49 protein-coding genes and 1 other annotated feature are annotated in these 52222 nt (G+C 37.7%); of the genes, 34 read left to right on the forward strand and 15 right to left on the reverse strand.

The features are described 5' to 3' along the window. Positions 1-922, forward strand: a 922-nt coding sequence (locus tag ACIQ7N_RS19710) for an IS3 family transposase (protein WP_402935344.1), incomplete at its 5' end; no start/stop codon positions are given. 63 nt (positions 923-985) lie between these two features. Here the strand turns inward: ACIQ7N_RS19710 and ACIQ7N_RS19715 are convergent. After that, positions 986-1312: an AzlD domain-containing protein gene (locus ACIQ7N_RS19715; protein ID WP_402935347.1), complete on the reverse strand. Its 327-nt coding sequence runs from the start codon at positions 1310-1312 to the stop codon at positions 986-988. Next, a complete protein-coding gene (locus ACIQ7N_RS19720) occupies positions 1309-2040 on the reverse strand; it encodes an AzlC family ABC transporter permease (protein WP_402935350.1) in 732 nt (243 codons plus the stop codon). The genes ACIQ7N_RS19715 and ACIQ7N_RS19720 overlap by 4 nt, the downstream gene beginning before the upstream one ends. A gap of 124 nt (positions 2041-2164) precedes the next feature. Between ACIQ7N_RS19720 and ACIQ7N_RS19725 the strand changes: the two genes are divergently transcribed. The 8 genes from ACIQ7N_RS19725 (at position 2165) to ACIQ7N_RS19760 (ending at position 15936) form a co-directional block, all read left to right on the forward strand. Further along, positions 2165-2716 (forward strand): helix-turn-helix domain-containing protein, encoded by a 552-nt coding sequence (locus ACIQ7N_RS19725; RefSeq protein ID WP_402935352.1) that lies wholly within the window; start codon positions 2165-2167, stop codon positions 2714-2716. An 11-nt stretch (positions 2717-2727) separates the two neighbouring features. Then, positions 2728-3357 carry a TVP38/TMEM64 family protein gene (locus ACIQ7N_RS19730; protein WP_132363977.1) on the forward strand — a complete coding sequence of 210 codons (630 nt, stop codon included), beginning with the start codon at positions 2728-2730 and terminating at the stop codon, positions 3355-3357. A gap of 475 nt (positions 3358-3832) precedes the next feature. Continuing rightward, the gene (gene addB / locus ACIQ7N_RS19735) at positions 3833-7342 is read left to right on the forward strand and encodes a helicase-exonuclease AddAB subunit AddB (RefSeq protein WP_402935355.1); all 3510 of its coding nucleotides are present in this window, start codon (positions 3833-3835) and stop codon (positions 7340-7342) included. Between the two features lies 1 nt (position 7343). Beyond that, entirely contained in the window at positions 7344-11060 is a 3717-nt protein-coding gene (gene addA, locus ACIQ7N_RS19740; protein WP_402935357.1) for a helicase-exonuclease AddAB subunit AddA, read from the forward strand. 97 nt (positions 11061-11157) lie between these two features. Beyond that, complete coding sequence (locus ACIQ7N_RS19745; protein WP_402935360.1) at positions 11158-12324, forward strand: DUF418 domain-containing protein; 1167 nt, start codon at positions 11158-11160, stop codon at positions 12322-12324. 373 nt (positions 12325-12697) lie between these two features. Then, positions 12698-13600 carry a fumarylacetoacetate hydrolase family protein gene (locus ACIQ7N_RS19750; RefSeq protein WP_132363969.1) on the forward strand — a complete coding sequence of 301 codons (903 nt, stop codon included), beginning with the start codon at positions 12698-12700 and terminating at the stop codon, positions 13598-13600. A gap of 194 nt (positions 13601-13794) precedes the next feature. Then, complete coding sequence (locus ACIQ7N_RS19755) at positions 13795-14163, forward strand: YisL family protein (protein ID WP_402935365.1); 369 nt, start codon at positions 13795-13797, stop codon at positions 14161-14163. A gap of 303 nt (positions 14164-14466) precedes the next feature. Beyond that, the gene (locus tag ACIQ7N_RS19760; RefSeq protein ID WP_402935368.1) at positions 14467-15936 is read left to right on the forward strand and encodes an alpha-amylase family glycosyl hydrolase; all 1470 of its coding nucleotides are present in this window, start codon (positions 14467-14469) and stop codon (positions 15934-15936) included. An 81-nt stretch (positions 15937-16017) separates the two neighbouring features. On the opposite strand, the gene ACIQ7N_RS19765 is transcribed toward ACIQ7N_RS19760, so the two are convergent. Both ACIQ7N_RS19765 and ACIQ7N_RS19770 read right to left on the reverse strand, forming a co-directional pair. Continuing rightward, the gene (locus ACIQ7N_RS19765; RefSeq protein ID WP_132363999.1) at positions 16018-16875 is read right to left on the reverse strand and encodes a DegV family protein; all 858 of its coding nucleotides are present in this window, start codon (positions 16873-16875) and stop codon (positions 16018-16020) included. A gap of 275 nt (positions 16876-17150) precedes the next feature. Then, positions 17151-17960, reverse strand: coding sequence for a Cof-type HAD-IIB family hydrolase (locus ACIQ7N_RS19770; protein WP_402935372.1), 810 nt, complete (start codon positions 17958-17960; stop codon positions 17151-17153). A gap of 121 nt (positions 17961-18081) precedes the next feature. On the opposite strand from ACIQ7N_RS19770, the gene ACIQ7N_RS19775 reads away from it, so the two are divergent. Beyond that, the gene (locus tag ACIQ7N_RS19775; protein ID WP_402935375.1) at positions 18082-18846 is read left to right on the forward strand and encodes a prolyl oligopeptidase family serine peptidase; all 765 of its coding nucleotides are present in this window, start codon (positions 18082-18084) and stop codon (positions 18844-18846) included. A 53-nt stretch (positions 18847-18899) separates the two neighbouring features. Then, positions 18900-19208, forward strand: coding sequence for a metal-sulfur cluster assembly factor (locus ACIQ7N_RS19780; RefSeq protein ID WP_402935377.1), 309 nt, complete (start codon positions 18900-18902; stop codon positions 19206-19208). Positions 19209-19864: 656 nt separating this feature from the next. Here ACIQ7N_RS19780 and ACIQ7N_RS19785 read toward each other — a convergent pair. Continuing rightward, entirely contained in the window at positions 19865-20551 is a 687-nt protein-coding gene (locus tag ACIQ7N_RS19785) for a Crp/Fnr family transcriptional regulator (RefSeq protein ID WP_402935380.1), read from the reverse strand. Between the two features lie 273 nt (positions 20552-20824). Between ACIQ7N_RS19785 and ACIQ7N_RS19790 the strand changes: the two genes are divergently transcribed. Further along, positions 20825-22951: an ATP-dependent Clp protease ATP-binding subunit gene (locus ACIQ7N_RS19790; RefSeq protein ID WP_402935383.1), complete on the forward strand. Its 2127-nt coding sequence runs from the start codon at positions 20825-20827 to the stop codon at positions 22949-22951. A gap of 48 nt (positions 22952-22999) precedes the next feature. Here the strand turns inward: ACIQ7N_RS19790 and ACIQ7N_RS19795 are convergent, their stop codons facing one another. Continuing rightward, positions 23000-23194, reverse strand: coding sequence for a YjzD family protein (locus ACIQ7N_RS19795; protein ID WP_132363953.1), 195 nt, complete (start codon positions 23192-23194; stop codon positions 23000-23002). Between the two features lie 1203 nt (positions 23195-24397). Here ACIQ7N_RS19795 and ACIQ7N_RS19800 point away from each other — a divergent pair. The 3 genes from ACIQ7N_RS19800 (at position 24398) to ACIQ7N_RS19810 (ending at position 27142) form a co-directional block, all read left to right on the forward strand. Continuing rightward, a complete protein-coding gene (locus ACIQ7N_RS19800; protein WP_402935386.1) occupies positions 24398-25336 on the forward strand; it encodes a beta-ketoacyl-ACP synthase III in 939 nt (312 codons plus the stop codon). Between the two features lie 31 nt (positions 25337-25367). After that, positions 25368-26609 carry a beta-ketoacyl-ACP synthase II gene (gene fabF, locus ACIQ7N_RS19805; RefSeq protein WP_248717950.1) on the forward strand — a complete coding sequence of 414 codons (1242 nt, stop codon included), beginning with the start codon at positions 25368-25370 and terminating at the stop codon, positions 26607-26609. A gap of 302 nt (positions 26610-26911) precedes the next feature. Continuing rightward, entirely contained in the window at positions 26912-27142 is a 231-nt protein-coding gene (locus ACIQ7N_RS19810) for a YuzI family membrane protein (RefSeq protein ID WP_132363947.1), read from the forward strand. Positions 27143-27204: 62 nt separating this feature from the next. Here ACIQ7N_RS19810 and trpS read toward each other — a convergent pair whose 3' ends face one another. Continuing rightward, complete coding sequence (gene trpS / locus ACIQ7N_RS19815; RefSeq protein WP_248717951.1) at positions 27205-28194, reverse strand: tryptophan--tRNA ligase; 990 nt, start codon at positions 28192-28194, stop codon at positions 27205-27207. Between the two features lie 299 nt (positions 28195-28493). Further along, positions 28494-28728: a binding site (T-box leader), on the reverse strand. 593 nt (positions 28729-29321) lie between these two features. Here trpS and spxA point away from each other — a divergent pair. The 6 genes from spxA (at position 29322) to ACIQ7N_RS19845 (ending at position 37023) form a co-directional block, all read left to right on the forward strand. Then, positions 29322-29717: a transcriptional regulator SpxA gene (spxA, locus tag ACIQ7N_RS19820; protein WP_024362527.1), complete on the forward strand. Its 396-nt coding sequence runs from the start codon at positions 29322-29324 to the stop codon at positions 29715-29717. A 436-nt stretch (positions 29718-30153) separates the two neighbouring features. Continuing rightward, positions 30154-30822: an adaptor protein MecA gene (gene mecA / locus ACIQ7N_RS19825; protein ID WP_248717952.1), complete on the forward strand. Its 669-nt coding sequence runs from the start codon at positions 30154-30156 to the stop codon at positions 30820-30822. Positions 30823-30988: 166 nt separating this feature from the next. Continuing rightward, a complete protein-coding gene (locus ACIQ7N_RS19830; RefSeq protein ID WP_402935391.1) occupies positions 30989-32107 on the forward strand; it encodes a competence protein CoiA in 1119 nt (372 codons plus the stop codon). Positions 32108-32155: 48 nt separating this feature from the next. Next, positions 32156-33967: an oligoendopeptidase F gene (gene pepF, locus ACIQ7N_RS19835; RefSeq protein ID WP_402935393.1), complete on the forward strand. Its 1812-nt coding sequence runs from the start codon at positions 32156-32158 to the stop codon at positions 33965-33967. A gap of 457 nt (positions 33968-34424) precedes the next feature. Next, positions 34425-36113 carry an MFS transporter gene (locus ACIQ7N_RS19840; RefSeq protein ID WP_402935395.1) on the forward strand — a complete coding sequence of 563 codons (1689 nt, stop codon included), beginning with the start codon at positions 34425-34427 and terminating at the stop codon, positions 36111-36113. Positions 36114-36423: 310 nt separating this feature from the next. Next, complete coding sequence (locus tag ACIQ7N_RS19845) at positions 36424-37023, forward strand: TetR/AcrR family transcriptional regulator (RefSeq protein ID WP_132363935.1); 600 nt, start codon at positions 36424-36426, stop codon at positions 37021-37023. A 90-nt stretch (positions 37024-37113) separates the two neighbouring features. On the opposite strand, the gene ACIQ7N_RS19850 is transcribed toward ACIQ7N_RS19845, so the two are convergent. The 4 genes from ACIQ7N_RS19850 to ACIQ7N_RS19865 form a co-directional block, all read right to left on the reverse strand. After that, positions 37114-37923: a DsbA family protein gene (locus ACIQ7N_RS19850; RefSeq protein WP_132363933.1), complete on the reverse strand. Its 810-nt coding sequence runs from the start codon at positions 37921-37923 to the stop codon at positions 37114-37116. Further along, positions 37916-38323: a globin domain-containing protein gene (locus ACIQ7N_RS19855; RefSeq protein WP_132363931.1), complete on the reverse strand. Its 408-nt coding sequence runs from the start codon at positions 38321-38323 to the stop codon at positions 37916-37918. Before ACIQ7N_RS19855 ends, ACIQ7N_RS19850 begins: the two co-directional genes overlap by 8 nt. Before the next feature lie 217 nt (positions 38324-38540). Continuing rightward, entirely contained in the window at positions 38541-39329 is a 789-nt protein-coding gene (locus ACIQ7N_RS19860; RefSeq protein WP_402935396.1) for a lytic transglycosylase domain-containing protein, read from the reverse strand. Positions 39330-39368: 39 nt separating this feature from the next. Beyond that, on the reverse strand, positions 39369-39953 hold the full coding sequence (locus ACIQ7N_RS19865; RefSeq protein ID WP_402935397.1) for a CYTH domain-containing protein: 585 nt from the start codon (positions 39951-39953) through the stop codon (positions 39369-39371). Positions 39954-40336: 383 nt separating this feature from the next. On the opposite strand from ACIQ7N_RS19865, the gene ACIQ7N_RS19870 reads away from it, so the two are divergent. The 6 genes from ACIQ7N_RS19870 to ACIQ7N_RS19895 all read left to right on the forward strand — a co-directional run bounded on the left by ACIQ7N_RS19870 (position 40337) and on the right by ACIQ7N_RS19895 (position 45463). Continuing rightward, a complete protein-coding gene (locus ACIQ7N_RS19870) occupies positions 40337-40720 on the forward strand; it encodes a UPF0738 family protein (RefSeq protein WP_402935399.1) in 384 nt (127 codons plus the stop codon). 62 nt (positions 40721-40782) lie between these two features. After that, a complete protein-coding gene (yjbM, locus tag ACIQ7N_RS19875) occupies positions 40783-41454 on the forward strand; it encodes a GTP diphosphokinase (protein WP_132363923.1) in 672 nt (223 codons plus the stop codon). After that, positions 41451-42245 carry an NAD kinase gene (locus tag ACIQ7N_RS19880; RefSeq protein WP_132363921.1) on the forward strand — a complete coding sequence of 265 codons (795 nt, stop codon included), beginning with the start codon at positions 41451-41453 and terminating at the stop codon, positions 42243-42245. The genes yjbM and ACIQ7N_RS19880 overlap by 4 nt, the downstream gene beginning before the upstream one ends. Beyond that, the gene (locus tag ACIQ7N_RS19885) at positions 42220-43155 is read left to right on the forward strand and encodes an RluA family pseudouridine synthase (protein ID WP_402935400.1); all 936 of its coding nucleotides are present in this window, start codon (positions 42220-42222) and stop codon (positions 43153-43155) included. The genes ACIQ7N_RS19880 and ACIQ7N_RS19885 overlap by 26 nt, the downstream gene beginning before the upstream one ends. A gap of 476 nt (positions 43156-43631) precedes the next feature. Beyond that, positions 43632-45008: a magnesium transporter gene (gene mgtE, locus ACIQ7N_RS19890; RefSeq protein ID WP_402935402.1), complete on the forward strand. Its 1377-nt coding sequence runs from the start codon at positions 43632-43634 to the stop codon at positions 45006-45008. A gap of 53 nt (positions 45009-45061) precedes the next feature. Beyond that, positions 45062-45463 carry a hypothetical protein gene (locus ACIQ7N_RS19895; RefSeq protein WP_402935403.1) on the forward strand — a complete coding sequence of 134 codons (402 nt, stop codon included), beginning with the start codon at positions 45062-45064 and terminating at the stop codon, positions 45461-45463. Positions 45464-45527: 64 nt separating this feature from the next. On the opposite strand, the gene ACIQ7N_RS19900 is transcribed toward ACIQ7N_RS19895, so the two are convergent. Then, entirely contained in the window at positions 45528-46052 is a 525-nt protein-coding gene (locus tag ACIQ7N_RS19900; RefSeq protein ID WP_402935404.1) for a CotY/CotZ family spore coat protein, read from the reverse strand. A gap of 134 nt (positions 46053-46186) precedes the next feature. On the opposite strand from ACIQ7N_RS19900, the gene ACIQ7N_RS19905 reads away from it, so the two are divergent. The 6 genes from ACIQ7N_RS19905 to ACIQ7N_RS19930 all read left to right on the forward strand — a co-directional run bounded on the left by ACIQ7N_RS19905 (position 46187) and on the right by ACIQ7N_RS19930 (position 49369). After that, positions 46187-46591, forward strand: a complete 405-nt coding sequence (locus ACIQ7N_RS19905; RefSeq protein WP_274069104.1) for a YhcN/YlaJ family sporulation lipoprotein — start codon at positions 46187-46189, stop codon at positions 46589-46591. Then, a complete protein-coding gene (gene spoVAC, locus ACIQ7N_RS19910) occupies positions 46591-47046 on the forward strand; it encodes a stage V sporulation protein AC (protein ID WP_274069105.1) in 456 nt (151 codons plus the stop codon). The genes ACIQ7N_RS19905 and spoVAC overlap by 1 nt, the downstream gene beginning before the upstream one ends. Continuing rightward, positions 47040-48035 (forward strand): stage V sporulation protein AD, encoded by a 996-nt coding sequence (locus ACIQ7N_RS19915; RefSeq protein WP_248717961.1) that lies wholly within the window; start codon positions 47040-47042, stop codon positions 48033-48035. The genes spoVAC and ACIQ7N_RS19915 overlap by 7 nt, the downstream gene beginning before the upstream one ends. 18 nt (positions 48036-48053) lie before the next feature. Beyond that, positions 48054-48413 (forward strand): stage V sporulation protein AE, encoded by a 360-nt coding sequence (gene spoVAE / locus ACIQ7N_RS19920; RefSeq protein ID WP_402935412.1) that lies wholly within the window; start codon positions 48054-48056, stop codon positions 48411-48413. A gap of 65 nt (positions 48414-48478) precedes the next feature. Further along, positions 48479-48685 carry a YjcZ family sporulation protein gene (locus tag ACIQ7N_RS19925; protein WP_402935408.1) on the forward strand — a complete coding sequence of 69 codons (207 nt, stop codon included), beginning with the start codon at positions 48479-48481 and terminating at the stop codon, positions 48683-48685. A gap of 435 nt (positions 48686-49120) precedes the next feature. Continuing rightward, a complete protein-coding gene (locus ACIQ7N_RS19930; protein WP_132363905.1) occupies positions 49121-49369 on the forward strand; it encodes a stage VI sporulation protein F in 249 nt (82 codons plus the stop codon). Between the two features lie 232 nt (positions 49370-49601). Here the strand turns inward: ACIQ7N_RS19930 and ACIQ7N_RS19935 are convergent, their stop codons facing one another. The 3 genes from ACIQ7N_RS19935 to ACIQ7N_RS19945 all read right to left on the reverse strand — a co-directional run bounded on the left by ACIQ7N_RS19935 (position 49602) and on the right by ACIQ7N_RS19945 (position 51348). Further along, positions 49602-50030 (reverse strand): GNAT family N-acetyltransferase, encoded by a 429-nt coding sequence (locus ACIQ7N_RS19935; RefSeq protein WP_402935415.1) that lies wholly within the window; start codon positions 50028-50030, stop codon positions 49602-49604. Position 50031: 1 nt separating this feature from the next. Then, on the reverse strand, positions 50032-50547 hold the full coding sequence (locus ACIQ7N_RS19940; protein WP_132363901.1) for a YjcG family protein: 516 nt from the start codon (positions 50545-50547) through the stop codon (positions 50032-50034). 81 nt (positions 50548-50628) lie between these two features. Beyond that, on the reverse strand, positions 50629-51348 hold the full coding sequence (locus ACIQ7N_RS19945; protein ID WP_132363899.1) for an alpha/beta hydrolase: 720 nt from the start codon (positions 51346-51348) through the stop codon (positions 50629-50631). A 113-nt stretch (positions 51349-51461) separates the two neighbouring features. Between ACIQ7N_RS19945 and ACIQ7N_RS19950 the strand changes: the two genes are divergently transcribed. Continuing rightward, a complete protein-coding gene (locus ACIQ7N_RS19950) occupies positions 51462-52043 on the forward strand; it encodes a phosphatidylglycerophosphatase A family protein (RefSeq protein ID WP_132363897.1) in 582 nt (193 codons plus the stop codon). Positions 52044-52222: the final 179 nt, after the last annotated feature.

A 52222-nucleotide genomic window follows, 5' to 3' on the forward strand; every position in this document is an offset into this window, starting at 1 on the left:
GGAAGAAATCAAAATAAGTACTGCACAAAAATTTGAATTAATCCATCAAATTATTGAAAAATATCAATTAAAACGAATGGTAAGATATCTTTGTGAAATCGCAAATGTTTCACGCTCAGGCTACTATCGCTATTTTAGTGAAGAAGCTGTCTTAACTCGTCAAAAACAGAATGAAGAAGATGAAGTGGTAAAAGAGGTTATTTTAAAGGCTTTTCATTTCCGAGGACGAAAGAAAGGTGCACGTCAAATAAAAATGACACTCGAAAACCAATATGAAATTACCTACAACCTTAAGCGTATTCGTCGCATTATGAAGAAATTTAATATTGTCTGCCCTATTCGAAAAGCGAATCCAGCACGTCGTATGGCAAAAGCAACAAAGGAACATCGCACATGTCCTAACAATTTAGACCGTAACTTCAAGCAAGGTGTAGCAGGAAAAGTATTACTAACCGATATCACATATTTAACATATGGCGGTGGTAAACGTGCTTATTTATCAACGATAAAAGACGCTGAAACAAATGAAATTTTAGCTTATGAAGTATCTTCTACGTTGAGTATAGAAATTGCGCTCAACACGTTACATAAATTGAAGAAGCATCGCCATTTAAGGGAAGATGCCTTTATCCATTCGGATCAAGGTTTCCACTATACGAATCCAAAATTCCAAGCCTTAGTAAAGAAAATTGGCTTGGGGCAGTCCATGTCACGTCGAGGAAATTGTTGGGATAATGCGCCACAAGAATCATTCTTTGGACATTTTAAAGATGAAACAACAATTAGAGCATGTGAAACGTTAGAAGAAGTAAAGAAAGAAATTAAGAGTTATATGATTTACTACAATCATTATCGAGGGCAATGGAATTTAAATAAGCTGCCGCCTGCAAAATACAGACAGCAGCTTCAGAAAGTTGCCTAACCTTTTTTAAAATGTCCTTTACAAAGGGTACATATTACTTTCTCACTTTTAAGACTGACCTTTTTACATGAAGAATCTTACGGCTGCCATAATGATAACCCCCGCTAAAACTGTAACAGATAAGCTTTTGGTAACAATTGCAATTATAAGCGTTGGTACAAAGGTGATCAAAACGGGCCAATTTAATGTCACAATTTTTCCGCTTTCTGTATCCAATAAGTTTTCGATAACAAGAGCACTCAAAATACAAACTGGGATAAAGCTTAGCCATTTTAATACAACCTCAGGTAGTTTTACATTTCGAACGAAAATAAAAGGAATAATACGTGGTAGCCAGGTGACAAGTGCACAGCCAATGATGAGCCATACCATAGTAGTAGTTGTCGTCATTTATCTGTCACCACCCCTATAGTTGCTACAATAACTGTTGAAAGAAGAACAGCCACATGGGAGGGCACAATATAAGAAAGACCATACATAATGACAACCATATAGCCGATTAACATAAGATAATGCATTATTTTACTTTTACCTACACTGTTAAGTTGGAGAACAAGAAGTGCCACAAACATAGCTACCAATGCGAAATCTAAGCCCCATTTTTCAGGAGTTGCTACCCACTGTCCTAAATATGCGCCGGTTACACAAGAAAGAATCCAAAATGAGTAAGCAGTTATGTTCAGCCCATCCATCCATTTACCATGTAATTTCCCGCTTTGCATTTGCTTTGTAACAGCAACGCCAAATGTTTCGTCCGTTAATAATGTGCCGAAACCAACATTTCTTAGCATGGAATAGCGTGTAAAGTGCGGGGCTAATGTTAAACTCATTAATAAATGGCGTAGATTTACAACAAAAATGGTTACAATAATAGCAGAAGCAGGGCTATTTGTTAAAAGAAGTGCACAAAAGATAAATTGTGCGGAGCCTGCATAGATGAGTATAGTTAATAGTGCAATTTCGAATAGAGATAACCCAGAAGCGGAACCTACAACACCGAAAGCGAGTCCTATGCTTATATAACCGAGTAAAGTGGGAACACAATCTTTAACACCTTGTAAAAAGCTATCGTCTGGCATGTTTGCTGTTTCATTCTGAAAATCGGTTGTACTTGTCATAAAGAAATCGTCCTTTCTTAAAAATTTCCATGTATACTAAAAATAGAATAGTCTAATAGTTTGATGTGGTTATTAAAGTATACATATGTCTGATAAAATAAACAAGGGAAATTGGTGAATAAAAATGGAGCAAATGAGTCGGAATTTGGCATTTCAATTAAAGAAGATCCGGCAACAACGTCAATTAAGCTTAGATGATGTTGCCAAAGCTACAGGGGTAAGTAAAGCCCAACTGGCCCAAATTGAAAAAGGGGAGGCAAATCCTACAGTATCAACGATTTGGAAAATTGCTGCGGGAATGCGTACTTCATTTTCTTCATTATTACAAGCACCAACAGCTCACTTCATGAAATATAGTAGTAAGGATGCGCCGCGTGTAGATGAAGATGAGGGGCGGTATCGTGTGTATTCCATTATTCCTTATAATCCAGATCGTGGCTGGGAACTTTATAGGATTGAAATGGAGCCTGGTGCTTTCAGTAGAAGTGAAGCCCACACAGAAGGGGTAGAGGAAACTGTGACTGTAATCCAAGGGCTGGCCAATATTTCTGCTGGGGAGATGCATGAATTACTAGAAGAAGGGGATACACTAGTATTCTCAGGACATCAACCACATGAGTATAAAAATACTTCGGAAAAGTTAACGATTTTACATTTAATTTTGCAATATAAATAGAGGTGTCAATTTTGAGTGAATGGTTTACTGTAGATAATATTGAGCAAATTGCGGCACAATATCGAACGCTTGGCCCGGTTATTGGTTTGTTTTTAACGTTTATAGAGGCGTTTTTTCCATTTTTACCTTTGGTCGTGTTCGTTGTCGCAAATGCGAGCGCATTTGGTTTATGGTTAGGTTTTTTATTATCCTGGATAGGATCAGTAGCGGGTTCATATGCGGTATTTTTGCTTGTCCGACATTTTGGCAAGCATCCAAAGCTTCGATTTGTAACAGGCAGTAAAAAAGTAGAGAAGCTAATTAAATGGGTAGATATGAATGGTATTAGTCCTCTGTTCGTGTTACTTTGTTTTCCTTTTACCCCCTCAATCATTGTAAACATTGTGGCGGGGCTATCTCATATTCATAAAAAGTTTTATTTTGTGGTGTTATTGGCTGGAAAGTTCGTTATGATTTTAGGAATGAGCGTACTTGGTTACGATTTAAAGTCACTCCTAACGAGCCCTGTTAGACTGATTATTGCAGCTGTTGCGATTATCTTGCTTTGGTGGGTTGGCAAGTTTATGGAGAAACGATTAAATGCACGGGTAGAAAGAGACTTAAAACATGCAAGAAAATTGACGAAAAATCATCAACGTTGAAAGTTGAATATGCACATCTTACCCCTTTTATCATGTAAAATGAGAGAAGGGGTTTTTTATCTTCATTCATAAAGGTAAGGCGATGTTCGAGAAACGTGGAGCAGCGTTTAGATAAAATAGTAAAATGTAAAGATAGAGAAGCAAAAAGCTCGGGGGAACCATCAACGTAATCGGATCCATGCAAAAACTGCTCAGGTAGACCAGCAAAGCCCGTGTAATCTCCCATCTCTATAGGTGTTGTAATGAATTCGGGTTTAAGTACAAACATCCACAGAAAAGAAGTTAAAGCCTCCGGCGGATGTCACGGTAATCGGAAAGGAGTTAATAAAGGATGTTAGCCTAAAATCATCGCATCTTTGCAATAACGGCTAATTGACCTGCATCCTGCAGGCCTAAGCACAAAGCCGATTCCGGACGCAATTATGTCGAGGCATAATTGATATAGATTATTAAATTAACAGGAGGAGAAAAGGACATGACATTGCGTATTGTATCAGGACGTTCAGGAACGGGTAAATCAACGTTTATTCATCAAGAGATTGTCGAGCAACTAAAAACAGATCCGTTAGGTCATCCAATTTTTGTGATTGTACCTGACCAAATGTCTTATTCAACGGAGTATGAGCTGACGAATAAGCATGACTTGAAAGGCTTAATCCGTGCGCAGGTCATGACATTTAAACGATTAGCATGGTTAGTATTACAGGAAACGGGCGGTATTGCTCGAAAAGAAGTAAATGGCTATGGCTATCGAATGCTTATTCGCAAACTTTTAGAGGAACAAAAAAGTGAGTTTTCATTATTTCGACAAGCAGCTGGGAAACGAGGCTTTACGGAGGAAATTGAAACGCTATTACGAGAGTTTAGTCGTTATAGTGTAAATAGTTCGGTGTTAGCTGAAGTGACCGCGTCTTTGCAGGCCATTGATGCGCCAAATACATTGCAAGCGAAGACGAATGATTTACAAGTAGTTTTGCAAGCTTTGGAGGAACGACTTGGCACGACATATGTCGATAGTGAGGGGTATTATCCGATTTTAACCGAGCAACTAAAATACTCCGAGACGATGAAGCAGGCGTCAATTTATATAGATGGTTTTACAGCATTTACGGTAAGAGAATTAGAACTTGTAAAAGAGTTATTAAAGGTGACAAAACAGGTAACGGTAGTTCTTCCCTTTGACCATATCGATGAAGTTTATGATGAGCAATCTTTATTCCATGAAGCCGCTTCTACGAACCAACGTTTACACGATATTGCATATGAAGAAGGCATTGAAGTTGAAGCACCATTGCACTTCTATCATACGTATCGTTTCCAGTCTAGTGATTTACAGCATATGGAAGCACGCTTTGCTGATATGGTGCCTCAAACGAAAGAAACTTCAGGTGATGTTATGGTGCTAGAAGCATCTAATCGACGTGCGGAGATACATGCCATTGCCCGGGAAATAACAAAGTTGACGAGAGAGAACGGGTATCGTTATCAAGATATAGTACTTCTTTATAGACAAGCAGAAGTCTATGACCCGCTCATCACAACAATTTTCCAACAATATGAAATTCCTATTTTTACGAATTCGAAAAAGACGATGTTGCATCACCCTTTAATTGAACTTAGTCGATCTGCTTTAGAGGTTATTACTTCCAATTGGAAGTATGAACCAGTTTTTCGGAGTGTGAAAACAGATCTATTTTTCCCGTTACATGCTGAATTAAATGTTTGGCGTGAGCGAGCCGATCGATTGGAAAACTACTGTTTAGCACATGGCGTCTTTGGGGAGCGCTGGTTTGAAGAAGCTCGATGGTTTTTCAAAAAGTATCGTGGACTAGAATTCTATTCACGAGTGCAGACGGATGAAGAACGTGCCATGCAGGCAGAAATCGAGGCTATTCGCGACGAAATTCGTCAGCCGCTTAAATCATTACAGGACAAGCTGGAAGTGGCGACAACCGGTAGAGATGTAGCGACAGCTTTATATGAGTTGATTGAGCATTTAAATGTTTATGAAAAGCTCCAAGCAATGAAAGACCGTGAACTTGATCAAGGTGATGCATTAGCTGCAAGTGAGCATGATCAAGCGTGGAAAGAATGGATTGCAGTGCTCGATCAGTTTGTGTATATGTTTGGTGAGCAGGAGATGTCCGTAGAGGAAGCGGCGAAAATCTTAGATGAGGGCTTTGATACATTAGAATTTTCACGTATCCCGCCTACATTAGATGAAGTTATGGTAGCGACAGTTGAGTTAGCTCGTTTATCGAATATAAAAGTCGCTTTTGTTTTAGGAATGAATGATGGAGTCTATCCAACTCGTATGGATTATGAGGGATTGCTGTCAGATAACGAACGTGAATGGTTTAGTCAAATTGGCTATGAACTGGCGCCAACATCTAAAAATCGTTTACTGCAGGAAAATTTCTTGCTATATCGAGCTTTAACGACACCTTCCGATAAATTATATATGTCCTATCCAACGGCAGATGAAGAGGGCAAGGCGCTACTATCTTCGCTCTATATAAAGAAAATTATCGGCAATGATAAAACGGCAGGCCTTTTGAGTGGTGTCGAGGTCGAGCGAGTTGTAATCGATCCAATTGAACTATTGGACGAAAGTGCATTACCGTATTTACGCCATCCACGTACAGCTTTAGCACATTTAATGGTGCAAAAACGCCAAGCTGAACATAGTCGAGAACTAGCGCCAGAGTGGCTTGCTTTACAAAAGTTTTATAAACAGGACCCTTATTGGGCACTTATTTATGATCGAGTTTTACATCCGATCACTCATAAAAATGAAGCAGAGCCATTAGAAAACCACATCACTCAGGAATTATATGGTCAAAAGCTAACATCTAGCGTGTCTCGTATTGAGAAATATTTCCGCTGTCCATTCTCTCATTTTACTACGTATGGACTTCATCTAGAAGAGCGGGCAGAGTACAGACTAGAAACATTTGCAATGGGTGATTTATTCCATGAGGCATTGAAATGGATAACTGAAGAGACACACCGTCTGCAACTATCATGGATACGTTTAACAAAGCAGCAAATTAAACAATTAGCACGCCAAGCTGTCGAGCAAATTGTGCCGGTATTTTCACATCAAATCTTACTGTCAAGCGCACGTTATCGCTACATTCAACGCAAACTTATTCGTATTGTCGAGCGAACAATGACGGCACTTACGCAGCATGCGAATGTATCTCATTTTAAGCCAATTGCCATTGAGGCATCATTTGGACCGGGGCAAAATGAACAGCTTCCTCCACTTGAAATAGATTTAACAGGTGGTAAAAAAATGTTTATGCGAGGTCGTATTGATAGGGTGGATAGTGCGTCTATTGATGACCGCTCTTATTTACGGATCGTCGATTATAAATCATCCGCTCGTGATTTAGATTTGAATGAGGTGTACCATGGTTTGTCTCTACAGGTACTAACGTATTTAGATGTGGCGATGGAAAACGCTTCTTATTGGCTACCAGGTGAGGTGGAGCCAGCTGGGGTTCTTTATGTACATGTCCACAATCCAATGCTAAAGCTTGATAAGGATTTAAGTGATAGTGAAATTGAAGAAGACCGTTTAAAACAATACAAAATGAAAGGTCTTTTGTCAGAAAATGCGGAGGCCATTTTATCAATGGATGAGCAATTAGAGGAATCGAGTGGGCATTCAAAAATTATTCCAGTCTATATGAAGAAAGATGGGACACCGTCAGAATCTCAGTCGCGTATAGTACCTGTTAATGATATGAAAAATCTACAGCATTTTGTACGGCGCAAGCATCAAGAGGCTGGTGATGGAATTTTAGCAGGGGATACGTCCATTAGTCCTTATAAACTTAAAACAAAAACAGCATGTGATTACTGTCAATTTACAGCTGTTTGTCAATTCGACCCATCTGATGGCAAGCAAAGCTATCGTCAGTTACAGCAAGCAAAACCGAATGATATCGTTGAGAAAATTCGGAAGGAGATGAAGTAAGTTGGTACAAAAAATACCCGAAAAGCCAGCGGAAGTAACGTGGACTGACGACCAATGGAAGGCCATCTATGCAAGCGGCCAGGATACACTTGTATCGGCTGCGGCAGGCTCTGGTAAAACGGCAGTACTTATTAATCGCATGATTGAAAAGGTAGTTGCGATAGAGGATCCCATCAATGTGGATGAGTTACTTGTCGTTACATTTACAAATGCATCTGCTGCTGAGATGCGTCACCGTATGGCGGAGGCGCTTGAAAAGGCTATTGCAGAAAATCCAACTTCCAACCATTTACGACGCCAGCTAAGCCTTGTCAATAAAGCACAAATTTCAACGCTGCATTCTTTCTGTCTAGCAATCGTTAAACAGTATGCCTATATGTTAGATATTGACCCAGGCTTTCGTATAGCGAATGAGGCGGAGGTTGCGTTGCTAAGGGACGATATATTGGCAGAAGTATTAGAAGATGCTTACGATTCAGAGGATGAGGCACAGGTTCAAGCAATCTACCACCTCGTTGATAGCTTTACGTCGGATCGTGATGATCAAGCTATTGAAACATTAATAAGCAAGCTATATGATACGTCTCGTGTACATGCAGAGCCTCTAAAATGGCTTCGTAGTCTACCAGAGACATATGACTTAGCAGCGGACGTAACCATTGATGATTTAGAGCTGTCGAAATATGTAAAGTTAACAGTCAAGCATAGTCTTGAGGAGGCATTCGTTTTAATTTCTGAAATGCGTGCCATTACGTTACAGCCCGAGGGACCGGCTCCATATGCTGAAACCGCAGAAATGGATTTTGCCATGATTCAGGAAGGTATTCGTATTAGTCGTGAAGGAACGTGGCAGGAACTCTTTGATTATTTTGGTACGGTGAAATGGTCAACGTTAAAGCGTGTATCAAAGGATGCTTTAGTAGATCTAGAGCTACAAGAGCTTGCCAAGAAAAAACGTGAGTCAGCTAAAAAAATTGTCAATAAGCTGAAAGAGACTTATTTTGTTCGTACTCCTGCACGCTTGCTTGAAGAAATACGATTAATGGGTCCGACGATCGGAACATTAGTCGAATTAACAAATATTTTTAGTGAACGGTTCCGCATGGCAAAATTAGAACGAGGAATTATTGATTTCTCAGATTTAGAGCATTTCGCATTGCAAATTTTAACTGTAGAAGTTGAAGGTAAATTACAGTCTTCACCTGTTGCATTAGATTTGAAACAACGGTTTAAAGAAGTACTTGTTGATGAATATCAAGATACAAATATGCTTCAAGAAACAATATTGCAGCTTGTGAAAACAGGTAGTGAGCAAGATGGAAATCTATTCATGGTTGGGGACGTGAAGCAAAGTATTTACCGTTTCCGTTTAGCAGAACCGAAGCTTTTTATGCGAAAGTATAGTGAGTTTCTAGAGGCCCCAGATTTAACGGGAATGCGTATAGATTTAAACGCTAATTTTCGTAGTCGAAAAGAAGTGTTGAACGCTACAAACTATGTATTTGCACAAATTATGGGTGAGCGTGTAGGGGAAATTCTTTATGATGAAAATGCTTCATTAAAGCCAGCAGCGCCGTATGATGATAAAGAAGTTCCGGTAGAGCTAGTCATCATGCATCCTCCTGAAGAAGAGGTATTGGACGAAGAGGCGGAAGACATTGCAAGCGATGCCTCTGAACTAGAGGAATTAAAAAAATCACAGTATGAGGCACGTTTTATCATTGAGCGTATTCGGCAGATGATGGAGGATGGGACAACCGTATTCGATACAAAAACGAAGACAGAACGTCCATTAAAATATAGTGATATTGTGATTTTAATGCGTTCAATGACATGGTCAACAGATTTAGTGGAGGAATTTAAGCTTGCGGGAATCCCTCTCTATGCGGAGTCCGCTAAAGGATATTTTGATGCGCTTGAAGTCATGATTATGCTGAATGTACTAAAGGTTGTCGATAATCCATATCAGGATATTCCTTTAGCTTCAGTGCTACGTGCACCATTTGTTGGCTTAACAGAAAATGAGCTAGCAAAAATACGGTTAGCAGATAAAAAAGCACCATTTTATGATGCATTAAGGCAATTTATTCGAAGTGATGGGCATGGTGTGCATTCAGATACTTTTGTCAAGCTTCAACGATTTATGCTAGCATTTGAAAACTGGCGAGATTTAGCACGACGTGGTTCACTGTCAGATTTAATTTGGAAAATTTATTTAGACACGCATTATTATGAGATGGTTGGTGCTATGCCAAATGGTAAGCAACGTCAGGCCAACTTACGCATTTTACATGACCGTGCTTTAATGTATGAGAAAACAGCCTTTCGAGGACTATTTCGCTTTTTACGTTTTATTGATCGTATGCGTACGCGTGGAGATGATTTAGGAACAGCTAAATCGATTGGAGAAAAGGATGATGTTGTACGTCTTGTTACGATCCACTCTTCAAAAGGTTTGGAATACCCTGTTGTCTTTGTTGCAGGGATGGGGAGACCGTTTAATAAAATGGATTTCCACAATCCATATTTATTCGATCAAGATTTTGGCCTTGCCGTGAAGGCAATTGATCCAGAAAATCGTATTACGTATACATCGCTACCATTTTTAGCGCTAAAGGAGAAAAAGGAGCTTGAAATGCGGGCTGAGGAAATGCGTGTATTATACGTAGCGATGACACGTGCGAAGGAGCGACTTATTTTAGTAGGCTCCGTAAAAAATTGGCGTAAGACGCTCGAAAACTGGCAGGATGCTCAAAGTTTACCTGTGAATGCCCCATTACAAGAGTATTTACGCGCGCGGGCTAATAGCTACTTTGATTGGCTTGGGCCTGCAGTTGCGAGACATGCAGATTTTGCAAAAATTGCTTCTTCTTCCTATAAGGCATCTGAAGACATATCGCATTGGTGGATAAGAGCTGTTGAAACAAGCCATTTTGCGTATGACATACAGGCGTTAGAGGATGAGGTACAGCCATTGCTAGAAACGCCAGAGGACGAAGCATTGCTGTCGGAAATTACGAAGCGTTTTCAAGCACATTATGCATTTCAGACATCAACACAAAAACGCTCAAAAACATCTGTAAGTGAAATAAAGCGTTTAGAAAATTTACAGCGACAGGAGGAGCCTGAATATTACTTTTCAGTACCTTCTAAGCAAAAAACGACGACTATTGCGCCCCGTCCAACCTTTTTACAGGACAAACAGCTAACAGGTGCAGAAATAGGAACAGCAGTCCATACAGTCATGCAACATGTACCTCAAAACGGCTTTACGGATGTTCAGGAGGTTAAAGACTTTGTCGCTAATTTAGTGGCAAGACAGCTTCTGACCGAGGCGGAGGGGAAGATTGTCCCATGGAAAAAAATATATAATTTCTTTGCAACAGATATTGGACAACGCTTTAAAAAAGCAAAAACAATCCGAAGAGAACTGCCATTTACGATTAGTAGAGTAGATGAAGATGGCGACGCTCAAATTGTGCAAGGGATTATTGATTGCTTATTTGAGGATGAGAATGGTGAATGGATTTTGCTTGATTATAAAACAGATCGCATTCAATCACATTTTGCTGAGGAGCCAGCCCTAACAAAGGAACTTTTAGGCCGATATGGCGTTCAGCTGAGAGTTTATAGTGAGGCGATTGAATCTATCCTTCATATCAAAGTGAGTGATAAAGTTCTATATTTATTCGATATTGAACGGGCTTTACATGCATAAGTGAACAGGTGTAACAGGGCAATCTAATATAATTTCATATAAAGGAATGAATGTTAGAGAGCTCTGTTTTCGCCGTATACATAGAGGAGGCTATTTTGTGGAGTTAAAACCGACAATGTTGCAGGAGCGCGTCGCAACATTAGATATTTTGCGAGGTATTAGCTTACTAGGCATTTTACTCGTTAATATGTTTGCCTATTATTTGCCGATGCCATATATTGATTTGGCATCATGGTTTACTACACCATCTGATATAGTGTGGCAGCAAAATTTAGATATTTATGTACAAAGTAGCTTTTATCCGCTGTTTGCCATGTTATTTGGCTATGGGCTTGCTATGCAGTGGCAGAAAGCGCAAAGTCGTGAACAAAATTTTTATGCAATAGGACTGCGAAGACTTTCTGTATTATTTGTATTTGGTTTGCTCCATGCTGTGCTCATTTGGTGGGGCGACATTTTGATGATGTATGCATTTTGCGGCATTTTTTTATTGCTTTTACTACGTCTTCACCCTATTTGGTTATTGTCAATAGGTATTGTGATTAACGGCGTTATGCAAGTTTCTATGTTATTCATTGTAGGATATATTAATTTTAATATGAAAATTGATGAGTATTTAGATATTACTTCGGTAGAGCAGGCGATAACTTCTTACGGAACGGGCAGTTGGATGGATGCATTTATGCAACGTTTAACCGATTTATCTGTTCAGGCGGGGATCGGCATGTGGTTTGTAGCGTTATTTACAATTTTACCATTTATGTTAATGGGTGCCGCGGCATCTAAATGGCATTTAGTGGAACGAGCAAAGGAGCTAAAATGGCTTTGGCTAGCATTAGCAATAGCTGGATTAGCAGTTGGCATTTTTATTAAGAGCTTACCAGTCATGTTTACGCGTACTTATTTGCTAGACTACTTGAAAGTATATATAGGTGGTCCAATTTTAGCAGTTGGCTATACAGGGCTCATTGTTTTACTTTGTTTACTTCCAGTTATACCAAAGCTGCTTAGTCCTTTTGCAAAAATAGGGCGTATGTCATTAACGATGTACATACTTCAATCAATCATTGGAACAGGTTTATTTTATCAATTTGGATTTGGCTGGTATGGAAAAGTGAGCGTCGCAACAGGTGTGTTAATTGCAGTCGGTATTATTATTGTCCAAATGATTGTGGCAGAAATTTGCTTAGCGAAATGGCAACAAGGCCCGTTAGAGGCTTTATGGCGCAAGTTAACATATAAAGCGAAAACTAAAGTAAGTTAATTGTATTCAGCGTGTCGGCAACATATAGTTAATGAATACGTCTTGTATAATAAGAATAATTAATCGTGACTTGGCTCATTATTAAAAGTTGGGATAGCATTTGTTAAAACGTATGTTATGTATATAAGTTGATTGTAGTGGAGGATGGGCGACTCCTTGGGGATCAGCGTCACAGATGAGACCCTGGAGCGAGCAACGCGAGTGAAGCGGCTCATCGGACGCCCCCAGGAAAGCGCCCATCCGGAACGGAAATCAACCCACGTTATGGTGATGAGCCCACGATTTAATAGGAATAAAAATAATTGTCGCAAAAGTAAGGCAATTCCTATAATATTGTTGTATTATGTAGAAAAAAGAAGGAGCTCTGAAAATCATGAAAATTTTATCGTTTAAATTAGGTGGACATGTAAGTTTTGGACCAAAAGTAAAAAAAGAAGAAGCGGTATGGGATGTACTCGCTATTCAAAATGAACTTCAAGTTCTCCCTTCTTTTTCAAGTTCAATTGTAGATGGCATTGCTCTAGGCTTTGATTTTGTTGAACAGATTCGTAAATTAGTAGAAGCCGCTGAAAAATCAGACCGTGCAGAAAGTTTCAAACGTGAATTTACAGTGATTGAGTGGTTATCACCGATTCCACGTACACCAAAAAACATTATGTGTATTGGGAAAAACTATGATGAACATGCTAAAGAAATGGGGGCCGAGGCAGCTCCAATAGACTTAATGGTATTTACAAAATCTCCGACTGCTATTGCAGCTGATGGCCAAACAATTTCTATTCATGCTGATCTTTCATCGAAAATGGATTATGAAGGCGAATTAGCAGTTGTCATTGGTAAACGAGGTAAAAATATTCCGAAAAACTTAGCCTATGATTATGTATTTGGCTACACGATTGCCAATGATATAACAGCTCGTGATTTACAAGAAAAACATAAGCAATTCTTCTTAGGAAAAAGCTTGGAGGGAACTTGTCCACTTGGACCTTACCTTGTAACAAAAGATGAAATTCCGAATCCACAAGATTTAACAGTGGTAACAAAAGTGAACGATGAAGTGCGTCAAAACGGCTCAACAAAAGATATGATGTTCACTGTAGAATCATTAGTATCGATTTTATCTCAGCATGTAACATTAGAGCCAGGTGATGTTATTTTAACGGGTACTCCAGCAGGTGTAGGCAAAGGCATGAATCCGCCACAATTTTTAAAAGCTGGGGATACAGTGAAAGTGTCTATCCAGGGCATCGGTACTTTAGTAAATCATTTTGAATAATATTCTAAATCCGCGTGAGTTTACCTCCGCGGATTTTTAACTTCTTTTCGGCATTGTTGATCTGTAGCGACAGCACAATTATGCCTCGGCGTAATTGTTTTATATTACATGAACACTATTGTAATGTTTGAAACCCTTTCCATCACATGGTAGGATAGAGTTTGATAGAAAAAAGAATATGAGGTGGGAAAATAATGAATTTCTTAACTAGCCAAACGCATTTGCATATTACTACTTGGGTAGTTGCAATCGTAATCTTTTTAATTGCGGCATTAATGGGCAAGCAGTCAAAAGGCTTACATATGACATTACGTTTATTCTACATTTTAATTATCATTACTGGTGGCGCACTATTCATTAAAGGCATGGATTATAATATGGGTATGCTCTACGGCTTTAAATTCTTAGGCGGTATTTTAGTTATTGGTATGATGGAAATGGTATTAGTTCGTAAAAAGAAAAATAAACCAAATGGTCTGTTTTGGATTTTATTTGCAGTATTCTTATTCATTACATTGTATTTAGGCTTCAAACTGCCAATAGGGCAAAATTTCTTAGCATAATTATTTGGAAAGGTCGTGAAGATTTCGCTTCACGGCTTTTTATTTTGGAGAGAAGATGAAATTGTTTAGGTAGTAGCGCTTGGGGAGGTCAGAAAACTATCAGGTTAGCCGAAGAAGTGCTCAGGTAACTCGAAAAACTGCTCGGGTCGCCGGCCCAAGCTACCGAATGAATTGATAGTAAAAGTTGACACCTTTTTGTCGTAATTAATTTTGCATTTTCGGAAAATATTTTTAAATGATAGCGACGTGCCTATTTTATTTGGTAAAATGACGATGGATTGGTTTGAAAGAGAGGGATTAAAAGTGAAATTCAAGAAGTGGATAAGTGCAACAGCTGCATCGCTTTTACTAGCAACTTCATTAGTGAGTGCTACACCAATTGCGTATGCTGATGAGGCATCGACAAGAACAATTGCAGAAGAAAGCATCTATGATTTACTCGTTGACCGTTTCTTTAATGGTTCGGGCACTAACGATTTTGATACAAATACGCAAGACCCTACTAAGTTTGCAGGAGGCGATTTTGTAGGCTTACAGGAAAAACTAAAATTTATCGGAGAGATGGGCTTTACAATCGTTTCTATTGGTCCGATTTTTGCCACTGAGAAATATGATGGATCGATGCCGACGAGCTACTCTACAATTGAGCGTCATTTTGGTACATCTGAGGAATTCCAAAGTGTCATTGAGGCCTATAAAGCTAAAAATGTATCGATCATGGTTGATTTCCCACTAAACAACGTAAGTCCGAGTCATGAGTGGGCAAAAGATCCAGCGAAAAAGGATTGGATTGCTTCGACAAATAATGGACAAGTACAGTGGGACTTAACAAACAAAGATGTACAAGAAGCACTTATTAAATCAGCAACAGATTTTGTCTCTACATATAATGTTGGTGGGCTGCGTTTAACAAATATTGCTGGGATTGATACAGGATTTATCAATGAAGTGATTAAAGCATTAAAAGATTCGAAAAAATCGCTCTATGTCATTTCGAATGAAGAAAGTGATGCAAACTTTGATGCAAGTATTTCACCGGCTACGGCTGATATTTATCGTAATATATTTAAAAATGTTGATATGGATTCTTCTAAGTTGATCGAACCTTTTACGGGTGAAAAGCCAACTCAGATTATGGTCGATTCCCTAGAAACGCGTCGTTTCACATTTGATTCTGCAACAGAAAATATGTTCCCACCAACGCGTTTGAAAATGGCGATGGGTGCTTTATTTATGATGCCAGGAATTCCAGTTGTGCAATATGGTACAGAAATTGCGATGAACGGGGAAACAAAGCCAGATACACACCAAATTTTCAACTTTAAAACAGATGATGAATTAATCGAATATATTAAAAATGTTCAATCGTTACGTAATAAATCTGAGACATTACGCAACGGTGATTTTGACGTTATTACAAATGAAAATGGCCTGCTTGTATTTACACGTACATCCGATAAAGAAAAATGGGTCATTATGGTTAACAACACTAGTAAAACACAACGCGTTGATTTAACACCTGCTCAGCTTGGGGAAGGTAAAATGTTAAATGGTATTATCCATCAAGAAAAAGTCCGTATTAATGAAAAAGACGTGTATCCGGTTATTTTAAATCGTGAAATGGTAGAGATTTATCAAGTTAGAGATGATGAAGGATTAAATGTACCTTATATGGTAGCACTAGGATTAGTATGGGTTATATTCATAGCATTTGTAGTTGTTATTATTAGACGAGGTAAAGTACGCCGTAATGAGCAAGATGCTCAATCATAAAGGGTGCTTCATTTACAGGTAGTTACTACAAAATAAAATGATAGACCCCCTCAACACTTTTTAGTGCGGAGGGGGTTTTTGTTAAGCTTGATAGCTTTTATTTGTAAAGAAGATCGCAATTGTTCCTGGTCCAACGTGTGAGCCGATTGCTGAGCCAATCATTGTTACTTGAATGGCTTTTGGTGAAAATCTTTTTTGGATAGAAGCCTTTACTTCGTTGGCAAAGTCCACATCATCACTATGACTAATACCAACAATTTTATCGGAAAAATCATCGCCGCGTTCTTGCATTAAATCTAACATGCGAGCGATGGCTTTTTTGCGCCCGCGAGATTTTTCAATCGGCACAAGCTTACCGTCCTCTACATTTAAAATTGGTTTAATGCTTAGGAGCCCTCCAAGAAATGCGCTTGCCTTTGATACACGCCCACCTTTAGCAAGATAATCTAAATCCTCAACCGTAAATAAGTGTTCCATTTGTGGGGTAAGAGCTGTGATTTTTGCTTCGATTTCTTCCAATGAAGCACCTGTATTTCGAAGTCGAACCGCTTCTTCGACTACTAGGCCAAAACCAAGTGAAGCACATTTAGAATCGATAATAGCTAATTTAAGGGAGGGATATTGCTCCTGCACTTGATTGCGAATCATGACCGCCGTATTATAGGTGCCTGATAATTCCGATGAAAAGGCAATATAAATCCCTTCCTCTTCATTCTTTGCTAGATTTTCGAAATGGTTGAGAAAAATCTCTGGTGATACTTGGGATGTTTTTGGGTGAGCACCTTGACGAATAGCATCGTAAATTTCTTTGGAATCAATTGAAACGACATCATCATATTCATTATTGTTCAATTGCACGCGTAGTGGAAGAAGTTCAACATTGTTTTCTTCATAGTAAGACTTTGGTAAATCGCATCCACTATCAGTAAAAATTTTCATCATTTGTCCCCCTAATTTAATATTCTATATGAGAAGTTTTCAAATACCTATACTACATAACAGGTGAACAAGTGTCGAGCTTTCACTTTCCACTCTATGTTTCTCAAAACTATTTCGAATGAAATATTATATAGATATATTATCATATCGAGTTTCAGTATAATTGCAACATAGGATGTTTAACTTTATTCAATAAGTACTCATCGAATAAAGAGTACTCTTGAATAAAGTTAAACAGAAAAAAATAGGGTATTTATTTTCAAATTACTACTTAACTAGGTTAATTTCAAGCGATCGATGAGTATTTTAGCGATGCCATCGTCATTATTGGTTGTAGTAATTTCATTGGCAATATTTTTTAATGCAGGAATGCCATTGCCCATTGCTACACCGATGCCTGCATAATCGATCATTTCTAAATCGTTATCTTCATCACCGAATGCAATAATACGCTCGCGTGGGATTCCTAAATCTTTTGCTACATGAGCGATTCCTACTGCTTTATTTAAGCCACGGCGAACAATTTCAATAATGTGAAGCGGTGCACCCCAACGACGATGTTCGATGACCTCTGCATGAACAGCCTGTAAATGATCACGAATAATCGTGGAATTTACATCATTCGCTTGAATTAGTAAACTTGTTGGGTCATCAAGTAAATGAGTATAGAGATCCCCAAGAGTAATTTTTGGATTCCCCATATTAAAAATATTTAATATCCGTTCATCTTCTGTATGCACATAAATATCGTCCTTAATCTCAGCAATGATATTTTCGTATTCATAGCTCTTAATGGAATCGACGACATCATGCACTACGCCTAAATCAATAGGAGTATGCATAGTTTGCCAAGCAGCATTTTTTGGGTGGTGGACGTAAGCACCATTAAAATTCACGATGGGCGTTGTAAGGCCAAGCTCGTGATAGTAAATATCACTCGCACGATAAGGACGACCTGTAGCAATCATCACTTGATGGCCTTGTTCTTTTGCCTGCAATAATGTTTTTTTAGTTTTTGCTGAAATTTGTTGTTGGTCCGTTAATAACGTACCATCTAAGTCCAAAACGATTAAATGCGGTTTCATAGCTTATTGCCCCTTTCCTATAATTTGAATAGTATCTCTTTGTCATCCATTCGTCAAAATTTTGTCACAGTGAGAAAAGTTTGCTAACATAAAGATGAGACAAAAATTGGGAGTGACAAAGATGATTGTTGAAAAAGAATTGTGGGGAAATATTCCTTTATTACATATACATACGGAAAGTATGAATGAAGAAACCCCGGTAGTGATTTTTTTACATGGCTTTATGAGTGCAAAAGAACATAACTTACATTATGCATACCAATTAGTAGGCAGGGGGGTGCGTGTCCTATTACCAGATGCAAAATTACATGGCGACCGTAGTGAAGGTCTATCTGAGATGAAAATGAGCTTACATTTTTGGGATATTGTTTTAAATTCTATTCATGAAGTTGAACAATTATATAATGAATTAAAGAATAAAAAATTATTACTGAATGATAAAATTGGCGTTGCTGGTACCTCGATGGGTGGAATTGTAACATCAGGCTGTTTAAAGCGTTATGACTGGATTAATACAGCAGCAGTATGTATGGGTGCGCCAGGGTTTCTTAAATTAGCGGAGTATCAATTACAGCAATTCGCTAAAAGCGGTGTAAATTTGCCAATGTCCGAAGAAGAAATACAACAAACGAATGAGCTTCTTGCTAAATATGATGTCAGTCTAACACCAGAAAAATTCGCAGGAAGACCTGTGTTATTTTGGCATGGGGAATTAGATAAAACCGTTCCTTTTAATGAAACGTATAATTTTTATTTATCTTTACGTAAATACTATGAACAAAATCCAGAAGACTTAAAATTCTTAGCAAATAAAAGAGCGGGCCATGCTGTGTCACGAGACGGTATGTTAGCAGCAACTGAATGGCTTGCGCAGCATTTGGCATAATAAGATGCATCTGCTATGATTAAGTTAACACTGTGACGGAAGGAGAAATACAGATGGATCAAGATATGAAAGAAAGCATGTTAGGTGCATTAGAAAATGTAATTGACCCTGAGCTTGGTATTGATATCGTCAACTTAGGTTTAGTATATGATGTAGAGTTAGATGAAGAAGGTGTAGCAACTGTTACAATGACATTAACTTCTATGGGTTGTCCGCTAGGACCTGTTATTGTTGATCAAGTGAATACAGCTTTAGGTGAGCTTCCAGAGGTAAAAAGTACAAATGTCAACATTGTATGGAATCCACCTTGGTCAAAAGATAAAATGTCACGCTATGCAAAAATGGCATTAGGTGTACGCTAAGTCCACATAAAGCAGATAAAAAATCTCCGCTTGCAACAGTAAGCGGGGATTTTTGCATCAAAAAACTATTGTGCCAATCAAATTAAGGTGTCGTATAAAAATAGGGCTCTTCGGTAAAACGAGGGGTTGATTTCCGTTCCGGCTGGGGGCGTCCGATGAGCCGCTTCACTCGCTTTGTGATCTGATCCCCTTGGAGTCGCCCAGTCTGCACTCCAATCAACTGAATCACATGATGTACGTTTTAACAAAATAACACCCAACTTTTTAGTTTTATCGGAACACTTTTAGGAATTATCGCCCAACTTTTAAATTTTATCGATAAACTTTCACGTTTTATCACCCAACTTTTCATTTTTATCGACATCTACCTTCCAAAGAGCAAATACACAACTTTAACAAAAAGGTTTCGTCTGCCGAAAACGTGTCAGCGGCAACAATATACAATTACATCACTGCTATAAATTGTTCAATTATGATGCGTTTGTCATAGTGTCCAATTTTGAAATATATAAAATTTATAAAAGTTCTACGCTATCGTTGATTGGAGTGGAAGGCTAATCGACGCTCGCCCACAGGAAAGTGAGTAGCCTGGAACGGAAATCCCCCTATAAAAAATCCCCGCTTATAACTCAAAGCGGGGATTTTGTGTGTAGTGATTAATCGATACGACATATTTGTAACGGACAATTCTCACAGGCAATTTCATCCTTTAAAAATTGTAAATCGTGAATGGTAATATAACCTTTTTCGAAGGATATAATATTTCGCTTCTTTAAGTCATTAAGCATGCGATTAATCATTTCTCGACTCGTCGCACATAAATTAGCGATTTCTGTATTTGTTAATGGGAGGTCAATATAAATAGTGTCATTTTCTAAAGGCTTACCATAAGTATTTGAAAGGCGGATGAGTGTTGAAAATAAAGCGCCCTTTTTACCATTTAAAACTAAATCGCGCAAACGACTTTGATGTTTTAAATTTTCTGTTTGCAACCACTTCATATATTCCACCATTAAATTAGGTTGTTCCACTAGTAAAAGTTCCAATGATTCACGGCTTAGTACATATAAACTAGAGGGTTCTAAAACTTTAGCAGTCATGGAATTATACGTAAGTTTACAAAATAATGAGCCTTCTCCAATAATACTATCTGGACCACAAATACGAATGGTTAATTCCTTCCCATTCTCTGTTTCCTGGCTAATCGAGATAGCTCCTGTTTTTATATAATAAATTTCTTGCGCACGTTCGCCCTCTAAAAAAATTTTACTATCCTTATTTACTTTAATAAAAACACCGTGCTTTTGAAAAAGATCATGAAATTTTTCTTGTATATAATCCATTATAACCATATTTCCAACACATCGCTTTCTTTTTGTAAAAGATGTCTAATTATTACAAAAGGATGGTGAACAATTTCGATACTAAATCTAAGAAACATACTTTTATTATAACGTAATTTTCCAGTTATAAGGGAAGAAATTTTAGGGCTAATTCTTTGCGGAGGTTTGTCGTGTGTTGTAAAATAAAGTTAGTCAAAAAAGGTCAAACATTTTTTTGTGAAACAGAATGGCAAACGAGATTCCGCTTAACATTATTGAAAAGGAGTGCTAAATATGCAATTTCAACAAACAGATGACAAAAAACCATTAGAAAAATTTGGACGTAATTTAATAGATGAAGTAAAAAACGGTAAAATGGATCCGGTAATCGGACGTGATGAAGAAATTCGGAATGTCATTCGTATATTAACACGCAAAACGAAAAATAACCCTGTTTTAATAGGTGAGCCGGGGGTTGGTAAAACAGCAATTGTAGAAGGATTAGCCCAACGTATCGTAAAAGGTGATGTGCCTGAGGGGTTAAAGGATTGCATATTGTATGAGTTAGATATGAGTGCTTTGATAGCTGGTGCTAGTTATCGTGGACAATTTGAAGAGCGCTTAAAAGGTGTTTTACAAGAGGTAAAAGACTCCGAGGGGCGCATTATTTTATTTATCGATGAAATTCATACAATTGTTGGTGCAGGTAAAACAGATGGTGCGATGGACGCTGGGAATATGCTGAAGCCAATGCTTGCACGAGGTGAGCTACATTGTATCGGGGCTACAACATTAGATGAATACCGTATGTATATTGAAAAGGATCCTGCTTTAGAGCGTCGTTTTCAACAAGTGCTTGTACGTGAGCCATCTATTGAAGATACCGTTTCTATATTACGAGGCTTGAAAGAGCGCTTTGAGTTACATCATGCAGTACGTATTCATGACCGTGCGATTGTAGCGGCAGCAGAGCTTTCAAATCGTTATATTACAGAGCGTTTCCTGCCAGATAAGGCCATCGATTTAATCGATGAAGCATGTGCGATGATTCGAACAGAAATAGATTCCATGCCACAGGAGTTGGATGCAGTAACGCGCCGTATTATGCAGCTTGAAATTGAGGAGCAAGCGTTACGTAAAGAAAAGGACGAGGCAAGTAAAAAACGTCTAGAGCAACTTAGTGAGGAATTAACAAAGCTGAAAGAATCCTCAGAGGGCATGCGTAAACAATGGGAAACAGAAAAAGAAGCGTTACACGGCATTCAGAAAAAACGTGAAAAACTTGATAAATACCGTCGTGACTTAGATGAAGCAGAAAGTAAATATGATTTAAATAAAGCTGCCGAACTACGACATGGTAAAATTCCTACACTTGAAAAGGAAATTCAAGAGATGGAAAAACAATTAGAGAATGGTACGGAATCACGTATTTTACGTGAAGAGGTAACAGCTGATGAAATCGCATCTATCGTTTCACTCTGGACGGGGATACCGGTGACGAAATTAGTAGAAGGTGAGCGTGAAAAATTATTGCGCTTAAAAGATACATTGCATGAGCGTGTAGTCGGACAAGATAATGCTGTACAGCTTGTTACAGAAGCGGTATGGCGTGCTAGAGCTGGTATTAAAGACCCGCATCGACCAATTGGTAGCTTTTTATTCCTAGGGCCAACAGGTGTTGGTAAAACGGAGCTTGCGAAGGCACTAGCGGCACAGCTGTTTGATTCTGAGGATCATTTTATTCGCATTGATATGAGTGAATATATGGAAAAACATAGTGTGTCACGTCTTGTAGGGGCACCTCCAGGCTATATTGGCTATGAAGAAGGTGGTCAATTAACAGAAGCTGTTCGCCGAAATCCATATTCAGTAGTGTTATTAGATGAAATTGAAAAAGCCCATCCTGATGTTGCAAATATTTTACTGCAAATATTAGATGATGGACGCATTACGGATAGCCAAGGTCGTATGGTCAACTTTACGAACACAGTGATCATTTTAACTTCTAACATTGGCTCAAGCTATTTAATGGAAGCGAAGGAAGACGATGTTGCAGTTGAGGATTTAGTGATGGCTGCACTGCGTCAACATTTTAAACCAGAGCTGTTAAATCGTATGGATGATATTATTATGTTCCATGCATTATCAGATGAACACTTTACTGCGATTGCTTGGAAATATGTCGAACAGCTTGTCAAACGAGTGGCTGAGCAAGACATTACTTTACAAGTAGAACAACATGTAATTGACTGGGTTGTAGAACAAGGAGCAGATGCTCAGTTTGGCGCTAGACCACTAAAACGCTTCGTGCAACGCTATATTGAAACTGCGGTTGCCAAAGAATTGCTTCGAGGTGAAGTATTACCAGGTGAAACATTGCACATTAGAATGCATGATGGCCATTGCATAGTTGAAAAATAACAAAAAAACCTGTTCCGCATTAAGCGAAACAGGTTTTTTCTAGTTGAATTAATGATTGTCTGCAGCTTCTGGAGTTGACTCGTTTGGAATAACTGCTCCGATGATGAAAACAAGAATTGTAAATACAACTGATGTGACAACAGCAGTTTGGAAATCAAAATCAACACCAAGTACAGAGCTTACTACGTAGTTTAACATTGAAACTAGTAGGAATGACCATATGAATGTTACGATATATTGCATTAATTTCACCTCAACCGAACTTTTTTATATCATTATCATATCATAACATAAATCGAAAAAAAAAAAACCTTTTCTGTGAAACATGGCGAATTTGTCACAACGATAATTCTAATTTGTACTTTCATGCAATTTCATTGGTATCGGCGAAATTCGAAGATGTTGTAAATGCTGATGCTAGAGAGAGTCCGTGGTTGTTTGAATGTGGAAAAATAATCGATTGGTTCATGCCTACTTTCGATTTCCAGTTTCACCACGAAGTGTATCTTTTCTTAGATTCTACATTAATGGCAGGTAATAATTATTATCATTGTTTTAATGCGTGGAAAAGTATTAGGAAAAATTAACGTGGTTCATACTCGCTGCCATTTTATTTTATGGTGAGCGTATGGTTATCTTTTATTCAAACTAATGTTGAGTTCTAAGGCATCTCATACCGAATTGGGTCATCTGTATGGGTCATTTTTTGATTTGAAACTTTTTTACATATCATTCGTAGTATAACTAGACAATTCGAATTGATAGAACTGAAAAAAGGGAGAAATAAAATTTTGAACCATTGAATGAAACAATTACTTTTTGTGATTTACTTTATTACCATTGCGGATGCGTATTACTCAACGTTGTTTATTGAACCGAAAGCACCACCGCAACATCAGACCATTAAAGCGTCAGCCATTACGTTCATACAACTACGGTAGCAAACCTAACAAAAAGAAATGTACAACACGTCGTTTGAAATCTTCCGTAGTGCAACACACCAAGCAATGTCTTCAGAGCATAAAATGTTCCAAAGAGAAGATGATCCTTAACGACCTATTAGAGCATAGATTGGACATACGCAGATTCATGCGAGAGCCACCTTTCATCTTTTTACGCTATCGACTTTTACGTTGTTGATAATTTATCTATTAACAAGGCTAAAGCTGCAGATTTATTGCAGCTTTTTTTTGCATTAACCGCCATTTTTAATTTTTTTCAGCAGCTTCACTTATTCCCAAAAGTAATGCTTTTTCTTGCATGATTTCCGGTGCGGATGGGTGATTCTCTAGAACATATCGGGTGCCCCAAGTCGGAACGGAAATGACCCCCACGTTAGTAATAAGGGACGTTAAATTTAATTCATCTTGCACCAATACTTCATTATGAGTTATAATTATGACCAGTTACTAATAATTGATAGTAAGAAAGCAGAGGGGTTGCTAAATGAACGCTGGTATTATAGGAATTGGCAAATACGTTCCGGAGAAGGTCGTTACAAATTTTGATTTAGAAAAAATGATGGACACTTCGGATGAATGGATTCGAACTCGTACAGGGATTGAAGAACGCCGTTTTGCTGCAGATGACCAAGAAACTTCAGATTTAGCAGTAGCTGCTGCAAAAGAGGCTATTGCAAAAGCAGGTATTACACCAGAGGAAATAGGCTTAATACTTGTAGCAACAGTAACACAAGATCAAAATTTTCCAAGTGTAGCATGTATGGTTCAGAAGCAAATTGGAGCAGTTAATGCGGCTGCGATGGACCAAGCGGCTGCTTGTTCAGGATTTATATATAGTTTAGTCACAGCAAAGCAATTTGTAGAATCAAATGCTTATAAATATGTCTTAGTAGTAGGTGTTGAAAAACTATCGAAAGTACTTGATTGGGAAGACCGAAATACCGCTGTGTTATTCGGTGACGGTGCAAGTGCAGCAGTCGTTGGTCCGGTATCAGAAGGTAGAGGTATTTTATCATTTGAACTTGGTGCAGACGGTACAGGTGGAAAGAATTTGTATTTAACACAGCAGGACACAATCGCTATGAATGGCCGTGAAGTATTTAAGTTTGCAGTTCGTCAAATGGGTGAATCTGCAGTAAACGTATTAGAAAAAGCAGGTTTAACAAAAGAAGACGTAGATTTTTTAGTGCCGCATCAGGCGAATATTCGAATTATGGAATCTGCTCGTGAGCGTCTAGAACTACCACCGGAAAAAATGTCGAAAACGATTCATAAATATGGGAATACATCGGCAGCGTCTATTGGTATTTCCTTGGTAGATGAGCTTGAGGCAGGTAAAATTAAAGATGATGATTTATTAGTACTTGTTGGATTTGGCGGTGGCTTAACATGGGGTGCCGTTACAATTAGATGGGGAAAATAAAAAACGAAAAATGCTTGAGGGGAGTAAGACAATGAGTAAACGACGAGTAGTAATTACAGGAATTGGCGCAGTTACACCACTAGGGAATAGCATCGAAGAAACATGGACTAACATTAAAGCAGGGAAATCTGGCATTGGCGAGTTAACACGTTTAAATAAAGATCTTTTCGCAGCGAAAATTGCCGCTGAAGTGAAAGACTTCAATATTGAAAAGTATATTGAACGTAAAGAAGCTCGTAAAATGGATCGCTTTACACAGTATGCCTTAGCAGCATCTATCATGGCGATGGAAGATGCACAATTAACAATCGATGAAGAACTAGCACCACGGGCAGGTGTCTGGATTGGCTCAGGAATCGGTGGTATGGAAACATACGAACAGCAATTTTTAACATTCCAAGAGCGCGGAGCAAGACGTGTAAGTCCATTTTTTATTCCAATGATGATTCCAGATATGGCTTCAGGTCAAGTGTCGATACATTTGGGGGCAAAGGGCATTAATTCTTGTTCAGTAACTGCTTGTGCTTCAGGTACAAACTCCATTGGGGATGCTTTTAAAGTAATTGAGCGTGGCGATGCAGATGTTATGATTTCTGGTGGTGCAGAGTCGCCAATCGTGACGATGGCAGTAGCAGGCTTCTGCGCAAATACTGCATTATCTTTAAATACAGATCCAGAAACAGCTTGCCGTCCATTCGATAAGAATCGCGATGGTTTCATCATCGGTGAAGGTGCGGGTATTGTTATTTTGGAAGAGTATGAGCACGCAAAAGCACGCGGTGCAAAAATCTACGCAGAAGTTCTTGGCTATGGTGCTACAGGAGATGCACATCATATTACCGCTCCAGCTCCAGAAGGAGAAGGTGCTTCTCGTGCAATGATGCAAGCTTTAACTGATGGCGGCGTAGAAGCTTCACAAGTAGACTATATTAACGCACATGGAACAAGTACACCATATAACGATTTATTTGAAACACAGGCAGTAAAAACAGTCTTTGGTGAACATGCCTATAATCTTGCAATGAGTTCTACAAAATCAATGACAGGTCACTTATTAGGTGCAGCTGGTGGTGTTGAAGCTATTTTCACAGCGCTCGCACTTAAAGAAGGCATTTTACCACCGACAATTAATTTAACAGAGCCAGATCCAGATTGTGATTTAGATTATGTACCGAATGAAGCTCGAAAAGCAGAGATTAAATATGCTATGAGTAACTCACTTGGATTTGGCGGGCATAACGCTAGTCTATTATTCAAAAAAATTGAGGAATAATAAAATTAGTGGGGATTTCATCATCCCTACTTTTTTTTATTAAAAATTATGAAAAGTGGTTGATTGGAGCGGAGACTAGGCGATTCCTTGGGGCTCATCGGACGCCTCCAGGAAGCTTTGCTTTGTAGCGAAAGCAAAAGCGTCAGCTCAAAGCCCTAGCCGGAACGGAAATCAACCACTCGTTTTGCAGAAGAACTTACGTCAACATAAAAAACGTCAGCCTAATTTACATGGCTGACGTCTTTTTTTATAGTTTTGTGAATAGATGATAATTAAGAAGAAATAGAAAGGATGCCCTTATCTTGTTCCGACTCTTTTTATTTTTAATGAGCTATGGCTTATTGATTCTCTCAGTAGGGAATCTCATTTTGTATTTGAATTATCGGACGCTCGGCTATTCCTGGCTAGTAGTTTTTAAGTTCATGGCACAAACATCAGCATTTTATATGGCCATTGGATCAGCCGTTGTGTTATGCGCTGTTGTGCTTGATCTTGGTTATGATAAAACTATAAATGAAAAAGATAAGATGTAACTCTTAAGTTACTCTCTTTTTGGCCAAGCTCTTACAATCATCTTTATAATAAAGTCTTCTTGTTAGCGACGTGTACGACCAAGGCCCATAGCTTCTTCCATGCGTTTTAATGTAGCACTTGCAATTGCATTTGCCTTTTCAGCACCTGCATCTAAAATAATATCTAATTCTGAGGATTCTACCAAATTATAGAACTTCTCTTGAATTGGCGTTAGGTGATCAATAACCGTTGCTGCCACACCTTGTTTGAAACCACCATAGCCAACGCCTTCGTATTTTTTTACAAGATCGTCAATAGATACGCCTGAAATCGCAGATTCGATTGTTAGTAAATTAGAAACACCAGGTTTATTTTCTACATCAAATGCCACAAAACCATCAGAGTCAGTAACAGCCGACTTAATTTTTTTCTCAATATCTTTCGCTGAATCTAAAAGCTTAATTGTCGCTTTTGTATTTGGATCAGATTTACTCATTTTTTTAGTTGGTTCTTGTAGTGATTTGATACGAGCCCCTGCTTTTGGTAATTGAATTTCAGGAATCGTTAATACGTCACCAAAACGTTTGTTAAAGCGCTCTGCTAGATCACGAGTAAGCTCTATATGCTGCTTTTGATCATCACCGACAGGGACAATGTTTGTATTGTACAAAAGGATGTCTGCTGCCATTAATGGCGGATATGTTAGTAGAGCGGCAGATACGCTTTCCTTACCGTGAGATTTATCCTTGAACTGTGTCATACGTTCAAGCTCTCCAATCGATGCGACACATTGTAGCATCCAGCCTGCCTGTGCATGTGCTGGCACTTCTGATTGAATAAATAATGTAGATTTTTTAGGATCGATGCCAGTAGCGATATACGTAGCTGCTAGGTTGCGAATATTTTGACGCAATTCCTTTGGATCTTGTGCCACTGTTATTGCATGCTGATCGACGATACAATAAACAGCATCACCTTCATCTTGTAATGCAGGGAATTGCTTAAACGCACCTAAATAATTCCCTAGAGTTACAATACCTGTTGGCTGTACGCCTGAAAAAATAGTTGTCATTGTCATTTCCTCCTTGAATTTAAGTCCCTTATTTTTACATAAACGACAAAATGAAGAGTCGTCACCAAAAATGTGTGGTTGATTTCCGTTCCGACTGGGCGCTTTCCTGGGGGCGTCCGATGAGCCGCTTCACTCGCGCTGCTCGCTCCAGGGTCTCATCTGTGACGCTAATCCCCAAGGAGTCGCCCAGTCTCCACTACAATCAACTTTTCGTAATAGACGTTTTAATAAAAGTCATTCACAATTCTTGGTGATGAACCGAAATAAAAAAACATCATGCGTCCTCATTAGTTCTTTAATGAAGGGACGAATGATGTTTGAATCCGCGGTACCACCCAGCTTGCCTAAACAGGCCACTCTACTTCGTAACGTGAAGGGGACGAGCTTTGCTAATAAACTTCAGTAAGGAAACTAAGCCGTTCACAAAGCTAACTCGGAAGTCCATTCCAAATGCTTACACGATCTGTTTGCAGCAACCACAGACTCTCTAAACGTGTAAAATGCAAATGTACTACTCTTCGTCAGCGTTTTTTATTTTGTTCAATAACAGTCTTTTAAGGTGAACTCACCAAAGACATAATTGATTGATTGCAAAAAATTATATTATAAAGGCTCAGTGAAATGCAAGTGCGTAAAGTCAGACTTTTGGCGGTGTTCATTACCGAAAAAAATTATATGCTATTTTCGCTAGTTTTTTTATCTATTGGAGCGTCCGTGGAAAGCGCCAGTTGGATCGGAAATTAAAACAAACGTTATGGTGATGAACTATTTATTTGAAAATGCAACCAATATTAGTAAATATACGTCTATATTGTACGCACTGAACTGACAATATTCTCGTTTAAAATTTTTAAATGAGAACAAAAACAATCGGATAGAAGTGTTTAAAATGTGCTGCGAATGGGAATATTATTAGTAGTTCATTAGATATACCAAGAAGTAGCTGCTTTGAAAAGTTAAATAAAAAGACAGAAAATTTCGTGTGAGAGGGTTATTCTTTTTTTTATTGGAACTATATTCAAACATCACAGAGTACTGTATAATGGTATGTAGATTACATTACATTAATTCTAATTTAACACACTGGTTTATAGATAATGACTAAAAGGAAAGGATGTGTCAGTATGATAGTAACTTTATTTACATCACCAAGTTGTACGTCTTGCCGAAAAGCGAAAGCATGGTTAGAGGAGCATGAAATCCCGTATACAGAACGTAATATATTTTCCGAACCATTAAGCATTAGTGAAATTAAAGAAATTTTACGTATGACAGAGGATGGTACGGATGAAATTATTTCAACTAGATCAAAGATTTTCCAAAAACTGAATGTTGATGTTGAAAGCTTACCATTACAACGTTTATATGAGTTAATTCAAGAGTATCCAGGTTTATTACGTCGTCCAATCATTTTAGATGAGAAACGTTTACAAGTTGGCTACAATGAGGATGAAATTCGTCGTTTCCTACCTCGTAAAGTTCGTGCGTATCAATTACAAGAAGCACAGCGTATGGTGAACTAGTATCTCCATATTGTGCTTAGAATAAGTATTAGATGTTACATATGCACCAAGCATATTGTGGCATCTATTTTTTTGTGTTTTACTTATGTAAAACCATCTATATAAAGTATAATAAATAGTAGGGAAAAGTCATATATTTCCGTAAAGTATGTTAAACTTGATTTTAACTTAATAGTTTACTACAATTTCAATAATTCAAATATCTTCTGTTGAAACGGTGTATATCCTTTTCATTTTATGACAGAACAGCATACAATATAATTAGAGACAACTGTGGACAATAAATTTTTGATTTCGGTTGCTCAATGGTTTTACTGTAGTGTGGTCAAAGGTTGAAAAACAAAAACGGAGTATGAGGTTAAAAACAATGAATAAAAGCATACTAATGAAACAAAACTGTTTTTCGACAAATGACAGTGAAGGGAGATGAGGTCTAGTGGACATCGAACGTGTAAACGAAAATACACTCAAGCTCTTTATTACGTACAATGATATAGAGGATCGCGGCTATAGTCGTGAAGAAATTTGGTACAATCGAGCAAAGGGTGAACAACTTTTTTGGGATATGATTGATGAAGTAAACACTGAGGATTACTTTGATGTAGAAGGTCCTATTTGGATTCATATCAATGCGTCTGAAGTAGGCTTAGAAATCATTGTCACACGTGCACATATTTTAAAAGACGGTGAAACCTTAGATGGTTCTTCGCAATTTGGCGAACATAAAGAGATGTTTGCCCCATTCGAGGACGTTGGAGAGGATCTTCTCAGTCAACTAACTCAGTTTGGTGACTTAGATGAGTCAGAGTTATTTATGGATACAGATATTTATGTTTATAAATTTAAAGATATTGATGAGTTAATCCCAGTAGCGAAACGCATGACAGATGAATTAGTGGATTCCTCATTATTTAAATATGAAAATTGGTACTATCTGGTAGTTGACTTCACGAACGCAAATGAAGAACTAAATCATCACGATAGAAATGCCGTTATCAAAGAATTTTTAATACCATCAAATTTCACAATCCATCGCTTAGAGGAATATGGCGAAAAAATTATGGAATTTAATTGTTTTGAAACAGTACGAAAATATTTTATTTAAAGTATTGAGTACTTGAATTGGAGTGACTGGACTGTAAACAAACTTGGTGATTATCAAGTTTGTTTACAGTCTTTTTATTTCAAAATTAAAATTTCAAGAAAAAGCCGTTCTTTATTTGTTGCTATTAAAACACTCCTTTACAATTAATCGAAAAGGAGATGATTTTATGCTTATGGCCTATAACGAGCTTCAGCAGATTTTCCTCCCATACGAATATTCAAGGGAAGCATTACAACGATATAGGCGGCAGATGAAATTTTATTGTCCCCAATGCCAACAGCCCGTCCAATTAAAGATTGGCCAATATAATATCCCTCATTTCGCTCATATTGCTAATAGTAGCTGTGAGCGGTTATTTGCAGAGGGTGAATCAAAACTTCATTTACAAGGGAAAGTACAATTATTTGAATGGCTGAAAAAACTCGGGCATACAGTAAAGCTGGAGCCTTATTTACAGAAACTTGCACAGCGACCAGATATGCTTCTAATAAAGGAGCGACAGCATATTGCTATTGAATTTCAATGTAGTACAATTTCACATGAAAAGTGGCAATTGCGTACATCTGGATATGAGAAAAATTTTATTCAGCCATTGTGGCTTTTTCAAACACCTCAAAAGCAATCTACACAAGGTATTCAAAAAATTTCTATTTCTCCAATTATGCAAAAGATAATAAATGTCACAGCACAAGGCTTGGCTTATTTAGTGACCTATGATGCAAACACATCGAGATTTATTTATTGGACGAATCTTCTTCATGTCCAGGGGCATACTTTTATAGGCAAAGTACAGGAACTGACGATTAACAAGCAACATTTCCCTTTTTATGAGCCTAAGCCAATTACGAAAGAAGAATTTCAACTTTATTGGCAGCTTTATAAAAAGCATTGTAAGCAATTCGTATACCAACGATTATTACATAGTAAAAATGGAGTACAAGATTCATTTTTACGAAGTAATTATGAGTTACGCTTTACTTTAACTGCAATGCCTGATTACGTAGGTGTTCCGGTAAAAGATGCAGAAACGATACCGATGTTTTCTATTGAGTGGCAAACGATTTTCCTTTATTTTTGTCGTCGATTACAATTAGAACCTCATGAACTAGACGAGAGAACTATTCGATCGTTTTTAACCGAACAAAATGTAGCGGTAACAAATCAAGCGGTACAAGCAATCAAAAATTATGGAATGGTGCTGGCGGAAAGTTATAAAGAAGATCGTTTTTCTAATATTTGTGAGCAAATGTACGCACATTTATTTGCAATTGCCACAATATACTGAGAAAATATGAGAGTATAGGAAAAGCTAACATATTAAGGGGGCTGGCACATGGCTAGTAATCAAATTTTAGTAAGAAACGAAGTTCCAGAAGAGTTAACTTGGCGCTTGGAGGATATATTTGCAACTGACGCACTTTGGGAAGCAGAGTATAAAGAAGTTGGAGAAATGGCAAAAAAGGCATCTAGCTATGCAGGTACTTTAAAAAATGGAGCAGATGCATTATTAGCAGTTCTAACTTATCACGATGATATTTACCAACGTACGATGAAGCTTTATACGTATGCTCATATGCGTTATGACCAAGATACGACAAATAGCTTCTACCAGGATATGAATAGTCGTATTCAAACATTAGCGACTAGTATCTCAGCTGCTCTATCGTTTTTAACACCTGAGATTTTATCATTGAGTGAAGAAACAATAGAACATTACTTAGCAGAAAACAAAGACTTACAACTGTATAAGCAATCTTTAAAAGAAATAACAATGGCCCGTCCGCACGTTTTACCAGCAGAACAGGAAGCATTACTGGCACAAATGTCTGAGGTTACAGGTACTGCTTCAAATACATTTAGTATGTTAAACAACGCAGATATAGTCTTCCCTAAAGTGAAAAATGAAGATGGAGAAGAAGTGCAACTAACACACGGTAACTATATTAAGTTTCTAGAAAGTAAAGATCGCACTGTTCGAGAAAATGCCTTTAAAGCAATGTATGAAACTTACGGTAACTTTAAAAATACGTTTTCGACTACAATAACTGGCAATGTTAAAAAGCATAATGTAAACGCGCGTATCCGTAATTATGATTCTGCACGCCACGCAGCACTGTCTAACAACTTCATTCCAGAAAGTGTTTATGACCAATTAGTAGAAACAATCCATAAGCATTTACCAGCTATGCAGCGCTATATCTCATTACGTAAGAAACTTTTAGGTGTGGACGAACTGCATATGTGGGATTTATTTGCCCCACTCGTTAAGGAAGTTGATATGAAAGTCACTTACGATGAGGCGAAGGATATTTTAGTAAAAGCTTTAGCGCCACTAGGTGAGGAATATCAAGGCATTGTTCAGGATGGACTTGATAACCGTTGGGTGGATGTTTTAGAAAACAAAGGGAAACGCAGTGGTGCGTACTCTTCAGGCGCTTATGGAACGAATCCATATATTTTAATGAACTGGCAGGACAATGTTAATAATTTGTTCACACTAGCTCATGAATTTGGTCATAGTGTACACAGTTATTATTCACGTAAAAATCAGCCGTTTGTTTATGGTGATTATTCTATTTTTGTGGCTGAAGTAGCTTCGACATGTAATGAAGAACTGTTAAATGATTATTTACTGAAAACAATTGAAGATCCACAACAGAAAATTTATTTATTAAATCATTGGTTAGATGGCTTCAGAAGTACTGTTTTCAGACAAACAATGTTTGCTGAATTTGAACACCTAATCCACCAAATGGATAAGAATGGTGAATCTTTAACAGCGGAGCGTTTAACAGAGGTTTACTATAATTTAAATAAACAATACTTCGGCGAGGATATTGTTGTCGATGAGGAAATCGGCTTAGAATGGGCTCGTATTCCACACTTCTACTATAATTACTATGTGTATCAATATGCTACAGGTAAATCAGCTGCAACAGCATTAAGTAAACAGATTTTAGAAGAGGGTACACCAGCTGTAGAACGTTATATTAATAACTTCTTAAAAGCAGGTTGCTCGGATTTCCCGATTGAGGTATTGAAGGCAGCAGGTGTTGATATGAACGTTGCTAAACCGATTGATGATGCATGTAAAGTATTTGAAGAACGTTTAAATGAGTTAGAAAAATTATTGTTGAATAATTAATTCAGAAGGCTGTAGGGATTTCACTACAGCCTTTTTTCTATGATTAATTGAATAATAAAAAATTAAGGAATAATGATTTTTTTTGATTTCTAAATGGTTTAAAAGGTGTATCTTGAAAAAATACTGTTTGTAATCGCTTTCTATTTGACAAATTTGTGAATCTATCAACGGACTTGTTGCTATATTTACTATTCCATGATAAATTGATTCATGTGAAATAAATCACAAAACAAACATACACCCCTTTGTTTGAACGTGAACATTTCTCCCATCCCCTTTGTGAAAAAGAGGCGTCACTATCTGTCGAGGATAGTGGCGCTTCTTTTATTTTTAGAAAATGTTCGATAAATAAATAAAGCCTAATCTAAAAACAAAATGAATGCAACCAGTTGCATTCATTTTGTTTTTTCTTTATAATGCAATCAAATGATTACATTTTATGAATAGAGGTTAGAAAGTGAAGAGTAAACAAAGTTATATGATGCCGGTAATTGCTGCGGCTCTTGGTTTTTTTATGGCTTTATTGGACACCACAATTGTGAATGTTTCTTTGCCCAAAATGACAGCATACTATGAAACGACAATTGATCAAATTTCTTGGGTGATTGATAGTTACAACATTGCCTTTGGTGTTGTTTTGCTAACGGCGGTAAGATTTGCAGATCAATTTGGTAGGAAGAAAATATTTCAAATAGGGCTTATGTTGTTTGTAATTGCGTCAGTTCTATGTGGATTATCACAATCAATTGGGTTATTAATTTTATTTCGATCGATTCAAGGTTTGGCGGCAGCAATGATTGTTCCAGTATGTATTCCTTTAGTACTTGTTCATACTCCGGCTGAAAAGGTTGGTGTTATAACGGCACTATTTGGAATAATGGCTGGGGTATCGACTGCATTGGGACCGACAATTGGTGGCGTAATTTCAGAGAACTTTTCATGGCAGTGGATATTTTATATTAATGTACCGATAGGGATATTAGCGGTAAGTTTAATTCATTATTTTGTACATGAATCGTATGATCCTACTGCCTCTAAGAAGATCGACTGGATGGGTATGATAACAATTAGTATTTCATTGTTTGCACTCATATACGGTCTTTTACAAGTGAAGGAAGTTGGGTGGACATCACCACTTGTACTATGTTGTTTAATTGGCAGTGTTATAGGCTTATTATTATTTGTAAAGTTTGAATCAAAAAATAAAGATCCAATGCTTCCAGTTCAGTTGTTTAAAAACTATCAATTTGCATGCGGGAATATCGCACTGTTATGTTTAGGAATCGGGATGATGTGTGTCTACTTTTTAATGGCATTTTATTTAACAACAGTAAACGAAATTTCTCAGATACAGGCGGGTTTAATACTTAGTTCATCTTCTATAGCGACAATGCTCATTACACCTCTTGCAGCTAAAGCAAATAAATGGGGGACATTATGGTTTGGTGTCAGTGGTTATGTACTATTTAGTATAGGAACCTATTTGTTAGGTTTTATTTCATCAGATCAATCGGTTTGGGTTATTGTCGGAGTTTTAATGATTGTTGGTTTAGGATCGGGTTTAATTTTTAGCCCATTATCAATAGCACTCATTTTGCAGGTTCCCGAAGAAAAGGCTGGGATTGCATCAGGGTTATTTCAAGTAAGTCGTGTTATTGGGGCTGCGGTTGGCGTGGCAATTTTAGTCGTGATGCTGCAGCATATGATGCAGAACGAAATGAAAGCGGCAAAAAATGAAATGATCGAAATGGTTGAGATAAGTAAATTTAGTGATAATACGAAGGAAAGGCTAAAGCTTCAATTCGAACAAAGTAGAAATGAGCTAGCAGAAAATAAATCGTCACTACAAGATTTTATACATAAGTTAACGGACGAAGAGGAAAAAGTACTAAAATCTTCACCAAATAAAGCACATGCTGAAATTAAGGAAAGATTCGCCATTGAAAGAAAGGAAATAATAAATCTTTATCCAACGCTAGAAAAAATAATGAAGGATCATATTTCTTTAGCCTATAAAGCAGTTTTTAGATTTGGGGCAATTGTCATGTTAATTGGTGCTGTTTTCGCTTATTTAAATGGCATAAATGCAAGAAGAATGAAGAAATATTTAAGAGAACGAAACTTTGAAGCTGCTAAGAAATGTTAACTTTTTTGAGCTGATGTTCAAACATTTGAAATAAAGAAACTCAGTCTAAGAACCTCATGTCCTTAAATGACCGATATCAGCCCTCGTGTAGGCCAAAGCACAAAGCCGATTCCGGACGCATTATTTAATTATGCGACAGCGGCAAATGTTTTCTGCGCGAAAGCGAAGCGACAGCGGCAAATGTTTTCTGTGCGAAGGCGGCAATTATGCAAGGCATAAATTGATTAAACTGAATGCAACTGATTGCTATCACTTTTTAATTCCGATATAATATTGAGCAAATTATGTTCGGAGGAGGAAAGAGGGCATAATGGCAAAGTTGAAGACAAGAGAAAAAATTCTTAATGCTGCATTGACGCTTTTTGGAGAAAAAGGGTTTGCCGGGACTTCTACACGTGAAATTGCTGAACGTGCTGGGGTGAATCACATTACACTTTTTAGACACTTTGGAAATAAGGAGAATTTGTTTCGTGAGAGTGTTATTTCACATAAAACAGACAGAGATTATTTTCCTAAAATAGAAGAGGCGTTTACAGGTGATATAGAGCATGATCTTAAAATCTTGGCACAAGCTTATTTTGAAGAAAATATTCCTGTCAAGGAAACTATTTGGGTACTTATGCGTGAGATCCAACAAGATAAAGAATTTGAAAAAATGTTTTTTGAATACCCGAATAAGTTATTTCAACATTTAGAAAATTATTTAATTAAATTACATGAGCAAGGGAAAATTCCAAAAGGGAACTTTAAATATACTGCGAATTTTTTCTATTCTCTGCTATCGTCAATTTTAGTTTTTCAATTGACATTACCTTATATAAATGAGCATATTAATCCGGATATTGATGAGATGATAGATGAGGTTGTGCATTTATTTACTTTAAGTTTGTTTAATCCGAAAGAAAGTTAATGATGAGGCTAAAAAGACAAATAAAAGCAAGTGAAGTTTGTTCTTCACTTGCTTTTATTAGTAGGAGCTTAGAATAATAGTATAATTGCTTTATTTAATACGCCATAGTGTAGCGTGATTTGTCTGAATTCGTTCAATCTTTTGTTGTAGCATACGCTTTTTTAATTCGCGTTCAGCTGTTTGTTCTGTTAATGAGTAGATGAAAGCTACTTCATTTGTTGAAAGTGTATGGAATTTTGTAAATAACTCCTCCATTGTTGGCAATGGTTGACGCACAAGCTGTTCATCCATCATTTCTTGTAAAATATGTTCATAAACTTCATAGGAATAGCTACCACTAACTTTTAGACCCTCATCTTCAATACATTCATTGAAAAACACAATGCTAGGCACTTCATCAACTTCCATTTCACGTTTAATATATAAATCGCATTGGAAGGCACGTGCTGCTTCCTTTGAACCAAAGTCTGCAGAAAATTCATTCATGTCTAATTGAACATCTTCCGCAATTTTTAACAGCGTAGCATAAGAATTGACATCTTGTTGGTTTAGTAATACATATTCTTGTAGTTTCGACAAATAGCGTGCACCGACACGTTTGCCCTGTAACTCTGCCGCTTTAATAGCGATAGATGGTAAGACAGGGTGATTAATGTCGAGTTCAATACCCGATAAACAACCTTTTACACGTTTACTTAAACAATTCAAAGAGGCAAGCTCTGTGCTTAGCACAAAGCGCCATGTAAAGTAATGATTGTACTCTAAATGTAACTTACGAAGAATGGCTTGCATATTATAAGCTTCTGGACAAAGTGGATCTACGAAAATATACAATTCAATAGGCTTATTAGCAGTAGAAATCTCAAGGGTTGGCTTCTGCAGCATTTGAATATTATTCACGTAACAATTCCCCCTCATCGTCATTTGGTGTATTAATCATGTGATGAGCTGTTAATACTAAACGTTGATAATATGTTTCTCGGAACTTCCCTTCCAACCCCACTTCATCCATCGCTTCGGACATACATTCAAGCCAAGCTTGGGCACGATCAGGTGTAATCGGAAAATTCATATGGCGTGCACGCATCATTGGGTGTCCATGCTCCTCAGTAAAAAGATTTGGTCCACCTAAATACTGTGTTTGAAATTGAATTTGCTTGCGTGCTGTCTCTGTTAAATCTTTTGGAAAGATTGGAATTAAATCAGGATGCTGAGCAACTCTTTTATAGAATGCATGGATTAGCTCTGAAAGCTTTTCAGCCCCCAGCTCCTCATAAGGAACAGTGTATTTTCGATTCATAATTAAATGCCCCTTTAATTCTTTATATCGTAAAGTATATTTTTATACTTGGTCATCTTTACAAATGTGAATTTCTTGTGACTACCTTCATTCTATCAACGTCTTTTCGTTAACACAAACAAAGCGCTCTTCCGAATTGTTTTTCGCTAAAAAAGCACAAATTTCACCACGCGGGTGAAATTTGCCGAAAAAGACTGTATTAACAATGTTTATACGATTAAGCTGTGTAGTAATTCATCACTTTTTTGACATAATTCTGTGTTTCTTTGAAAGGAGGAATGCCACCATACTTTGTAACGCGTGAAGATCCTGCGTTATAAGCAGCTAACGCTAATGTAGGTTCATTATCAAATTTATCTAGCAATTGACGTAAATATTTTGCACCTGCCATAATATTTTGCTCGGGATCAAAGGCGTTTGTAACCCCTAAATATTGCGCTGTTTTTGGCATTAATTGCATTAATCCTTGTGCGCCAGCATGACTAACCACGCTTGAATTAAAATTAGACTCTTGCTTAATCACTGCAGCGATGAGCTTCTCTGGTACATTGTATGTAGTTGCTGCCTTTTGAATAATCGAAGCGTATTTGTTCGCACCTGCTAGTGAATTGGCATACGCTGTTGAACCAATTACATTGTCCGCAACATAGGAGTCAAGCTTTGTACTAGATTGTGTATTTGCTAATGCCGCCTGTACAGCAGAAGGTATAAAGACGTCATTAGAACCCTTATAAAGTAATGATTGAAACGCACTATTTTGCATGTTTTCAGCTAACCCATTTAAACTACTAAACTGGTTCATCAATGACGAAGCGCTTGATACACCCCCGAGCAAACTAGATAATTTTGCACTATTAGAAGTAGTTGAGTCACCTAGCAATTCGCTAATCATATTAGAAAAGATCGAATTGCTGTCTGTAAGATTGTTTGACGATGAATTTTCTGAAGATCCTAGTGTTTGTAATGCTTGAATCTCAAATAAAGTTCTGAGTGATTGGATATCCAAGGAATTGTCACCCTTTCTTGTGTACTAGTTAAGCTACTGTTATTTATTCATTTGTAATGCTTTCATAAAACGTGCGATTTTTTTATCTGTAGCCCGTTTTTCAATACCATATTGCTGTAGAAATTCGTCGAAGATTGCATTTCCTTTTATTGCATCTTTTGATTCATATTCTACCTCATAATCGTCGCACTGCAAATAGAAAGAATGATCGAATACTAGAAGACCATCCCTATAAGGAATTTCGACACGATCGGTTGTAAGTGAACCAAAAACTGCTAAATTTTTTAAAGGAATGTTGAAGTGAGCTAGTCTTTTTGCTACCTCTTGGGCATAAAAACCTTCTCCAACAAGCATTTTCTTAGCTTGCTCAGCGGTTAGTTCGTCAGTTGTTTCTAAATGAGCATGCTCTGCATTTTTTTCTTTTAAAGTACATTCAAAATATTTGCCGATTTGTCGAATACGGAGCCCGCTTTGTAGTTTTCGAATAGCTTGGGAAGGTGTGTCGAAATAATGATTTGTTTGGCGATGAATAGCATCTTCGGGAATGTTAAATGCTTGCAATAAATGTTCGTATTGTTGCTTTGTTAAGAGATTTTTAAATTCTATTTCAAGTTCTTGTGCCATTATGATCACCTGTTTATTTTAATTTTTTAGTGTGTTGATTAGGAAAATGATTTGATATGAAATTGGTTATTTCCTTTTCGTTACAGTTTTTTAGTTGGCTCATTACCAATTGTTTTAGGATGACATTTGTTAAAAGTTGATTGTAGTGGAGACTGGGCGACTCCTTGGGGATCAGCGTCACAGATGAGACCCTGGAGCGAGCAACGCGAGTGAAGCGGCTCATCGGACGCCCCCAGGAAAGCGCTCAGTCGGAACGGAAATCAACTACACGCTATAATAAAAAGTTTTGTTCGTTATTTCATTGATTTAGTATTTACAACTGCAACTATTTTACCCTCTATGCTAAAATAAGAGGAAGAGTACGACGAAAAGGGGAACCGCATGTGCGTAAAATTTATACAATAGAAACATTGAATTTTGAAAACGAACAACTTCATTTTAGTTTAAACGACATTGAAGCAAATTTACAGTTAAAACCTGCTGCACAATTGATAGCAGACTCTGATGACTTTGCGTTCATTTATTTACTTGATGCAGGAGAGAATTATCATTACTTGCGTTTTCCACCGAGTAGTTGGGATGAACTTGTACATATTTTGCAAAAAAAGCAAAATCCGAAGCTACAACTAGGTACAGAAGTTATTGAGCTTACTAATTTTTACGATGAACTAGAAATGCTCGTGTATAATATTGAAGGAAATTACAATTATGGGGCGGAATTTGTTCGAGCGGTGGAACACCACTTCAAGACAATTCTTGCTGAATAACAAGACAAAACGAACAGACGGTGTTGGTTTTGTTTCATACCGATTGTCGGGAGGTTTTTGCGATGGGACAATGGGAAATATTTTTAAGTCCTTATAAACAAGCAGTAGATGAGTTAAAAGTAAAATTAAAGGGTATGCGTTCACAGTTTGGCATTGTTAATGCAAATTCACCAATTGAATTTGTAACGGGACGTGTAAAACCTTTAGCAAGTATATACGATAAATCATTAGAAAAAGGACTCGCATTTGAGCCTTCCAAACAGCTAGGTGATGAGTTAGGGGATATCGCAGGCTTACGTATTATGTGTCAATTTGTAGATGATATTTCTACAGTTACGGAACTAATACGTCAACGTAAAGATATGCGTGTAGTGGAAGAGCGTGACTATATTACACATAATAAGCCAAGCGGCTACCGATCATATCATATGATAGTCGAATATCCTGTTGAAACGATACAAGGGAAAAAAGTGGTATTAGCTGAAATTCAAATAAGAACACTAGCTATGAATTTCTGGGCATCTATTGAGCATTCTTTAAATTATAAATATAAAGGCATGTTCCCCGAGGAAATTAAAAATCGCCTTCAAAGTGCAGCAGAGGCCGCCTTCCGATTGGATGAGGAAATGTCGTCCATTCGTAGTGAGATACAAGAAGCGCAGGCCTATTTTAGTGAATACAAAGAGGCATCGAATCCTAATTTATTATCGGAGAAGGAGCGTGACACAAAATGAAGTTTTCCATTCAATCACGTAGAGATGCACAGTCGAACGAATTAATGGAGCTAGCTAAAACGTATTTGCAAGACTTTGGGTTAACTTATGATGAAGAAGCTCCTGAGATTGTCATCTCTATTGGAGGAGATGGCACTTTACTCCATGCCTTTCATCGATATGCTCATATGCTACATCAGGTTGCCTTCGTAGGTATCCATACGGGACATTTAGGATTTTATGCGGATTGGAAGCCATCTGAATTAGAAAAGCTTGTTTTGTCCATTGCCAAAAAGGACTTTAACGTTGTGGAGTATCCACTACTAGAGGTAAAGGTGGAACATCATAATGCAGAATCCAATACGTATTTAGCGTTAAATGAAGCAACTATAAAATCACCGGATGTCACACTTGTTATGGATGTTGAGTTAAATGGTAATCAGTTTGAACGTTTCCGTGGAGACGGTCTTTGTGTGTCAACTCCTTCTGGTAGTACAGCTTATAATAAAGCCCTCGGTGGAGCAATTATTCACCCAACTTTAGCGGCACTCCAAATTACGGAGATAGCATCTATTAATAACCGTGTCTTCCGTACAGTTGGTTCTCCACTTATTTTACCAGCACACCATCACTGTGTTTTACGTCCAGTAAATGAACAAAACTTTAATATGACTGTTGATCATTTACAAGTTACGCAAGGCGATGTGAAGTCGATTGCCTTTAATGTAGCAACTGAAAGAGTACGTTTTGCTCGTTTCCGTCCATTCCCATTCTGGGAACGTGTACATGAGTCATTCGTGGCAAATGAGTAAAATGGATACAAGATTTACACTGCATTTTATAGCGGAAAAAGAAGGCCAGCTACTAAGGGAAGCCTTGACTGAATGGCGCATCTCCAAGCGAGCTTTAACGGCAATTAAATTTGATGGAGGCTTACTGACCGTGAATGATGTTGAACGCAATGTTCGACATCCTCTTCGCATGGGGGACCGAGTTGAAGTAAAATTTCCTCCTGAAGAAAAAAGTGAAGGGCTCGCTGTTGAACATGGTGAACTTTCTATTATTTATGAAGATGAAGCGATTTTAGTGCTTGATAAGCCAGCACAGCAGAGCACGATTCCTTCGCGTGAGCATCCAACAAATAGCATAGCTAATTTAGTGTGTGGTTATTTTCAACAACAGGGTCTAGCATCAACTGCTCATATCGTTACGAGACTTGATCGTGATACTTCTGGTTTGCTATGTATTGCCAAACATGCTCATATTCATCATTTAACGGGACTTGCACAGCGCAGTGGAGAAATTTCTAGGCAATATGAAGCCATTGTACATGGACATGTGGCACAAGATGTACAATCAATTATCGCTCCTATTGGACGCAAGGAGACGAGTATCATTGAACGCGAGGTACGAGAGGACGGTCAATTTGCCCATACAGATGTGACTATTTTAAGGCACTTTTATTTACAGGATGAACCGATGACACATATACAGCTAAAGTTGCACACAGGGCGTACACATCAAATTCGTGTGCATATGGCCTATATAGGACATCCACTTGTGGGAGATGAACTTTATGGTGGAAGTCGTGATCATATAAATAGACAAGCCCTACACTGTGTGTCCTTAAAGATGCTTCACCCTTTGACAGATGAGCGTTTACAATTTAAAAGTAACTTAAATGTAGATATACAGAGATTATTGAATGACTCCTTAGTTTGAAGCTCGACACAAAACCACCTATGAATGAAGACTTCATTAGTTCACTAAGAGTGAAAACTATTACTAAATATGTTATATAAGTAAGGAGATGTTCGCACAAACGGGCATCTCTTTATCATTTTATAGCTCAGTAAAAGAATAGTCTGTTCTTAACAGCATGTTAACAGAAAAGAAAGTGTTTGTAGGATATAGTAATATAGATGGTTATTTGGCTTGGTACCGCAAGTTTCTATGCGAAAGCGAAGCGGCAGCACAAAGCGTAAAGTCAGAACGGAAATCAACCACACGTTATCGTAACGGATGAAAAATAGAAACATTTACCTTTATATTTATCCAATTAGATAGGGTAATGATGTAGGTTGCTATGTAGTAAAAAAAGGGTTTGCAGAAAAGGCACAATACATTCTATTATATATAAGGTAGATTTACGGCATTGCCCGTATCAATGATTTAATGCTCGGAAGGAGGGGACAAGCATGATAGAGGAAAGAAATGAAAAGGATGAAGTGCAGTTCGACGAGGCACGATTGCGAGAAATGCTCGAAGCACATGATATTGACGCATTCCGCGATGAGTTTTTAGAGCTTCATCCATATGATCAGGCAACGTTTTATGAGAAGGTGGAACCTGATATAAGGAAGATCATCTATTCGTACTTGTCTCCGACGGAAATGGCTGATATTTTTGAGGCAATCGAAATAGATGATGATGAATACACAGCGTATCTAGCTGAAATGGATCCGTCATATGGTGCAGAAATGCTTTCTCACATGTATGCAGATGATGCTGCAGACGTTTTAAATGAGTTGGATACGAAACAACGTGAAAGCTATTTAGGCATGATGGATGAGGAAATAGCTGAAGAGATAAATGAGTTATTAAGCTATGACGAAGGTACAGCTGGTTCTATCATGACGACTGAATATGTAGCGATACCAGAAAATTCTACTGTTCGTTCAGCGATGGCGATTTTACGGAAAGAGGCGCCAGATGCCGAAACTATTTATTATATATTTGTCGTTGATGAAGCACATCGATTAACAGGTGTTATTACGCTTCGTGATTTAATTATTGCTGATGAAGATACCCTCATACGTTCGATTATGAATGAACGTGTTGTAATGGTGCACGCAGGGGATGACCAAGAAGAGGTTGCTCAAATTATGAAGGACTATAATTTCTTAGCGACACCAGTTATTGACGATAAGGGTAAATTACTAGGGATTATTACAGTCGATGATATTATCGACGTTATTGATGAGGAAGCATCGGAGGACTACTCTAAATTAGCGGGTATTTCCGATATGGATAAATTTGATACAACTTCGTTTCAAGCGGCTAAAAAGCGTTTACCATGGCTTGTCATATTATTATTTTTAGGGATGCTGACAGCAAATTTGATGGGACAATTTGAGGCAACGTTAGAACAGGTTGCGTTACTCGCAGTGTTTATCCCTCTCATTTCAGGTACTTCAGGAAATAGTGGAACACAGGCACTAGCGGTAGCTATTCGAGGACTTGCAACAGGCGATGTCGAAGAACATAGCAAGCTAAAATTACTACTACGCGAAGCCGGTACAGGTTTAATGTCTGGAGTTGTTTGTGGGTTGATTGTGATCGGCATCATCTATGTTTGGAAACAAGAGTTGATTCTTGGAATGCTGGTAGGAGCAGCGCTTTGTGGTTCTATTTTAGTAGCTACACTTGCAGGTTCTTTTATTCCACTACTAATGCATCGCATGAAGATTGATCCTGCTGTCGCATCAGGTCCATTCATTACAACATTAAATGATATTACAAGTATTTTAATTTACTTAGGTTTAGCGACAGTATTCTTAAGTCAAATAGGTTGAGAACCAAACTTCTTCCTTTTGCATATTGTATGAAAAAAAGGGAAGTGAGTATTGTGGGTCAAGAGCCACGCTTGTTTATAAAATCACCATCATATTTTCTAAATATTTCTAAGATGCTACATGAGCTTGAATTGGATGAAAGTACGTCAGTGTATATAAAGGACGGCTATTTCAATGGGCAAACTTTTGAAAAAAAAGAAGAAGTAGTTGAAAAAGTACAAATAGATCCGTATTTACTAAAGCAGCTTCAATTTTTAGAGAAGCCTTTTCGACAAAAAGCCTATCAACCGTTACTTATATGTTTAAAGGATGGTAGAGAATTACGTGGTAGTGCATCTGATGTACAGACCGATTCATTGATGCTTACTTCTTTTGAATTAAAGACGCAAGAAATAATCTATTTTGAGGACATAGATCAAGTATTATGGCGAGGTAAACAACTACCTACCTTATGAAAAAAGTGTACAGCAGAGGATGCTGTACACTTTTTTTATGTGTAGTGTGTCAAAGGTGAAGAGACTATTCACAAATCCCTAAGTCAACATCAGCAATACATTGTACAGCGCAGAAGCATGATAAATCTACAGTGATACAGCTCTCAGTTGAATTCCAATCATCTACTTTACATATTTTTTTCATGTTGACACAGCAGCCATCTCGACTTAATAGATCTACTGTACTTTCGCTGGAGTCAAATGAACATAAAGGCTCTAAAACACGCAAAGTAGCGCAGCACTCATCGAACATATCTTCTACGCGGAAAAATACTGATGTACATATACATGGATCTGCTGTTGGTGAACTGAAAAATGCTTTAAAAGGAGTACCGTCTTTTGTAATTAACATGAATACACGTGTATCTGCATGAGAGCGTGCAGGACTTAAAATGCCTCCAAGTGGTTCTAAGAAACAGTTAGCTGTACATGGTTGACATTCATCTCTCACCGCTTGATTCTGAATGTCTAAAATAGCGCGTACTACGTCACAAACGCAGCCTGCTGAATGGATTGGTCCAATAGGATTTGTTGGCTTACCACAACCCATATTGTCACCTCCTTTCCTTGTTACTACTTCTACAATATGTGCTTCTGAAAAATGGACTCGGGCTTTCGTATATATAGTTAAATGAATAGTTTTTTTATGGTTGGAGAAACTTTAAAGAAAAGGAGGGTAAAAGCTTGAAGCTGTTAGGAATAATGTTACCTCTATTAGTCAGTTTATCGCTTTTAAGTGGTTGCGGTGAAAAAGAAAAATTTATTGTCTATGGTTCACCGGAAAATGAAAAGGAAGTTGAAGCCATTTTAAAAGAACAGAAATTTGTAGACAAAACAACGGTTATTCAATATGACAATAGTATGCTTGTGGCTGTGCAAATTAAACCGTGGGATAAGTGGAAAAAGACTAAATTAGAGAAAAAGTTGCAAAAGAAATTTGATGAAAAATATCCAAACAAAGATGTTTTTGTCTCAGCTGATTATAAAATATTTTATGAAGCCAATAAAATAAAAAGGGAACAAGTTGAAGATAATAAGCTGAAAGATAAAATTAAGAAATTGAAAAATCTAGCAAAGGAGGAAACATAATGGAAAAGGAACAATATCAGCAATTAGAGCAAAATGTCACGCCAAAACCGCCTTATTTTAAAAATGTTGCAAAGGCGTTTCTAGTAGGTGGACTTATTTGTACAATCGGACAGGCCGTATCCCTTTTTTATATGATATTCTTTGATTTTACCGAAGCGACAGTCGGAAATCCAACAGTTGCAACATTAATATTTTTCGCCATGATATTAACAGGGTTTGGCTTATATAAAAAAATTGGTCAATTTGCTGGAGCTGGATCCGCTGTACCTGTAACAGGGTTTGGTAATGCTGTTGTTTCTGCAGCCATTGAGTATAGATCTGAAGGATTAGTACTTGGTGTCGGTGGAAATATATTTAAATTAGCTGGATCAGTTGTATTATTTGGTGTTGTCTCCGCCTTTTTTATAGCACTTATTAAATTCATTCTTGTGACGATAGGAGTGGTTTCATGGTAATTGTCTTTCAATCGAAGCCTTCCTTAATAGCAGGTGGTGTGGTAGCTGGTCCACTAGAGAAACGTAGTATATTTAGTCAATATTTTGATGCGACCTTCGATGATGAACGTTGGCAAATGAAAACAAATGAACAAGGGCATCGAAAAATGGTTGAAGAAGCCTGTGAATTCGCCATGAAAAAAGCAGGCGTGAAAAGCGCAGATATTGATTATTTTATGGGCGGCGATTTAATTAATCAAATGACACCAACCAATTTTGCGGCCAGAGATTTAGACATTCCTTTTATCGGATTATTCTCAGCGTGTGCCACCTCTATATCTTCATTAATTGTTGCGAGCCTTTTAACAGAAGTAGGCGCCTCCAAATTAGCGCTAGCAGGTGCATCTAGTCAACACAATGCGGTTGAGCGACAATTCCGCTATCCAATCGATTATGGCTCACAAAAGCCCCAAACAGCTCAATGGACCGTAACGGCTGCAGGATATGCTCTAGTTGGTAAACATCATGAAGAATACCCTTCAATTGAAGCAGCAACTGTTGGAAAATCGGTTGATTACGGTATGGATGATCCATTTCACATGGGCGCAGCGATGGCACCAGCTGCTTTTCAGACGATTCAATCACATTTAGAACAGCGTAATCAAAAAATTTACCACTATGATTTAATTTTAACAGGTGATTTAGGTCAGCTTGGCTTAAAACTTCTAAAAGGTATGTTTCTTGAAAGTGGCATAAAGAGTGAGGAGTTACAACCTTTACGTGATGCAGGTGCAGAGTTTTATGGACAGGATGAAACATTCCAATCCGGTGCAAGTGGCGCGGGTTGTTCGGCAGCTGTTTTTTTTAGTTATGTGATTCAACAGATGCGAGCAGGTACCTATAAACGAGTCCTTCTTGTGGCGACAGGAGCATTATTGTCTCCGCTTACATTTCAACAGGGCGAGACAATCCCCTGTACGGCGCATGCGATTGAAATTACAATGGAATGAGGCGAAAAAACTATGTTTATGACATTTGTGATTGCATTTTTTGTAGGAGGCATTATTTGCGCCATAGGTCAATTATTAATGGATTTTGGTAAATTAACACCTGGACATACATTGAGTACTCTAGTCGTAGCTGGTGCTATTCTTTCCGGAATGGGTTTGTATGAACCACTCATTAATTTTGCTGGTGCTGGAGCAACTGTTCCTATTACATCTTTTGGAAATTCCTTGACGCAAGGTGCAATTGTTGAAGCGGAAAAACATGGGCTTGTAGGTGTGTTAACTGGAATGTTTGAGGTGACAAGCTCAGGAATCAGTTCTGCAGTTGTTTTTGGCTTTATCGGAGCATTAATATTTAAACCTAAAGGAAATGTTGATTAGACGAATACCCCACCCATTTTTACAACGCTAACATATGATAGGTTGTAGAAGGGAGGGGTATTTTTATGGGATATCAAGGCTGGGGTGCGCATCCGTATGGAGGGCATGCTGATGGTTGTTACGGAGGAGATTATGGAGGTTACTATGGCGGTCACCATGACGGCTGCTATGGCGGTGGTTACTATGGTTACGGACATGGACATAGTTCAACATTTATTTTAATTGTTGTCCTATTCATTCTTCTGATCATTGTAGGTGCTGCTTGCATATAATTTGATTAACTTCTTTTAGCAGAAGTCACCCACCGTTATCGGTGGTGAGATGAATGCGGGTTTAGCTATTTTTAGCGGATGTCCAAACATTTGCTGAAATAGAGGAACTCAGTCTAAGAACGCCACGTCCTGTGGCAACGACTGAGTGACCAACATCGTGTTGGACCAAAGCCTCCGGCGGATGTTTCGGAATATGTTAGCCTAAAATCATTGCATCCATGTGATAACGGCTAATTGACCTGCATCGTGCAGGCCAAAGCACAAAGCCAATATGCCGAGGCATAATTGATTGTGACAGTAGATAGAGGCTTTAGCTTTTCTTCAGAGTGCTCGATTTTCTGAATAAAGTTTAAAGCCTTCACTAGTTGTCATATGGTTCGTGCATGAGAACAACAGTAGGAATAAATGTGAATTTAAACTGATAGGAGGGGGAACATGAATCGCTCACTTTTTAATTCAATTGAACAAAAAACTGGAGTATCAATGGATGAAATCTTTGCTCTAGCAAATGAAATTCAACATGCTGATTTTAAAAATGAAAAACAAGTAAGAAAAATCGTACGACGCGTAAGTAAAATGTCCAAAAGACAAATTACGCAAGAGCTTGAAGATAAGTTAGTACAATCAATTATTCAAGATGGTAATTCACTAGATTTAGATAAAATTACAAAAATGATGAAATAACATGAATCTACTAGGCAAAGTAATATATTTAAAAGGTTGATTTAAATGAATTTTCATTTATAAATCAACCTTTAAAGCTTTGTAGTGCAATAAAAAAGGGTGTTACGAATGCCTCAGCATTTTCGTAACACCCTATTTGATCAAATATGCCTCGGCCTATTTGCATCCGTTCATAGACTGATTTCCGCTATTTCAGTTTGGACATCTGCCGAGAGGAATTTTTACCAAAAAGTTAAATTATTTTTTCCATAGCACGATGTGGGATACCAGCATCCATAAATTCAGGAGATGTTACCGTATAGCCAAGCTTTTCATAAAACGGAATAGCATAGCTTTGTGCATGAAGTTTTAGCTTTTTCTTATTAATTAAAATGGCGTGCTTCTCCATTTCCTTCATTATTAAAGCACCTAGTTTTTTACCGCGTTGACTTTGTAAAATACAAACACGTTCAATTTTTGCGGCATCGTTCTCGATACTTCGTAAACGTGCAGCACCTACAGGGTCATTGTCTTCATACATAATGAAATGCGTTGCAGATGCATCCTCAGCATCACATTCTAGATGAAGCGGCACACCTTGCTCTTCAACAAAAACTTGCTTGCGGACTGCAAACGCATCCTCATGTTCTTTAGTTGTTTCAACAATCTTTACGTTATACAGATTACTCAGCCCCAGTCAATCGGAAAGTTTCATACGTTGTCCACGAGCCATCTTCCAATTGATATAAAAGATGTATACGATCAATTGTATCTTTTTCGTCAACACCTGTCATACGTAATTGCCCAAAGATATCATCGTGCTCGGAATCTGTCATTTTTTGAGCAATTGTAATATGTGGTACAAATACGTGTTTTGACTCACCAAAAGGTACTATTTCTTCTAGAGCTTCGTGTAATGTTGTTAATTGTTCAGTTGGTTCAATACGGAAATAAATCGCATTTGTTGTTGGGAAAAATGAACTTATGCGTAATGCATGAATGTTTAAAGGTGCATATTTGGCAGCCAGCCCATCTAATTGTTTTACGACAGATTGAATAGCTTCATCCGTTGCCTCGAAGCTATCCTTTAATGTTATATGCGGAGTAATTTTCGCATAATGAGGATCGTAACGTTTTCGATAAGTATTCGCTAAATCTTGTAATTTTTTTGATGGAAATGCTACAATACCATATTTCATAGGCCATTACCTCCCGAAAATAAACAAATTTTAATTTAAGTATAACAGAAATTTCCGATTTCGTAATTTGAATCGTCTTAATTAATTAAAATTTTCAATTAATGCGCGGCGTAAATCAGGTTTCCAATATTTCCATGTATGATTGCCATCAAATTCTTCATAAAATGTAGAAAATCCTTTGTTTATCATGAGATTATGAAGCTGACGATTTGGTGTTAAAAAATCTTTAATGGTTTTATCCATCGTGACAACTTTATCTTCTTCTTTACCGACAATATGATAAATGGAAATTGCTCCTGGATCTTTAAAATTCTCTACAGCTTGCAAAACATCTTCATCAACATACGGTGATTGTAAAATAACCTTGCCAAAAATACTTGGGTATTTTAATGCGGCCATTAAGGAAGCGGTTGCAGCCATTGAGTCACCAATAACCCCTCGACTCATGCCCATTTGATATGTTGCATATTCAGCATCTAAATACGGCACAAGCTCATGAGCTAAAAAACGAAGATATGCTTCATGTTGCTCTCCGCTTGGAATATATTTATGGCGTCGATCCTTAATGTCCTTATAAGGAACGAAGGCAATGATTAGATTTTCGATTTCATAGTCATCGATAAGTTCATCGGCAAGTTTTGTAATACCTCCAAGTTGGAAATAATCTTTTCCGTCTGACGCAATTAAAATATTATATTTATATAGTGGAGAATAATTTGCAGGAACATAAATATAGAGCGGTAATTCCTCCTGTAATGCTTCACTATAGAACTTTAAATCCTGTACAGTTCCCTTATCCAATGATGACACTCCTTCTCGTGTTTGTAACGAAATTGTACCATATACTCAAAGTAAAGGTATAATAGGTTGGGCTAGCACTATTCTAGCAATAAAAATCGAAGTGAGGGATAGTTATGCATGATAAAAATACTCGCATACACTCTGATGAAGTAGCGAAGGCAGCTCAAGCTGCACTTATTCGTCGTGGTGTATCGATAGAGGATATTGCAAAAATCGTTTATGAAATGCAAAAATCCTATAACAAAGGTTTAACGTTAGACCACTGTGTTCATTCTGTTGAGCGTGTATTACGTAAGCGTGAAGTTCAACATGCTCTATTAGTAGGGATTGAATTAGATGAACTGGCAGAGAAAAAGTTATTATCGGCACCATTACAGCAAATAATAGAATCCGATGAGGGTTTATTTGGTGTGGATGAAACAATCGCACTTGGATCTGTTTTTACATACGGTAGCATAGCAGTAACGACTTTCGGACACTTAGATAAGCAAAAAATAGGTATTATTAAGAAGTTGGATACAGAACCTGGTCATCATGTAAATACGTTTTTAGATGATTTAGTGGGCAGTATTGCAGCTTCAGCCGCATCCCGTATTGCACATCGTATGCGTGATTTGGAAGAAGAGGGCGAGACATTTGCAGATATTGAACCCGAAGAGCTAGGACCAAAACCAAAATCACATCATGAGATTTAATAAAGTAAATAACAGAGCCCCCTCAAATGAGGAAGGCACTGAAAAAGTCTATATCTTCTCACATCGCGAGGTATTTAACGAGTAAATCGTTGAATACCTCGCTTTTTTCATTTGGCACTGTGACTCTACTGTTGTTTTCCGAAGCATTCCGCTCGCTTTCCGCGGGCGAGCGCCGAGCC

This window comes from Lysinibacillus sp. NPDC095746 (genome assembly GCF_044763535.1).
GTDB lineage: Bacteria > Bacillota > Bacilli > Bacillales_A > Planococcaceae > Lysinibacillus.

Coding starts and splice junctions, on each gene's coding strand:
- ACIQ7N_RS19715 (WP_402935347.1), bottom strand. CDS start 1,312: ATGACGACAACTACTACTATGGTATGGCTCATCATTGGCTGTGCACTT.
- ACIQ7N_RS19720 (WP_402935350.1), bottom strand. CDS start 2,040: ATGACAAGTACAACCGATTTTCAGAATGAAACAGCAAACATGCCAGAC.
- ACIQ7N_RS19725 (WP_402935352.1), top strand. CDS start 2,165: ATGGAGCAAATGAGTCGGAATTTGGCATTTCAATTAAAGAAGATCCGG.
- addB (WP_402935355.1), top strand. CDS start 3,833: ATGACATTGCGTATTGTATCAGGACGTTCAGGAACGGGTAAATCAACG.
- ACIQ7N_RS19750 (WP_132363969.1), top strand. CDS start 12,698: ATGAAAATTTTATCGTTTAAATTAGGTGGACATGTAAGTTTTGGACCA.
- ACIQ7N_RS19755 (WP_402935365.1), top strand. CDS start 13,795: ATGAATTTCTTAACTAGCCAAACGCATTTGCATATTACTACTTGGGTA.
- ACIQ7N_RS19765 (WP_132363999.1), bottom strand. CDS start 16,875: ATGAAAATTTTTACTGATAGTGGATGCGATTTACCAAAGTCTTACTAT.
- ACIQ7N_RS19770 (WP_402935372.1), bottom strand. CDS start 17,960: ATGAAACCGCATTTAATCGTTTTGGACTTAGATGGTACGTTATTAACG.
- ACIQ7N_RS19775 (WP_402935375.1), top strand. CDS start 18,082: ATGATTGTTGAAAAAGAATTGTGGGGAAATATTCCTTTATTACATATA.
- ACIQ7N_RS19780 (WP_402935377.1), top strand. CDS start 18,900: ATGGATCAAGATATGAAAGAAAGCATGTTAGGTGCATTAGAAAATGTA.
- ACIQ7N_RS19785 (WP_402935380.1), bottom strand. CDS start 20,551: ATGGATTATATACAAGAAAAATTTCATGATCTTTTTCAAAAGCACGGT.
- ACIQ7N_RS19790 (WP_402935383.1), top strand. CDS start 20,825: ATGCAATTTCAACAAACAGATGACAAAAAACCATTAGAAAAATTTGGA.
- ACIQ7N_RS19795 (WP_132363953.1), bottom strand. CDS start 23,194: ATGCAATATATCGTAACATTCATATGGTCATTCCTACTAGTTTCAATG.
- ACIQ7N_RS19800 (WP_402935386.1), top strand. CDS start 24,398: ATGAACGCTGGTATTATAGGAATTGGCAAATACGTTCCGGAGAAGGTC.
- fabF (WP_248717950.1), top strand. CDS start 25,368: ATGAGTAAACGACGAGTAGTAATTACAGGAATTGGCGCAGTTACACCA.
- trpS (WP_248717951.1), bottom strand. CDS start 28,194: ATGACAACTATTTTTTCAGGCGTACAGCCAACAGGTATTGTAACTCTA.
- ACIQ7N_RS19830 (WP_402935391.1), top strand. CDS start 30,989: ATGCTTATGGCCTATAACGAGCTTCAGCAGATTTTCCTCCCATACGAA.
- pepF (WP_402935393.1), top strand. CDS start 32,156: ATGGCTAGTAATCAAATTTTAGTAAGAAACGAAGTTCCAGAAGAGTTA.
- ACIQ7N_RS19845 (WP_132363935.1), top strand. CDS start 36,424: ATGGCAAAGTTGAAGACAAGAGAAAAAATTCTTAATGCTGCATTGACG.
- ACIQ7N_RS19855 (WP_132363931.1), bottom strand. CDS start 38,323: ATGAATCGAAAATACACTGTTCCTTATGAGGAGCTGGGGGCTGAAAAG.
- ACIQ7N_RS19865 (WP_402935397.1), bottom strand. CDS start 39,953: ATGGCACAAGAACTTGAAATAGAATTTAAAAATCTCTTAACAAAGCAA.
- yjbM (WP_132363923.1), top strand. CDS start 40,783: ATGGGACAATGGGAAATATTTTTAAGTCCTTATAAACAAGCAGTAGAT.
- ACIQ7N_RS19880 (WP_132363921.1), top strand. CDS start 41,451: ATGAAGTTTTCCATTCAATCACGTAGAGATGCACAGTCGAACGAATTA.
- ACIQ7N_RS19885 (WP_402935400.1), top strand. CDS start 42,220: ATGAGTCATTCGTGGCAAATGAGTAAAATGGATACAAGATTTACACTG.
- mgtE (WP_402935402.1), top strand. CDS start 43,632: ATGATAGAGGAAAGAAATGAAAAGGATGAAGTGCAGTTCGACGAGGCA.
- ACIQ7N_RS19900 (WP_402935404.1), bottom strand. CDS start 46,052: ATGGGTTGTGGTAAGCCAACAAATCCTATTGGACCAATCCATTCAGCA.
- spoVAC (WP_274069105.1), top strand. CDS start 46,591: ATGGAAAAGGAACAATATCAGCAATTAGAGCAAAATGTCACGCCAAAA.
- ACIQ7N_RS19915 (WP_248717961.1), top strand. CDS start 47,040: ATGGTAATTGTCTTTCAATCGAAGCCTTCCTTAATAGCAGGTGGTGTG.
- spoVAE (WP_402935412.1), top strand. CDS start 48,054: ATGACATTTGTGATTGCATTTTTTGTAGGAGGCATTATTTGCGCCATA.
- ACIQ7N_RS19925 (WP_402935408.1), top strand. CDS start 48,479: ATGGGATATCAAGGCTGGGGTGCGCATCCGTATGGAGGGCATGCTGAT.
- ACIQ7N_RS19930 (WP_132363905.1), top strand. CDS start 49,121: ATGAATCGCTCACTTTTTAATTCAATTGAACAAAAAACTGGAGTATCA.
- ACIQ7N_RS19940 (WP_132363901.1), bottom strand. CDS start 50,547: ATGAAATATGGTATTGTAGCATTTCCATCAAAAAAATTACAAGATTTA.
- ACIQ7N_RS19950 (WP_132363897.1), top strand. CDS start 51,462: ATGCATGATAAAAATACTCGCATACACTCTGATGAAGTAGCGAAGGCA.